The sequence below is a fragment of the Plastoroseomonas hellenica genome (genome assembly GCF_018129085.1).
Classification (GTDB): domain Bacteria; phylum Pseudomonadota; class Alphaproteobacteria; order Acetobacterales; family Acetobacteraceae; genus Plastoroseomonas; species Plastoroseomonas hellenica.
Map to the genome: position 1 here is coordinate 52,624 of NZ_JAAGBB010000026.1, position 54,902 is coordinate 107,525.

At 70.3% G+C, this 54,902-nt stretch carries 51 protein-coding genes (1 of these 51 running past the window's edge); 21 read left to right on the top strand and 30 right to left on the bottom strand.

Annotated features, from left to right (window positions below):
* Together GXW71_RS20665 and GXW71_RS20670 are read left to right on the top strand one after the other, a co-directional pair.
* Positions 1-195: the 3' end of a carbohydrate porin gene (locus GXW71_RS20665; RefSeq protein ID WP_211854569.1), read on the top strand. Its footprint begins 1,131 nt before the window's first position; 195 of the gene's 1,326 nt are visible here — the last part of the coding sequence; its start codon lies beyond the left edge, outside the window; it ends in the stop codon at positions 193-195.
* Between the two features lie 119 nt (positions 196-314).
* Positions 315-1,088 (top strand): short-chain dehydrogenase/reductase, encoded by a 774-nt coding sequence (locus tag GXW71_RS20670; RefSeq protein WP_211854570.1) that lies wholly within the window; start codon positions 315-317, stop codon positions 1,086-1,088.
* Between the two features lie 78 nt (positions 1,089-1,166).
* Here the strand turns inward: GXW71_RS20670 and GXW71_RS20675 are convergent, their stop codons facing one another.
* On the bottom strand, positions 1,167-2,297 hold the full coding sequence (locus GXW71_RS20675) for a hypothetical protein (protein WP_211854571.1): 1,131 nt from the start codon (positions 2,295-2,297) through the stop codon (positions 1,167-1,169).
* Positions 2,298-2,492: 195 nt separating this feature from the next.
* Entirely contained in the window at positions 2,493-4,217 is a 1,725-nt protein-coding gene (locus tag GXW71_RS20680) for an N-acyl-D-amino-acid deacylase family protein (RefSeq protein ID WP_211854572.1), read from the bottom strand.
* A 141-nt stretch (positions 4,218-4,358) separates the two neighbouring features.
* Here GXW71_RS20680 and GXW71_RS20685 point away from each other — a divergent pair, with 141 nt between their 5' ends.
* Genes GXW71_RS20685 through GXW71_RS20695 form a run of 3 tightly spaced genes read left to right on the top strand, consistent with a single transcriptional unit; the run spans position 4,359 to position 7,871 of the window.
* Entirely contained in the window at positions 4,359-5,342 is a 984-nt protein-coding gene (locus tag GXW71_RS20685) for a tripartite tricarboxylate transporter substrate binding protein (protein WP_211854573.1), read from the top strand.
* Between the two features lie 43 nt (positions 5,343-5,385).
* On the top strand, positions 5,386-7,107 hold the full coding sequence (locus GXW71_RS20690) for an N-acyl-D-amino-acid deacylase family protein (RefSeq protein WP_211854574.1): 1,722 nt from the start codon (positions 5,386-5,388) through the stop codon (positions 7,105-7,107).
* 53 nt (positions 7,108-7,160) lie between these two features.
* Positions 7,161-7,871 carry a metal-dependent hydrolase gene (locus GXW71_RS20695; RefSeq protein ID WP_211854575.1) on the top strand — a complete coding sequence of 237 codons (711 nt, stop codon included), beginning with the start codon at positions 7,161-7,163 and terminating at the stop codon, positions 7,869-7,871.
* Between the two features lie 115 nt (positions 7,872-7,986).
* Here the strand turns inward: GXW71_RS20695 and GXW71_RS20700 are convergent, their stop codons facing one another.
* Positions 7,987-8,817: a sugar phosphate isomerase/epimerase family protein gene (locus GXW71_RS20700; protein WP_211854576.1), complete on the bottom strand. Its 831-nt coding sequence runs from the start codon at positions 8,815-8,817 to the stop codon at positions 7,987-7,989.
* 173 nt (positions 8,818-8,990) lie between these two features.
* Between GXW71_RS20700 and GXW71_RS20705 the strand changes: the two genes are divergently transcribed.
* Genes GXW71_RS20705 through GXW71_RS20715 form a run of 3 tightly spaced genes read left to right on the top strand, consistent with a single transcriptional unit; the run spans position 8,991 to position 12,855 of the window.
* Complete coding sequence (locus tag GXW71_RS20705; protein WP_211854577.1) at positions 8,991-10,046, top strand: ABC transporter substrate-binding protein; 1,056 nt, start codon at positions 8,991-8,993, stop codon at positions 10,044-10,046.
* A gap of 7 nt (positions 10,047-10,053) precedes the next feature.
* A complete protein-coding gene (locus GXW71_RS20710) occupies positions 10,054-11,781 on the top strand; it encodes an ABC transporter permease (RefSeq protein WP_211854578.1) in 1,728 nt (575 codons plus the stop codon).
* 3 nt (positions 11,782-11,784) lie between these two features.
* Positions 11,785-12,855, top strand: a complete 1,071-nt coding sequence (locus tag GXW71_RS20715; RefSeq protein WP_211854579.1) for an ABC transporter ATP-binding protein — start codon at positions 11,785-11,787, stop codon at positions 12,853-12,855.
* 26 nt (positions 12,856-12,881) lie between these two features.
* Here GXW71_RS20715 and GXW71_RS20720 read toward each other — a convergent pair whose 3' ends face one another.
* From GXW71_RS20720 to GXW71_RS20765, 10 genes are all read right to left on the bottom strand, one after another.
* Positions 12,882-14,606, bottom strand: coding sequence for a hypothetical protein (locus tag GXW71_RS20720; protein WP_211854580.1), 1,725 nt, complete (start codon positions 14,604-14,606; stop codon positions 12,882-12,884).
* Positions 14,607-14,662: 56 nt separating this feature from the next.
* Positions 14,663-15,442, bottom strand: coding sequence for an ABC transporter permease (locus GXW71_RS20725; RefSeq protein ID WP_211854619.1), 780 nt, complete (start codon positions 15,440-15,442; stop codon positions 14,663-14,665).
* Between the two features lie 59 nt (positions 15,443-15,501).
* A complete protein-coding gene (locus GXW71_RS20730) occupies positions 15,502-16,245 on the bottom strand; it encodes an ABC transporter ATP-binding protein (protein WP_211854581.1) in 744 nt (247 codons plus the stop codon).
* 175 nt (positions 16,246-16,420) lie between these two features.
* Positions 16,421-17,440: an ABC transporter substrate-binding protein gene (locus GXW71_RS20735; protein WP_211854582.1), complete on the bottom strand. Its 1,020-nt coding sequence runs from the start codon at positions 17,438-17,440 to the stop codon at positions 16,421-16,423.
* A 79-nt stretch (positions 17,441-17,519) separates the two neighbouring features.
* The gene (locus GXW71_RS20740; RefSeq protein ID WP_211854583.1) at positions 17,520-18,497 is read right to left on the bottom strand and encodes a Bug family tripartite tricarboxylate transporter substrate binding protein; all 978 of its coding nucleotides are present in this window, start codon (positions 18,495-18,497) and stop codon (positions 17,520-17,522) included.
* A complete protein-coding gene (locus tag GXW71_RS20745; RefSeq protein ID WP_211854584.1) occupies positions 18,494-19,390 on the bottom strand; it encodes an NAD(P)-dependent oxidoreductase in 897 nt (298 codons plus the stop codon). The genes GXW71_RS20740 and GXW71_RS20745 overlap by 4 nt, the downstream gene beginning before the upstream one ends.
* Positions 19,391-19,699: 309 nt before the next feature.
* Positions 19,700-20,683, bottom strand: coding sequence for a LacI family DNA-binding transcriptional regulator (locus GXW71_RS20750; RefSeq protein ID WP_211854585.1), 984 nt, complete (start codon positions 20,681-20,683; stop codon positions 19,700-19,702).
* Between the two features lie 142 nt (positions 20,684-20,825).
* Entirely contained in the window at positions 20,826-21,596 is a 771-nt protein-coding gene (locus GXW71_RS20755; protein ID WP_211854586.1) for an SDR family oxidoreductase, read from the bottom strand.
* A gap of 4 nt (positions 21,597-21,600) precedes the next feature.
* Positions 21,601-22,569: a Bug family tripartite tricarboxylate transporter substrate binding protein gene (locus tag GXW71_RS20760; RefSeq protein WP_211854587.1), complete on the bottom strand. Its 969-nt coding sequence runs from the start codon at positions 22,567-22,569 to the stop codon at positions 21,601-21,603.
* 139 nt (positions 22,570-22,708) lie between these two features.
* Positions 22,709-23,512, bottom strand: coding sequence for an SDR family oxidoreductase (locus GXW71_RS20765; protein ID WP_211854588.1), 804 nt, complete (start codon positions 23,510-23,512; stop codon positions 22,709-22,711).
* A 110-nt stretch (positions 23,513-23,622) separates the two neighbouring features.
* Here GXW71_RS20765 and GXW71_RS20770 point away from each other — a divergent pair, with 110 nt between their 5' ends.
* The 3 genes from GXW71_RS20770 (at position 23,623) to GXW71_RS20780 (ending at position 27,468) form a co-directional block, all read left to right on the top strand.
* A complete protein-coding gene (locus GXW71_RS20770) occupies positions 23,623-24,597 on the top strand; it encodes a Bug family tripartite tricarboxylate transporter substrate binding protein (RefSeq protein ID WP_211854589.1) in 975 nt (324 codons plus the stop codon).
* 13 nt (positions 24,598-24,610) lie between these two features.
* On the top strand, positions 24,611-25,954 hold the full coding sequence (locus GXW71_RS20775; protein ID WP_211854590.1) for an MmgE/PrpD family protein: 1,344 nt from the start codon (positions 24,611-24,613) through the stop codon (positions 25,952-25,954).
* A 68-nt stretch (positions 25,955-26,022) separates the two neighbouring features.
* On the top strand, positions 26,023-27,468 hold the full coding sequence (locus tag GXW71_RS20780) for an MFS transporter (RefSeq protein WP_211854591.1): 1,446 nt from the start codon (positions 26,023-26,025) through the stop codon (positions 27,466-27,468).
* A 10-nt stretch (positions 27,469-27,478) separates the two neighbouring features.
* On the opposite strand, the gene GXW71_RS20785 is transcribed toward GXW71_RS20780, so the two are convergent.
* From GXW71_RS20785 to GXW71_RS20830, 10 genes are all read right to left on the bottom strand, one after another.
* Positions 27,479-27,949 (bottom strand): YaiI/YqxD family protein, encoded by a 471-nt coding sequence (locus tag GXW71_RS20785; RefSeq protein WP_211854592.1) that lies wholly within the window; start codon positions 27,947-27,949, stop codon positions 27,479-27,481.
* Positions 27,946-28,773 (bottom strand): SDR family NAD(P)-dependent oxidoreductase, encoded by an 828-nt coding sequence (locus tag GXW71_RS20790; protein ID WP_211854593.1) that lies wholly within the window; start codon positions 28,771-28,773, stop codon positions 27,946-27,948. Before GXW71_RS20790 ends, GXW71_RS20785 begins: the two co-directional genes overlap by 4 nt.
* 1 nt (position 28,774) lies before the next feature.
* Complete coding sequence (locus GXW71_RS20795) at positions 28,775-29,578, bottom strand: crotonase/enoyl-CoA hydratase family protein (RefSeq protein WP_211854594.1); 804 nt, start codon at positions 29,576-29,578, stop codon at positions 28,775-28,777.
* Positions 29,575-30,576, bottom strand: a complete 1,002-nt coding sequence (locus tag GXW71_RS20800; RefSeq protein WP_211854595.1) for an acyl-CoA dehydrogenase family protein — start codon at positions 30,574-30,576, stop codon at positions 29,575-29,577. The genes GXW71_RS20795 and GXW71_RS20800 overlap by 4 nt, the downstream gene beginning before the upstream one ends.
* Entirely contained in the window at positions 30,573-31,712 is a 1,140-nt protein-coding gene (locus tag GXW71_RS20805; protein WP_211854596.1) for an acyl-CoA dehydrogenase family protein, read from the bottom strand. The genes GXW71_RS20800 and GXW71_RS20805 overlap by 4 nt, the downstream gene beginning before the upstream one ends.
* Positions 31,712-32,920, bottom strand: a complete 1,209-nt coding sequence (locus GXW71_RS20810; RefSeq protein WP_211854597.1) for a CaiB/BaiF CoA transferase family protein — start codon at positions 32,918-32,920, stop codon at positions 31,712-31,714. Before GXW71_RS20810 ends, GXW71_RS20805 begins: the two co-directional genes overlap by 1 nt.
* A gap of 41 nt (positions 32,921-32,961) precedes the next feature.
* The gene (locus GXW71_RS20815) at positions 32,962-33,336 is read right to left on the bottom strand and encodes a DUF6285 domain-containing protein (protein WP_211854598.1); all 375 of its coding nucleotides are present in this window, start codon (positions 33,334-33,336) and stop codon (positions 32,962-32,964) included.
* On the bottom strand, positions 33,329-34,321 hold the full coding sequence (locus GXW71_RS20820) for a phosphotransferase family protein (RefSeq protein ID WP_211854599.1): 993 nt from the start codon (positions 34,319-34,321) through the stop codon (positions 33,329-33,331). The genes GXW71_RS20815 and GXW71_RS20820 overlap by 8 nt, the downstream gene beginning before the upstream one ends.
* A complete protein-coding gene (locus GXW71_RS20825) occupies positions 34,314-35,522 on the bottom strand; it encodes an acyl-CoA dehydrogenase family protein (RefSeq protein WP_211854600.1) in 1,209 nt (402 codons plus the stop codon). The genes GXW71_RS20820 and GXW71_RS20825 overlap by 8 nt, the downstream gene beginning before the upstream one ends.
* 68 nt (positions 35,523-35,590) lie before the next feature.
* The gene (locus GXW71_RS20830; RefSeq protein WP_211854601.1) at positions 35,591-36,352 is read right to left on the bottom strand and encodes an SDR family NAD(P)-dependent oxidoreductase; all 762 of its coding nucleotides are present in this window, start codon (positions 36,350-36,352) and stop codon (positions 35,591-35,593) included.
* 93 nt (positions 36,353-36,445) lie between these two features.
* Here GXW71_RS20830 and GXW71_RS20835 point away from each other — a divergent pair, with 93 nt between their 5' ends.
* The 3 genes from GXW71_RS20835 to GXW71_RS20845 all read left to right on the top strand — a co-directional run bounded on the left by GXW71_RS20835 (position 36,446) and on the right by GXW71_RS20845 (position 39,558).
* Positions 36,446-37,186: an SDR family NAD(P)-dependent oxidoreductase gene (locus GXW71_RS20835; protein WP_211854602.1), complete on the top strand. Its 741-nt coding sequence runs from the start codon at positions 36,446-36,448 to the stop codon at positions 37,184-37,186.
* A 75-nt stretch (positions 37,187-37,261) separates the two neighbouring features.
* Complete coding sequence (locus GXW71_RS20840) at positions 37,262-38,323, top strand: NAD(P)-dependent oxidoreductase (RefSeq protein ID WP_246526746.1); 1,062 nt, start codon at positions 37,262-37,264, stop codon at positions 38,321-38,323.
* A gap of 74 nt (positions 38,324-38,397) precedes the next feature.
* Complete coding sequence (locus GXW71_RS20845; protein WP_211854603.1) at positions 38,398-39,558, top strand: MFS transporter; 1,161 nt, start codon at positions 38,398-38,400, stop codon at positions 39,556-39,558.
* On the opposite strand, the gene GXW71_RS20850 is transcribed toward GXW71_RS20845, so the two are convergent.
* Together GXW71_RS20850 and GXW71_RS20855 are read right to left on the bottom strand one after the other, a co-directional pair.
* Positions 39,536-40,150 carry a M35 family metallo-endopeptidase gene (locus GXW71_RS20850; RefSeq protein WP_211854604.1) on the bottom strand — a complete coding sequence of 205 codons (615 nt, stop codon included), beginning with the start codon at positions 40,148-40,150 and terminating at the stop codon, positions 39,536-39,538. The genes GXW71_RS20845 and GXW71_RS20850 overlap by 23 nt on opposite strands.
* A 132-nt stretch (positions 40,151-40,282) precedes the next feature.
* Positions 40,283-41,413 carry a zinc-dependent alcohol dehydrogenase family protein gene (locus GXW71_RS20855; protein ID WP_211854605.1) on the bottom strand — a complete coding sequence of 377 codons (1,131 nt, stop codon included), beginning with the start codon at positions 41,411-41,413 and terminating at the stop codon, positions 40,283-40,285.
* A 112-nt stretch (positions 41,414-41,525) separates the two neighbouring features.
* Here GXW71_RS20855 and GXW71_RS20860 point away from each other — a divergent pair, with 112 nt between their 5' ends.
* The 4 genes from GXW71_RS20860 to GXW71_RS20875 are packed head-to-tail and all read left to right on the top strand — an operon-like array spanning position 41,526 to position 46,567.
* Positions 41,526-42,335 (top strand): enoyl-CoA hydratase, encoded by an 810-nt coding sequence (locus GXW71_RS20860; protein ID WP_211854606.1) that lies wholly within the window; start codon positions 41,526-41,528, stop codon positions 42,333-42,335.
* Between the two features lie 22 nt (positions 42,336-42,357).
* A complete protein-coding gene (locus GXW71_RS20865) occupies positions 42,358-43,986 on the top strand; it encodes an acyl-CoA synthetase (RefSeq protein ID WP_211854607.1) in 1,629 nt (542 codons plus the stop codon).
* A 16-nt stretch (positions 43,987-44,002) separates the two neighbouring features.
* Complete coding sequence (locus tag GXW71_RS20870) at positions 44,003-45,397, top strand: dipeptidase (RefSeq protein ID WP_211854608.1); 1,395 nt, start codon at positions 44,003-44,005, stop codon at positions 45,395-45,397.
* Between the two features lie 6 nt (positions 45,398-45,403).
* The gene (locus GXW71_RS20875; protein ID WP_211854609.1) at positions 45,404-46,567 is read left to right on the top strand and encodes a Bcr/CflA family multidrug efflux MFS transporter; all 1,164 of its coding nucleotides are present in this window, start codon (positions 45,404-45,406) and stop codon (positions 46,565-46,567) included.
* 7 nt (positions 46,568-46,574) lie between these two features.
* Here the strand turns inward: GXW71_RS20875 and GXW71_RS20880 are convergent, their stop codons facing one another.
* From GXW71_RS20880 to GXW71_RS20900, 5 genes are all read right to left on the bottom strand, one after another.
* Complete coding sequence (locus GXW71_RS20880; protein WP_211854610.1) at positions 46,575-48,257, bottom strand: thiamine pyrophosphate-binding protein; 1,683 nt, start codon at positions 48,255-48,257, stop codon at positions 46,575-46,577.
* A gap of 215 nt (positions 48,258-48,472) precedes the next feature.
* Positions 48,473-49,129: a leucyl/phenylalanyl-tRNA--protein transferase gene (aat, locus tag GXW71_RS20885; protein ID WP_211854611.1), complete on the bottom strand. Its 657-nt coding sequence runs from the start codon at positions 49,127-49,129 to the stop codon at positions 48,473-48,475.
* A 42-nt stretch (positions 49,130-49,171) separates the two neighbouring features.
* Positions 49,172-49,639 (bottom strand): Lrp/AsnC family transcriptional regulator, encoded by a 468-nt coding sequence (locus tag GXW71_RS20890; protein WP_211854612.1) that lies wholly within the window; start codon positions 49,637-49,639, stop codon positions 49,172-49,174.
* Between the two features lie 245 nt (positions 49,640-49,884).
* Positions 49,885-51,015, bottom strand: a complete 1,131-nt coding sequence (locus GXW71_RS20895) for a type III PLP-dependent enzyme (RefSeq protein WP_211854613.1) — start codon at positions 51,013-51,015, stop codon at positions 49,885-49,887.
* Between the two features lie 397 nt (positions 51,016-51,412).
* Positions 51,413-52,177, bottom strand: a complete 765-nt coding sequence (locus tag GXW71_RS20900; RefSeq protein WP_211854614.1) for a transglycosylase SLT domain-containing protein — start codon at positions 52,175-52,177, stop codon at positions 51,413-51,415.
* A gap of 117 nt (positions 52,178-52,294) precedes the next feature.
* Between GXW71_RS20900 and cheB the strand changes: the two genes are divergently transcribed.
* The 3 genes from cheB to GXW71_RS20915 form a co-directional block, all read left to right on the top strand.
* Positions 52,295-53,371, top strand: coding sequence for a chemotaxis-specific protein-glutamate methyltransferase CheB (gene cheB / locus GXW71_RS20905; RefSeq protein WP_211854621.1), 1,077 nt, complete (start codon positions 52,295-52,297; stop codon positions 53,369-53,371).
* Positions 53,368-54,699, top strand: a complete 1,332-nt coding sequence (locus GXW71_RS20910; protein ID WP_211854615.1) for a FliI/YscN family ATPase — start codon at positions 53,368-53,370, stop codon at positions 54,697-54,699. Before cheB ends, GXW71_RS20910 begins: the two co-directional genes overlap by 4 nt.
* Positions 54,689-54,902, top strand: a 214-nt coding sequence (locus GXW71_RS20915; protein ID WP_211854616.1) for a hypothetical protein, incomplete at its 3' end; no start/stop codon positions are given. The genes GXW71_RS20910 and GXW71_RS20915, both read left to right, overlap by 11 nt.

Genomic DNA, 54,902 nt, shown 5'->3' on the forward strand with positions numbered 1-54,902 from the left:
GCCCGCACGACCCGGGATGCGGAAACCGTGGTCGAGGCGAATTACGAGGTGCCGCTGGTGCCGGCGCATCTGTTCATCCGGCCCCTGGTGCAATGGATCATCCACCCCGGCGCGCGCGAGCCGGATCCGCGCGCCGGGCCGCGGCCGCTGCGCGATGCGGTGGTGCTGGGCTTCAGGCTGCGCGCGGCGATCTGACGCAGGTCTTTTCGGCGCGCCACGGCTCACCGAACGCGAATCAGCCCCCAGTTCCTGCGGGCATCTTCGCCGATCCGGGATTGTCGTCCGGACGGCATCGGTTTTGGGAGGACGGACGAATGGAGCTCGGACTTCGAGGCAAGCGCGTGCTGGTGACCGGCGCCTCCAAGGGCATCGGTCTCGCCTGCGCTGCCGCCTTCGCGGCGGAAGGCTGCGACCTGGTGCTGGTCTCGCGCGGCGCCGAGGCGCTGGAAGCGGCGGCAGCCGGGATCCGCGCGCGGCACAATGTCGGGGTCGCCGCGCATGCCGCCGATCTCGGTGACGGCGCAGCGCGGGAAGGGCTCAAGGCCGCGCATCCCGGCATCGATATCCTGGTGAACAATGCCGGCGCGATTCCGGGCGGGCGGCTTGCCGATATCGACATGGCGCGCTGGCAGCAGGCCTGGGCGCTGAAGGTGATGGGCTACATCCATCTCTGCCAGCTCTATCTGCCGGGGATGGAGGCGGCGAAGGCCGGCGCCATCGTCAACATCATCGGCATGGCGGGGCGTGCACCGCGTGCGGACTACATCTGCGGCGCCGCGGGCAATGCCGCGCTGATCGCCTTCACCCAGGCGCTCGGCGGGCGCAGCGTGGACCAGGGCGTGCGCGTCACCGGCATCAACCCCGCCGCGACCCGCACCGATCGCATCATCACCCTGTCGAAGAGCCGCGCCGCGCAGAAATTCGGCGACGAGAGCCGCTGGGAGGAGATGCTGCAGGGCTTGCCTTTCGGCCGCCCGGCGGAACCGGAGGAGATCGCGGCGCTGGCCGTCTTCCTGGCATCGAAGCCCGGCAGCTATCTCAGCGGCACCGTCGTCGACGTGGATGGCGGCGGCATGTTCCGCGGCTGAGCAAGAAGAAGCCCGCCCGCACGGTTCGTGCGGGCGGGCCAAGTCGGACGCGGGCCGGCAGCCCGTGTCGAGGACGCTTCAGCGTGCCGTGGTGCCGCCGGTCAGGCCGCCGAGCAGGCCGGTGACCGGGCTCAGCAGGCCACCCGCCGCACCGCCCGTGGCGCCGCCGCCGGCGACACCGCCGACCAGGCCGGTCACCGTGCCGACCACGCCGCCGACCAGGCCGGTCACCGGGGCGAGCGCGCCACCGGTGGTCCCGCCGGTCGCCCCGCCGAGCACGCCGGTCACCGGGGCGAGCAGGCCACCACCGGTGCCACCCGTCGCGCCACCCAGCAGGCCGGTGACCGGGGCGAGCACGCCACCGGTCGCACCGCCCGTGGCGCCGCCCACGACGCCTGTGACGCCGCCGAGCACGCCGTTCACGGCGCCGACCGCCCCGCCGACCACGCCGCCCACCGTGCCGACCAGGCCCGTGACAGTGCCGTTCACCGGCGTCGCGAGGCCAGCGACGGTGTTGCGGTTCACGGCGCCGCCGGTGACGCCGCCGAGCACGTCGCCGACATTGGTCAGCACCGTGGGCAGCGTGCTGGTCAGCACATTGCCGCCCGACGCGGTGGTCGGCAGCAGCGTGCCGTTGACCACGGCGCCGCGGGCGGTGGTCGATGACAAGGCGCTGGCCGAGAGCAGGCTCGGGGTATTGGCGCCGGCGCCGGAGCCCAGCAGATTCTGGTCGGCGACGGTGACGCGGAGCAGCGGATCGAGGATCGAACCGACCGGGTTGGCGCTCTGCCCGCTGAGCGCGCCGGTCAGGCCGGTGACCGCGCCGCCGACCGCACCCTGAAGCGTGGCCGGCACATTGGCCGGGAGCGAGACGATGGCCGCCGGCGTGCCGTTGACGGGGACGGTGATGGTCGTGCCGGTGTTCGGGTCGGTGGTGATGCCGACGCCGGCCGTCGTGGTGGTCGAGGTATTGGTGGTCGGCGGCGGGTTGTTGGGGCCACCGCCGCCGCCCGGCGGATTGGCGCCGCCACCACCACCCGGCGGCGGCGTGGTGCCACCGCCGCCCGGCGGGTTGGTGCCGCCACCGCCCGGAGGATTGACGCTGCCGAAGTCGAGGCCGCCGCCACCACCGCCATTGCAGGCGGCGAGCAGCGCCACGGAAGCAACGGTCAGCAAAAGACCGGTGCGAGGGGAACGTCTCGTCGCCATTCTCTGGGCATCCTTGTGGCTCGGTGGCTGGCGTCGTTCCAGCAACGCCGCGATGCCGCCACGCTAGGATGTCGAGAAAGGCTACAGTGTCAGGTTGTGTCCGGATTTATTTCGACCGCCGACCAGAGTCGTGCGGCGTTGCCGCAACGCGGCCATCGCTGAGAGCCCGTTGTTTTCAAACGGTCTCGGACAGCGTCACGCCGGCACGAGCCGGACCTTGCCGCGGCGGACCAGCCGCCCCGGCAATGCGCCGGTCGCCTCGCCATCGCGATAGGTGACGGCGCCAGCGACCACAGTAGCGCGATAGCCGCGGGCGCGCTGCAGCAGCCGGCGGCCGCCGGCCGGCAGGTCGGCCACCATGCGCGGCGCCTGCAGCGCCAGCCGGTCGGGGTCGATGACGTTGAGATCCGCCTTCATCCCCCGCGCCAGCACTCCGCGATCCCTGAGGCCGGCGGCGCGCGCGGTGTCCGATGTCTGGCGGCGGATCAGCTCCGGCAGGGGAATGCCCTCCCGCTTGCCCCAATGGGTCAGCAGGAAGGTCGGGAAGCTGCCATCGGAGATGAAGCCGACATGCGCGCCGCCATCGGAGAGGCCGACCACGGCATTCGGGTGCCGCAGGCATTCACCGCTGGCCGACAGCGTGTAGTCGGCGAAGTTGGTCAGCGGCGCGAAGATGAAGCCGTGGCCATCCTCGGCGAGCAGCGTGTCATAGGCGAGCTCCGCGGCAGTGATGCCGGCGCGCTGGGCGCGGGCCGCGATCGATGCCTCGCGCGGCGGCGCATAGTCCGGCGGATCGCCGAAGGGGAACATGCGCTCATAGGAGAGCCGGGTGATGAGCGGAAAGCTGCTGCCGGCGACCGGATCCTCGGACAGGATGCGCGCGCGCATCGCCGGGTCGCGCATCGCCTGCACGCGCTGCGCCAGCGGCAGATGCGCGATCGCCTTGTAGGACGGCGTGCCGGAGAAGGGGTTTTGTGAGCCCTGCAAGCCCAGCAGGATGCCGATGGGGCGCGGCGGGAAGACCGGGCGGATCGGCAGGCCCTCGGCGGCGGCGGCGTCCGAGAGCGCCAGCAACTCGCGCCAGGCCTCGGTGCGGTCATGCCGTGCGGTCAGCGAGAACAGCACGGGGCGGCGCGTCGCCTCCACCAGGCGGCGGACCATGGCGAATTCCGTCGCGGGGTCGGGCGTGTTCCAGTCGGAGACCAGCTCCACCAGGCCGCCGCCGCCTTCGCCGAGGCCGCGTGCGATGCCGATCAGCTCATCCTCCTGCGCGCGGAGCGAGGGGGTCGGGTCGCCGGCCAGCGTCTTGTGGCTGATGGTGCGGGAGGTGGAGAAGCCGAAGGCGCCGGCCGCAGCCGCGTCGCGGGCGATGGTGCGCATGGCCGCGATATCCGCGGGTGTCGCATCCTCGAGCCGCATGGCGCGGTCGCCCATCACGTTCACCCGGATCGCGGCATGCGGCAGCAGCGTGCAGATGTCGGTGTCGCGCGGACGCTGCTCCAGCACGTCGAGATATTCGGCGAAGCTCTCCCAGCGGAAATCGAGGCCCTCGTGCAGCGCGGGGGCCGGGATGTCCTCGACGCCTTCCATCAGTTCGATCAGGCGGTTGCGGTCGCCTGGCTTCACCGGGGCGAAGCCGACGCCGCAATTGCCCATCACGACTGTGGTCACGCCATGCCAGGCGGAAGGCTGCAGGTGCGAATCCCACACGGCCTGGCCGTCGTAGTGGGTGTGGATGTCGACGAAGCCCGGCGTGACGAGGTCGCCGCGCGCGTCGATCTCCTCGGCGCCCGAACCCTCGATCCGGCCGATGGCGGCGATGCGCCCATCCTCGAGGGCGATATCGGCCTCGCGCGGTGCGGCACCGGTACCGTCGATCACCGTGCCGTTGCGGATGACCAGGTCGTGGCGCGCGGCCATGGCGTTTCCTCCGGTTCTTTGCAGCCAGGCTAGGCGCATCGCGCCCACCTGGCCAGACGGGTTGCCGCGCGCGCCCGGGCGTGGTGGCATGCGGCCGGCGCAGCGCCGGACACAAGAGCGCGCGCCGGGAGAGGACAGCCGATGCACATCAGTCGCCGCACACTCATCGCCGGAGCCGCCTCGGCGCCGCTCGCGGTCGCCACGGCGCCGCTTGCCACCGCTGCCGCGCAAGGGGTCTGGGTGCCGGACCGCACCATCACCATGATCGTCGCCTTCGCGCCGGGTGGCGGCACGGATGTCGCGGCACGGACGCTGGCGCGCGCCATGGAGAAGGATCTCGGCCAGTCGGTGGTGGTGGTGAACCGCCCCGGTGCCGGCGGCGAGATCGGCTGGAGCGAGCTTGCCCGCGCGCGACCTGACGGCGCCACCATCGGCTTCATCAACACGCCGAACATCGTCACCATCCCGATCGAGCGCCGCGCGCGCTTTCGGCTGGAGGATTTCTCGCCGATCGCGAACATCGTCGACGATCCCGGCGGCTACTGGGTGCTGAACGACAGCCCGATCCGCAGCCTGGCCGATCTCGTCCGCGAAGCGCGGGAGAAGCCGGGGCAGGTCGCCTATGGCACCACTGGCGTCGGCTCCGACGATCACCTCGCCACGCTCACCTTCGAGCGGCAGGCGAATGTGCGGCTGCTGCACGTGCCCTTTGCCGGATCCTCGCAAGTGCGCAACGCCATCCTCGGGCGCAGCATCCACCTCGCCGCCATGAACATGGGGGAGGGGTTGAACGACATGCGGAACGGGCTGCTGCGGCCGCTCGGCCAGATGGCCGCCGAACGCTGGGCCCCGGTGCGGGAGGTGCCGACCTTCCGGGAGCTGGGCTTCGACCTGGTCCAGGGTTCCATGCGCGGCGTCGCGGCGCCTGCGGGCATGCCGTTGCCGGTGATGAACCGCATCGCGCTGTCGGTCGAGCATGCGCTGGCCGATGACGAGTTCAAGCGTTCCGCGGCGCAGCAGGACCTGCCGCTGCGCTACCTGGGGCCGGAGGCCTACATGACCGCGCTGCGGTCGCTGCGCGACGAATACACGGCGCTCTGGGCGCAGCATCCGTGGCGCGACTAATGCGCTGCTCTGAATCGGCCGCACCAACTAACCGGAGGCAATGATGCCTGAAGAGGTCGATATCCTGATCCGTGGCGGCCATGTCGCGGATGGCGGCGGCGGAGAGCCGGTGGAGGCGGATGTCGCGATCCGCGGCGATCGCATCGCGGCCGTGGGGCGACGCCTCTCCGCACGCGGCACCGAGGAGATCGATGCGCGCGGGCTGCTGGTGACGCCGGGCTTCGTCGATATCCACACCCATTACGACGCCCAGGTGACATGGGCGGAGAGCGTCCTCTCCTCCTCTTGGAACGGCGTGACCACGGCGCTGATCGGCAATTGCGGCGTCGGCTTCGCACCCTGCCGGCCGGAACGGCGCGACATGCTCGTGCGGCTGATGGAGGGTGTCGAGGACCTGCCGGAGGTGGTGCTGACGGAGGGCCTGCCCTGGAACTGGCAGAGCTTCCCCGAATACCTCGAAGCCATCGCGGCGCGCCGCTACGACCTCGATGTCGCGGCGCAGGTGCCGCATGCGGCGCTGCGCGTGCATGTGATGGGCGAGCGTGGCGCCGAACGCGAGCCGGCGACCGAGACGGATCGGGAGGAGATGGCGCGGCTCGCGGTGGAGGGCATCCGTGCCGGCGCGCTCGGCTTCTCCACCTCGCGGGCGATCGCACACAAGACGCTGGCGGGAGAGCCGATCCCGACGCTCGGCGCGGCGGAGGCGGAACTGGCGGCGGTGGCGCGCGGAATCCGGGCGCTCGGCGAAGGCTGGATGCAGGTGATCTCCGACTTCGACGAACCGGATGAGGAATTCGCGCTGCTGCAACGGGTCGCGGCCTTGTCCGGGCGTCCCATGACCTTCTCGCTGTTGCAGCGGGAGAGCCGGCCGGGGCTGTGGCGCGACCTGCTCGCCAAGGTGAGCGCGGCCAATGCCGAGGGCACCCGGATGCTGGCGCAGGTGATGGGCCGTCCGGTCGGGCTGATGTTCGGCTTCGAGCTGAGCCAGCACCCGTTCCTGCACCGCCCTTCCTTCAAGCCGATCGCCGATCTGCCCTTCGAGGCGCGGATGGCACGGCTCCGTGATCCCGCCTTCCGCGACCGGCTGCTGGCGGAGGAGACGGCGGATCCCGCGCTGCGCGCACGGCACGAGACCTGGACGCGCATCTTCCGGCTCGGCGATCCCCCGGATTACGAGCCGCATCCCGACACCTCGGTCGCGGCGGAGGCCGCGCGGCGCGGCGTGGCACCGGCGGCGCTGGCCTATGACTGGATGATGGAGAGGGATGGGCGCGCCATCCTGAACCGGCCGCTGCTGAACTATGCCGATGGCGACCTGGATGCGATCGGCGAGATGCTGCGGCATCCGCACACGGTGACCGGCCTTGGCGATGGCGGCGCCCATGTCGGCTATATCTGCGATGCAAGCGCGACCACGCATATGCTGGTGCACTGGGCCCGCGATCGCAGCCGTGGGGCGAAGCTGCCGCTCGGCTTCGCGGTGAAGCGCATCACGCGTGACAATGCGATGGCGGTCGGCCTCGCGGATCGCGGGTTGATCGCACCCGGGCACAAGGCGGATGTGAACGTGATCGACCATGGCAGGCTGCAACTCCGCGTGCCGGAGATGCGCTACGATCTGCCGGCCGGCGGCAAGCGCCTGGTGCAGCGGGCGGATGGCTATGTCGCCACCATCCTTTCGGGGCAGGTGACCTTCCGGGACGGTGTGTCGACGGGCGCGCTGCCGGGGCGGCTGGTCAGGGGTGCGCAGCACCCCCTTGCGTGATGCGGCGGTCGCGCCACACTCCGGCGCGATCCCAGCCTTTGGAGCAGACCGACATGGAAATCACCTGGTTCGGCCATTCGGCCTTTCGTTTGCGCTTCTCCGGCGCCACCGTGCTGATCGACCCGTTCCTGACCGGCAACGGCACCTTCAAGGGTGATGTCGCGGCGGAGACCGCCGGCGCCACCCATATCCTGCTGAGCCACGGCCATTCCGACCATATCGGCGACACGCTGAAGATCGCGGAGGCGACGGGCGCTAAGGTGGTGTCGAATTTCGAGGTCTGCATGTACCTCGCCAAGCGCGGCCTCAAGAGCTTCGATCCGATGAACACCGGCGGCGGCACCGACCAGGGTGCCTTCCGGGTGACGCTGACCCAGGCCTTCCATTCCTCCTCGGCGATCGACGAGAACGGGGTGATCCAGGATCTCGGCCTGCCGAACGGGCTGGTGATCACGCCGACCGATACGAAGGAGCCGACCGTCTACCACATGGGCGACACCGACATCTTCTCCGACATGGCGTTGATCGAGGAACTGCACGCGCCCAAGGTGGTGATGGTGCCGGTCGGCGACCGCTTCACCATGGGGCCGAAATCCGCGGCGCTGGCGATGCGCCGCTTCCTGCCGGGTGCCGCGACCGTGGTGCCGGTCCACTACGCCACCTTCCCCATGCTGCTGCCGAATGCCGATGGCTTCGTCGCCGCCATGGGCGACCAGGCCTCGCGCGTGAAGGTCGCGACGCCGGGCCAGCCTTTCTCCGTTTAAACCGCGCAGATCGCCGCAGGGCGGTATCGCCCGGAGGCGTGAATCTGCGCGGCAACTAAACCCTGGCAGATCGCCGTAGGGCGGTATCGCCCGGAGGCGTGAATCTGCGCGGCCGCTAAACCGCGACGCCGGCCGCGCGGGCCTGCTCCACCATCAGGTGCCGCGCGGCCTGCATGTCGTCGAGTGAGCCGAAGGCATTGGTATAGGCGCCGCGATAGCCTTTGCCTTCCAGGCGGCGGAACATGTCGCCGAAATCGAAATCGCCCTCGCCGGGGCGCAGATGCTCCTCGTCGCCGTTGCGGCGGCAATCCGCGAGCCGCACTTCCCGCACGCGGTCGAGCGGGATCGCGTCGATCCAGGCGGGCACGCCCTCCGGCATCAGATGCGCGTGGTTGGCGGTGAAGGAGAGCGCGAAGGACGGGCTGTCGATCCTGTCGTAGTAGAAGCGCCATTCGTCCATCGTATGCGCGAGGTAGTGGACCTCGGCGTTCGGCGGCTCCTTGTTCAGGTTCTCGAGCAGCAGCAGCGCGCCCCTGGTCTCGGCATGGGCGACCATGCGCTTCAGCCGGTCGAGCCCGGCATCCATGCGCATCTGGACATCGGCAGTGAAATGGTAGCCGGCATGGACGACGATCCATTGCGCGCCGAGCTTGGGCGCGATGTCGATATAGGCGCGCATATAGGCATCCACCGCCTCCGACAGCAGCGGCGAGTACTCGGCGACATTGACGGCTGAGAGCGTATGCAGCGCGATATGCACGCCCTGCCGGGCGCTCTCCTCCCGGATCGCGGCGCAGCGGGCGTCGTCGAATCTGGTGAAGGCGTTCTCGCCGGTGTCGAGCTGGATGTCGATGTGGCGGACGCCGTTCCTGGCGGCCCAGGCGATGCCGTCCTCCAGCTTCGCCTTGCGGCCGATATCGACGCCGATGCGGTCGAGCAGTCCCATGACGTTCCCTCATATCCTTGTATGCAAGCAGGTTTACGGAGCCGCCGGTGCATGGCAAGCTCCTGTGAAGGGAAGAGGAAACGTCCGGCGCCAGGGCCCGAAAAGGGCTCGCGACCGGTCAGCGGTGACGCACGGCCTCCTCCCGTCGCAGGCACGGGGCAGGAGACACGATCATGATCCTCATCAGCAAGCGCGACTTTCTGCGAGCCTCTGCGGCGGCCGCGGCGCTGGGCGCTGCGGGCCGGGCCCGGGCGCAGGAGATGCCGGCGCATGAACGCACCCTGCATGAAGCGGCGCGACGCGAGGGCGAGCTGACCTGGTATTCCGGCCAGTACAATGCCGAGACTTCGGAAGCCGTGGGTCGCGCCTTCACCGAACGCTATGCCGGCGTGCGGGTGAATGTGGTGCGCTCCACCTCCCAGGTCGCCTTCCAGCGGCTGTCCCAGGACACGCGCGCGGGCGTCGCCCAGTGCGACGTCTTCAGCTCCACCGATTTCGGCCATTACAGCCTGCTGAAGCGCGAGAACCGGCTGCTGCAGTACCGGCCGGTGAATGACGAGCAGTTGCTGCCGCAACTCCGCCGCGCCGATCCCGACGGCTACTACCACACGAGCTTCATGGGCCTCTATCTCATGGCCCACAACACCACCAAGGTGTCGGAAGCGGATGCGCCGAAGAAGTGGACGGATGTGCTGGATCCGCGCTGGCGCGACCAGCTCGCGGTCGGGCATCCGGGCTTCAGCGGCGCCATCGGCATCTGGGCCGTGCAGATGCGCAAGATGTATGGCTGGGACTATTTCACGCGGCTGGAGCGCAACCGCCCGCAGATCGGCCGTTCCTCCATGGATCCGGTCACCGGCCTCAATGCCGGTGAGCGCTCGGTCGGCATCGCGGTGCCTTCCGGCACCACGCTGCTCTCGGCCCAGCGGGGCAATCCGCTGCGCCTCATCTATCCGGAGGAGGGGGTGCTGGCGACGCTCTCGCCCTCTGCCATTCCGCGCAACGCGCCGCATCCGAACGCCGCCAAGCTGTTCATGGAATTCACCGCCAGCCGGTATCTGTCGGACACCATCCGGCAGACCTTCGGCGACCCGATCAATCCCATGGTGGAGCCGCCGCCCGGATCGCGTGCCATCAACGATCTCAAGCTGATCTACCCGACACAGGAGGAGGCGGAACGCGGCGTGCCCGAAGTGCGCGAGCTTTGGCGCGACACCTTTGGCGTCTGACCGCGCCGTGTCGGATGGGGTCCTCCCTCGTGTCACCCCGCGCTCGAGCTTCCGGGCGCGGCTGCGCAACTTCGAACCGATTACCCTGCTCTGGCTGCTGCTGGCAGCCGTGCTGCTGGTGCTGGTCGCTTTCCCTCTCATCAAGCTGCTGATATCGAGCTTCGAGACACGCGAGGGTGTCTTCACGCTCGGGAACTACGCGACCGCCTATGGTCGTGCGCGCTACATCGATGCGCTGTTCAACTCGCTGAAGCTCGGCGCGCTCTCGGCATCCATCGCGGTGCTGCTGGCGGTGCCGATGGCCTGGGCGGTGTCGCGGACCGACATGCCGGGCAAGGGCTTCACCTGGGCGATGGTGATGGCGGCCTTCGTGATGCCGCCCTATCTCGGCGCGGTCGGCTGGATCCTGCTGGCGGGGCCGAATTCGGGCTTCCTCAACATCACCTGGCGGGCCATCACGGGCGCGAGCGACCCGTTGTTCAACGTCTACAGCTTCGCCGGGCTCGCGACCGTGATCGCGCTTCATTCCTTCCCGCTGGTCTTCATCTTCGTGAAGTCGGCGCTCGACCTGGTGTCGTCGGAGATGGAGGATGCGGCCAACATCCTCGGCGCCGGCACCTTCGCCACCATGCGCAAGGTCACGCTGCCCCTGGTGTGGCCGGCCATCCTCGGCGGCTTCATCATCGTCTTCCTGGAAACCATCGCGCTGTTCGGTACGCCGGCCATCATCGGCATACCCGCGCGCATCAACGTGGTGACGACCCAGCTCTGGCAGTTCTTCGAATACCCGGTGCGCATGGAAGTCGCGGCCGCCTATGCGATGCCGCTGCTGCTGATCACCATCGCGATGATCGGCGTGCAGAAGCTGATGCTCTCCCGCAAGGGCTTCGTCTCCCAGACCGGCAAGGGGGGGGAGCGGCGGCAGATCAAGCTCGGTGCCTGGCGCTGGGCGCTGTTCGGCTGGTGCGGGCTGGTGGGCACGCTGTCGGTGCTGCTGCCGCTGCTGGTGCTGCTGCAGGCCTCCTTCGCCAAGGCCTGGGGGCGTGGCCTCTCGCTCGACAACCTCACGATCCGCAACTACCGGCTGCTGCTGTTCGAGCATGAGATGGCGCTGACCTCGGTGTGGAACACGATCTGGTTCTCGGCGGCGGCGGCGACCATTGCCCTCGTGCTCGCGCTGCTCGTCGCCTACATCGCGGTGCGGCGGCTGTCGCGCTTCGCCGACGCGCTGGGTTTCCTGGCGATGGCGCCCTTTGTCATCCCCGGCATCGTGATGGCGATCGGTTTCTACGCGGCCTATGCCTCGCCGCCGCTGGCGCTCTATGGCACCGCGCTGCTGATCATCCTGGCCTTCGCGGCGCGCTTCCTCCCGATCGCCTATGCCAACGCCAATGCCGCGATGCGCGCCGTGCATCCGGAGATGGAGGAGGCCGTGCGCATCCTGGGCGGCGGCCGCCTCACGGCGATCCGCCACGTCACCGCGCCGCTGGTGAAGAAGGCGCTGCTCGGCGGCTGGCTGATCGTCTTCATCGTCGCTTCGCGAGAGCTGTCGGCGGCGGTGTTCCTGGTCGGGCCACGGACGCGCACCATGTCCGTGCTGCTCTATGATCTCAGCGAAGCCGGCAATTTCGAAGTGCTGGCGGCCTTCGGCGGCATTCTTCTGGTGGTCACCATGGTCTTCGTCGCGATCGGCATGAAGCTCGCCGGGCGTGACTTCATGCTACGGAGGCATTGAGCGATGTCGCGTCTGGTCCTGGATGGTCTCACCAAGCGTTACGGTCACCTCACCGTCGTCGATACCGTGGACCTGACGCTGGAGGAGGGGGAGTTCGTCTCCCTGCTCGGCCCCTCCGGCTGCGGCAAGACGACGACCTTGCGCATGATCGCAGGCTTCGTGCCGCCCGATGCCGGCCGTATCGAGATGAACGGCCAGGTCATCTCCGCACCCGACAATATCGTACCGCCGGAGCGGCGCGGCATGTCGATGATCTTCCAGAGCTACGCCATCTGGCCGAACATGACGGTCGAGGAGAATGTCGGCTTCGGCCTGAAGCTCCGGAAGCTGCCCGGCGAGGAGATCCGCCGCCGGGTCGGCGAGATCCTCGAGGTCGTGCAGATGAGCCATCTCGGCAAGCGCTACCCGTCCGAGCTGTCGGGCGGCCAGCAGCAGCGGGTGGCGCTGGCGCGCGCCATTGTCATCAAGCCCGCGGTGCTGCTGCTGGATGAGCCGCTGTCGAACCTCGATGCCAATCTGCGCGAGGAGATGCGCTTCGAGATCCGGCGCCTGCACAACGAGTTCCGCATCACCACCGTCTATGTCACCCATGACCAGTCGGAGGCGATGGCGACGTCTGACCGCATCGCGGTGATGCATGCCGGCCGCGTCGAGCAGGTCGATGCGCCGCACATGCTCTACAGCCGTCCCCGCACCCGCTTCGTCGCCGGCTTCATCGGCCGGACGAACCTGATCGAAGGCCATGTCGCCGGCGGCGCCTTCGGCGCCGACGGGCTGTCCCTGCCGACGACCGGGGTGGAAGGGCTCGACCAGGGCGGACCGGCGCTGATTTCGCTGCGGCCACAGAGCCTCGCGATCCATCGTGCCGCGCCGCAGGCGCCGGAGGGGCATCCGGTGATGCGCGCGACGATCGCGGAACGCACCTATCTCGGTGAGAGCTGGGACTATGTCGTGCGGCCGGCGGAAGGCGGCCTGCGGCTGCGCGTCGCCGCCCAGCCGCTCGATGTGCATGAGGTCGGCAGCGATGTCTGGCTGGCGATCGATCCACGCCAGGTGTCGGTGGTGGCGGCCTGAGCTGACCCGGCCTCAGTCATCGCGCATCATGTCAGCCCGGCGCGCCGCAGCCCTTCGATGTAATGGACGGTGTCCTCCGGGCGCTGGGCCGGGGTGCGGCGCAGCGCCTTCTCGATGCAGAAATCCGGCTCGATGGCGAGCAGCTTCGCCCGGACCTCGGCCGCTTCCTCCTGCATGCCGAGATGGCCGAGCGCCGCGAGATAGGTCTTGTAGGGATAGCTGAAGCCGGGGCGCATCGCGGTCACCATGCGCCCGACCTCCACCGCCTCTTCGTGCCGGCGACGATAAAGCAGCGGAACGGCTCGGGCTGCATCGAAGTAGAAGGCGTGCGGGTGGAAGGGCGCCAGGCTGGCATAGCGGTCCAGCCGCCGTAGCGCGTCCTCGTGATGGCCAAGGTAGCTCTGCGTCAGGCCGGAGAAGACCCATGCCATGGCGAGGTTGGGATTCAACGCCACCGCGCGGTCGTGCAGCGCCGCGGCGTCTTCCACCTCATGATGCAGGAAGGCGCGCACATGGCCGGCGACGGTGAGCGCATGGGCATCGAGCGGGTCGAGCGCGACGGCGAGGCTGGCATGGAACCCGGCCTCGGCGATCAGCGGCGGACTGTCGTCGGCCCAGCCCTGGCCGATCAGGAAGATATGCCAGTAGGCATACCAGGCATGGGCTGCCGCGCAGTTGGGTTCGAGCGCCATGGCCTCCCGCAGCCAGATTCCGGCGGCGAGGAAGCTGTCGCGGTCGATGCGGTGGATGGCGACGATGGCGCGCAGCAGCAGATCGTAGCAGGACGGTGTTGTCGCCATGCCGCTGCCGGCGCGGTGGGTCTCGATCCGTAGAATTTCGGGATCAAGCCGGGCGACGATCGCCGACGCAATCTCGTCTCTCAAACCGGGCATATCCGCGGCGTCGCGTTCGAGGCGCTCCGCCCATACCGTGGAACCCGTCTCGCGCAGATCGGTCAGGCGGAAAGAAAAGCGCAGCCGATTGGCGTCACTGCAGAGGGTGCCGGTCAGCAACAGGTCGACACCGAGCGCGCGCGCGGCTTCCTCCTCGGTGCCATAGCGTTGCGCCGCGGCGGCGAGCGACGCGCTGTCGGTGACGAAAAGCCAGCGGAAGCGGGCAAGTGCGGCGCTGATCTCCTGGGCCAGGGCGTGGGAGAGGTGGGGCGCGATCCCGGCGCCCTGGATGTGGATCGGCGGCACGCCGATCCGCGCCCCCCGGATGGCGGCCGATGGCAATATCGCAGTAGGGCCCGGATCATGCAGGTGCCGCCGTTGCTCCGCGAGCCAGTGGTCGAAAGCCGGATCGAGCCCGCCCATGTCGCTGAGGAAGGTGGCTCCCGGCGACAGGGTTCGGTCGAGCTCGATCGCATCGGTCCACACCACGTCGCCGCGGAGCGCCACCGTGTCACGCGTCGTGATCAGCAGGGGTGGGCCGAGCGGTGCGAGGACGTCCTGCAACTCATGCAGCGTCTGCCGAAGCGATCCCCGGCGCTGCTCCTCGCCGCGGCCGGACCAGAGCAGGGCGGCAAGGTCGGCGCGCGGCAGCGGCTGCCCAGGGGCCATCGCCAGGATCGCGAGCAACGCTCTGGCCTTGCGGGAGCGTGGCAGCACCGACGCGCCGCCGATGCCCCAGGCCTCCATCGCGCCGAACAGCACCAGGCGCAGCAACAGCCGCGGCGAAGACTTCGCCGGTGTCCCGAGGGGCGGCGGGGAAGCGCCGGTCGGGGCTAGATCGGAGACGGAACCCACCATTGAACGATGGTAAGGGAGGCACCGAGGATTGTCTTCAAAGTTTGCCCCCACCTTGCTCACCGCCGCCGATCGACGGCGCTCTCGTGCCAGCGCCGCAGCAATAGGTGGGACAGCAGCGTGAGCGCCAGGAAGATGGCGATGCCGGTGCCGGACACCAGCACCAGCGCCGCGAACATGCGGGGGATCTGGAGCTGGTAGCCGGCTTCCAGGATGCGGAAGGCAAGGCCGGAGGCGTTGCCGCCGGTGCCGGCCACGAATTCCGCGACGATGGCGCCGATCAGCGCCAGGCCGCCGGAAATGCGCAAGCCTGCCAGGAAATAGGGCAGGGCCGTCGGCAGCCTGAGCCGCCAGAGCAGTTGCCAGCGGCTGGCGCGGTAGAGGCGGAACAGGTCCTCCAGGTTGCGGTCGGTGGCGTTCAGCCCGAGCGTGGTGTTCGACAGCACCGGGAAGAAGGCGACGATCCAGGCGCAGATCAGCAGCGAGGCCCAGACGTCATCGACCCAGATGATGATCAGCGGCGCGATGGCGACGATCGGCGTCACCTGCAGGATCACCGCATAGGGAAAGAGCGACAGCTCGATCATCCGGGACTGGGCGAAGACCACGGCCAGCAGCAGGCCGAGCCCGGCCGCGACTGCCAGCGCTGCCGCGGTGATCTGCAGGGTGACCAGCAGCGAGACCGAGAGCGAGGACCAGTCGCGCACCAGGGTGCGCGCGATCTCGACCGGCCCTGGCAGGACATAGGGCGGAATGCCGCGCATCTCGACCAGCGCTTCCCAGCCGGCCAGGAACAGCAGGCCGAGCAGCCCGGGGGCCAGCAGCCGCATCCAGGTCATAGACGTCAGGCCGAGCACGCGCCGCGCGTCGCGCTCCGGCTCCGGCAATGTCAGGCCGCTCATGCCGCCATCGCCAGGTGGAGGCTCTCCGACACCGCGCGGCACTGCGCGGCATAGCCGGCCGAGGTCCGGAATGCCTCGTCGCGCGGCTGCGGCGCATCGATCGGCAGGTCGGCGGCGATGCGGCCTGGGCGGGATGCCATGACCAGGACGCGGCGGGCGAGATAGACGCTCTCGAACACCGAATGGGTGACGAAGACCACGGTGAAGCGCTCCCGCTCCCAGAGCGCCAGCAGGTCGTTGTTCAGGCGGAAGCGGGTGATCTCGTCGAGCGCGGCGAAGGGCTCGTCCATCAGCAGCAGGCGCGGCCTGGTCACCAGCGCCCGGGCGATCGAGACCCGCATGCGCATGCCGCCCGAGAGCGTCCGCGGATAGGCGCCGTGCTGGTCCGTCAGACCGACGCTCTCGAGCGCCGCCATGGCGCGGGCCCGCGCTTCCGGCTTCGGCACGCCGGCGAGGATGAGGGGCAGGGTGACGTTGCCGAGCGCGGTCGCCCAGGGCATCAGCGTCGGCTCCTGAAAGACGAAGCCGATGTCGCGCCGGGCCTCCGGCGACGGCTCGATGCGGCCGGCGGTCGGCGCGTCCAGCCCGGCGATCAGCCGGAGCAGCGTCGACTTGCCGCAGCCGGAAGGGCCGAGAAGCGCGACGAAGTCGCCCTCCACCACCGTAAGCTCGACGCCTTGCACCGCCAGCGTTCCGGTCGCGTAGCGCTTCGCGACGCCCTGCAGCGCGAGCCCACTCATACCGGCCAGCCTATAGGCTGGCCCGGTATGAGAGTCTTTGTTTGGCGCGCGTGGGCCCCATGAACATCGCCTTGCGATGGGAACCCGTCCGCCCCGCCAACCCCGCGCGCGATACCGCCGAGCCTTGTCGCCGACAGGCCAACAGCAAGCAGGTCAGCAGCAAGGCTCGGCGGTATCAAGCGAGGCCGACGCGCTTGTTGACGAAGCGCGTCGTGAAGCCGCGCCGGACGTCGAGGTCGCGCGGATAGAGGCCCGCATCGGCCATGGTGCGGTGAAAGCGGATCCAGCGCTCCTCGGTCATCGCGCCGATCCCAAGCCGGTCGGCATCGCCACTTTTCACGATGCCATGCTCGTTCATCGCGCGCACCGCATAGGCGATCTTGGCATCGTCCATGTCCGGGTTGTCGCGCTTGATCAGCGCATTGGCCGCATCCGTGTTGCGCCCCGCCATGTACTGCGCCCAGCCTTCGATCGACGCATTGACGAAGCGCTGCACCAGGTCCGGCTTCTCCTCCACCATGCGGCGGGAGATGTCGATGGTGGTCTGGTAGTTCTCGTAGCCGGCATCGGCGATCAGGAAGACGCGGGGCCTGGCGCCGGCCTGCATCGCCGCGAAGGGCTCGGCCGAGACGAAGCCCTGCTGGATCGCCATGCGGTCGACCAGGAACGGCGTCAGGTTGAAGTTGTAGGGCCGGATCTGCGCGTCGGTGAAATCGAAGCGGGCGCGCAGGAACGGCCAATAGGTGACGCGGCTCGCGCTGCCGATCAGCATCGGCCGGCCGCGCATGTCCTCGAAGGAATTGATGCCGTTGCCTTCATGCGTCATCAGGATCTGCGGATCCTTCTGCATCATCGCGGCGATGGTCAGGAAAGGCAGGTTCTCCCGCACATAGTTCAGCGCCTGGAAGCCGGTGGACATGATCATGTCCACCCGCCCGCCGATCAGGAGCTGCGCCGGGTTCTGCTGCGGCCCGCCCTGGCGCAGCTCGCATTCGATGCCGTGGCGCCGGTAGATGCCGGCGGCGACCGCCTGGTAGTAGCCGCCCTGCTCGGCCTGGGCGCGCCAATTAGTCTGGAAGCTGACGCGGTCGAGCGACTGCGCCAGCGGCACCCGGGCGCCGGCGACCGCCGCCAGCGTCAGCCCGGTCCCGCCTGCCAGCAGCCGGCGCCGTTCAATCCGATAACGCGTGCGCATCCCGCCCTCCGTGTGGTGGCCGTCCCCGAGGCTGGCCACGATGCGCGAAAGGGCAAGGGGGCCGCCAGCCCCCGAATGGTTATTCGAGGCGGATATTCAGCGCCCGCACCAGGTCCGCCCAGCGCTCCCGGTCCTCGGCGATGAAGCGGCCGAGACCCTCGGGCGTGGTCGTGCTCGGCACCGCCGCCTGGGCGCGGAAGACCTCCGCGACCGCCGGCACCCGGCTGGCTTCCGCGATCGCATGGGCAAGCGTTGTCGCCGCAGCCTCCGGCATGCGGGCCGGGCCGAGCAGGCCGAACCAGTTGCCGCCTTCGACCGCGACGCCGAGCTCGCGCAAGGTCGGCACATTCGGCAGCAGCGGCACCCGCTCGGCCGACGAGACGGCCAGAAGTTTCACGCGGCCGTCCCGGGATGCGGCCTCGGCGCCACCGGCGGTCAGAAACATGCCGTCGACCTGGCCCGCGATGACAGCCGTGATCCCCGGCGCCTGGCCGGTGAAGGGCACGTGCAGCATGTCGAGTCCCGCGGCCTTGATCAGCAGCTCCATCGTCAGGTGGGAGGTGCTGCCGACACCCCAGGACGCGTAGGTGACGCGCCCTGGCGCGCCGCGCACCTTGGCCAGCAAGCCGGCCAGGTCCGTGACGCCGGAGCCCTGGCCGACCACCAGCGCGAAGGGCGCGCGGGCGAAGAGGCTGACCGGGGTGAAGTCGGCGACCGGGTTGTAGGTCAGGCGTGGATAGACTAGCGGGTTGATCGCATGCGTCTCGGCATTGCCGAGGATCAGCGTGTGCCCATCCGGCTGGGCGCGGGCAACCACCTCGGTGCCGAGGGCGCCGGTGGCGCCGGGGCGGTTCTCGATCACCACGGGCTGGCCGAGCGGCCCCTGCATCGCCTGGGCCAGGGAGCGCATGACCACATCGGCGAAGGCGCCCGGCGGCCAGGGGACGATGATGCGCACCGGGCGTTCCGGATAGGCGGCGCGCGCGATGCCGGGCAACGCCAGCGCGGCGCCGAGGGCGAGCGCACCGCGGCGCCCGATCTGGAATGTCCTGTTCATGGCTTGCGGATCTCCACCCCTGCCCATTGCTCGACCGTCCGGGCGACCGCGGTCATGTCGCTGTCGGGGCCGAAGGTCGCGCTGGTGACCGCCATCATCTGGCGCACCGCGCTGCCGACGATCATCGGCACGCCCATCGCCCCTGCCTCGTCGACGCAGAGGCCGACATCCTTGAGCGACAGACCGGTCGCGAAGCCGAAATCGAAGCCGCCGGGGATGACGTGACGCGGGATCTTCTCCTGGGTCGCGCTGTTGCGGCCGCTGCTGGCGTTGATGACCTCGCACATCAATTCGGGGTCGAGCCCGGCCTTCACCCCCATCGCCAGTGCCTCGGAGGAGACGACCAGCGCCGCGACCGAAAGCAGGTTATTGCAGAGCTTCATGACCTGGGCCTGGCCCGGCTTCTCCCCGCAGAAGAAGGTCCTGCCCAGCACCTGCAGGATCGGCTCCAGCGTGTCGTATTCGCCGCGCGGGCCGGAGACCATGATGGCCAAGCTGCCCTTGGCGGCGCCGCCGATGCCGCCGCTGACCGGCGCGTCGAAGGTGCTGCGCCCGGCTTCGGCGAAGGCGGCCGCGACTTCGCCGGCGACGCGCGGACCGGTGGTCGAAAGGTCGACGAAGCGCCGCGCGCGCTGGCCTTCCAGCACGCCACCGGGCCCGATGGCGACCGCGCGCACCACGGCCGGGGTGGGCAGGCTGGCCAGCACGATATCGGCGCGGTCGGCGACCTCCCGCGCGCTCGCCGCGGCGATGGCACCCTTGGCGACCAGGGCCGCGACCGCCGCCTCGGACCGATCATTGACGACGACGCTGTGCCCCGCCTCCAGCAGCCGGGCCGCCATGCGGCTGCCCATCTGCCCCAGCCCGATGAATCCCAGAACCTGATCGGCCATACGGTTCCCTTCCCTCTAGCGATACCAGCCGGCAATGCCGGTCAACGCGGGTTTCATGCCGCTCTGTCGCGGCAATTATGGTATCGATACCATAAGCGACGCAAGCCACCCAGCGCCCACCTGCCCCTTGCGGCCGCAGGCCGCCACTGGTTTCTGCGGGGCGAGCGCAGCGATGCCCCGAGGCCGCGAACGCGGCCCGCGCGCGACCATCCGTCGCGCCGGGCGCGCCCTGACAGCGCGTTAGCCAAGGCCGCGGATGCGGCCGCCGGCGCCTGAGGACAATGATGACTCCGGCGCCTGAGGCCAGAATTACGTACTACTCCGATGGATGATCTCGAAGCGCAGATCCACCGCGACCGCGGCGCGCGAGCGGCCGGTGATGCGGTCCAGCAGCACCTCGGCGCTGCGCCGCCCGATCTCGAGCCGCGGCAGCTTCAGCGTGGTCACCGGCGGCACCAGATGGCCGAGTAGGTCGAAATTGTCGAAGGCCGCGATCGCGACCTTGCCCGGTACCGGCCAGCCGCGCCGCGTGCATTCCAGCACGGCGCCGATCGCCAGCACGTCGCCGGCGAAGAAGATCGCGTCGGGATCGCCGCCGCCCTCCACCAGCCGCAGCAGCGCCTCGGCGCCGGAGGCGAGGCCGGGCGGCATCTCCAGCACCAGGCGCGGATCGGCGGCGAGGCGGCTCTCCTCCAGCGCCGCCAGATAGCCGCGCCGGCGATCCCGGCTGCGCTCATTGGCGGCGAGCGGCAGGCTGACGAAAGCGATGCGGCGATAGCCGAGCCGCGCCAGATGCAAGGTCATGGCGCGCGAGGCATCCTCGTTGGAATAGCTCACCACCATGTCGAGAGGCTCTGGCGTCAGCGTACCATTCTCCACCACCGGCACGCCGGAACGGCGGATCATCGCGACAGCGGCCGGCGAATGGGTGGTGTCGTGCAGGATCAGCCCGGCCACGCGCTGCGCCAGGAAGGCCCGGATGGCCGCCTCTTCCGCCTCCGCGCTGTAGCCGGTATCGGCGATCATGAGCTGGTGGTCATGCCGCCGCAGCACGTCCGAGATGCCCTGGATGGTGCTGCTGAAGAGCGAGTTCTCGATGCTCGGCATGATCAGGCCGACGACGTTGGAGCGGCTGGAGGAGAGGCTGCCTGCCAGCTTGTTCGGCACGTAGCCGACCGCCGCGACCGCCTCCGCGACGCGCTTGCGAACCTCGGGCGAGACCTTTGCCGGATCCTTCAGCGCGCGCGATACCGTCATGGTGGAGACTTGTGCGGCGCGCGCCACGTCGCGCATGCGCGTGGCCCCGTTCTCCCGGTCGGCGCCCTGGAGCGTTTTCCGTTCGCTTGGGCTCACTTCAAATGCTCCAGCCCATTGTTTCGGCGGGGAGATTCACGCCTCCGGACGCTTCCGTCCTCCGGCGATCTGCCCTTGACCATCAGACGGCGCGCACCCAGCCACCATCCACATCCAGAATGGCGCCCTGCACATAGCTGGCGCCAGGCCCGGCGAGGAAGGCCGCGACCTCCGCGATCTCCTCCGGCCTGCCGAAGCGGGCGATGCCGGTCTCGGCCGCGATGGCTGCCGCGGCTTCGGCATCGCCGAGGCCGCGCTCGCGGCCGAGCGTCTCGATCCGCCGGGCCAGCCGATCGGTGCGGATGCTGCCGGGGTTGATCGCGTTCACCCGCACACCGTCCGCGACGCCGCGATCGGCCAGCGCCTTGGTGAAGTTCATCAGTGCGGCGTTGACCGAGCCGCCGATGGTGAAATCGGCGCTGGCGATCCGCCCCCCGACGCCCGCGACCAGGGTGGCGCTGCCGGCGTTGCGGACGAGCTCCGGCCAGGCGGCGCGGCAGAGCCTGACGGCGCCAAACAGCTTCAGCGCATAGCCATCGGCCCAGGCATCGTCGCCGAGGGTCAGGAAGTCGCCGCGTTGGGTGGCGCCGGCGCTGTGCACCACAATGTCGAGCCGCCCGTGGCGCGCCAGCGTCGCCGCCACGGCGCGGTCGCCGGCATCGGATTCGCGCAGATCGACGGCGAAGGCGGAAGCGCCGGGCAGCGCCGTGGCCTCCGCCTCCAGGGCCGCCGCCGAGCGCGCGACCAGTGCCACCGCGGCCCCGGCGGCCGCGAGGCGCCGGGCGATGGCGAGGCCGATGCCCCGGCTCGCGCCGCTGACCAGGGCGACCTTGCCCGTGAGAGGATTGTCCATCGCGCTACTCCAGACGGATATGCGCGTCGCGGACGACGCGGCCGATCTTCTCCATATCCTCGGCCATCACCCGGCCGAAAGCCTCGGCACTGCCGCCGACCACCTCCGCCCCCATGTCCAGCAGCCTCGCCCGCTCCGCCGGCGTGGAGATGATCTCCCCGATCGCGGCGTTGAGACGGGCGACGGCCGCGGGCGCCATATTGGCGGGTCCGAGGCAGCCATACCATTCATCGATGGCATAGCCCGGCAGCCCCGATTCGGCGATGGTCGGCACATCCGGCAGATAGGCCGCGCGCTGGGCGGAGGTCACCGCGATGGCGCGCACCCGCCCGTCGCGCACGAAGGGCAGGGTGGAGCTGGCATTGCCGAACATGAGCTGGATCGCGCCGCCGGCGAGGTCGGTCAGCGCCGGCCCGCCGCCGCGATAGGGCACATGCACCATGTCCGTGCCGGTCATCAGCTTGAACATCTCGCCCGAGATATGCACGGCCGAGCCGATGCCCGGGGAGCCGAAGGCCAGCGCGCCCGGCCGCTGCTTCGCCAGTGCGATCAGCTCGGCAACCGACTGCACCGGCACGGACGGGTGCACCGCCAGGATATTCGCCACCCGCGAATGCATAATGATCGGCGTCGTGTCGCGGATCGGATGCCAGGACTGGCGCTGCATCAGCGGCATGGAGATGACCGTGCTGGTCACCATGCCGAAGGTGTAGCCGTCATTCGGCGCCCGCACGAGCTCGCCTGTCCCGATGGCGCCGGAAGCGCCGCCGCGATTGTCGATCACCACCGGCTGGCCCAGTGCCGCGGCGAGTGGTGGTTGCAACTGCCGCGCCAGGATATCGGTGGTGCCGCCGGGCGGCCAGGTGACGATCAGCCGCACCGGCCGGGTCGGGAAGGCCTGAGCCCCTGCCGCCCGCGGCAGGGCGGCCGTGGCGGCGGCGACGCCTGCTGCGATCATGGTGCGTCTGTTCATTGTCGTTCCCCCCAGAGCGTGATGACCTGAGGCCGGTTCGGCCGAAAAGTCTGAATCACGCGATCAGACAAGGGTTCTGGAGCTTGACCCGTGAGCGCTTGCGAACGGGTCGATCTCCAGCGGCGCATCCGTCGCCCTGTCATCCGGCGGACCAGCCGCCATCCATCGGCAATGCGGTGCCGGTGATGTCACGCGCCGCTGGGCTGCACAGGAAGCTCACCATCGCAGCGATGGCCTCGGCGTCGACGAAGCGCCCGGTCGGCTGCTTGCCGGCGAGGAAGCGGGCGGCGGCGGCCTGCGCGCTGATCCCCGCTTCGTCCATGATGGCGCGGATGCGGGTCTCGATGCTGGGCGTCATGGTCGAACCCGGGCAGACCGCGTTGCAGGTGATGCCGCTTTCGGCGGTCTCCAGCGCGACCGCGCGCGTCAGGCCGATCAGCGCCGTCTTGGTGGTGACATAGCCGACGCGGTCCCGGGTGCCGACCAGGCCGTAGATCGAAGACATGTTGACGATCCGCCCGAAACCACGACGGCGCATGCCCGGCAGCGCCAGGCGGATGGCGTGGAAGGCGGCTGAGAGATTGACCGCGAGGTCCATGTTCCAGGCGGCCGGATCGGTCTTCTCGACCGCGCCGAAATGGCGGGTGGCGGCGTTGTTCACGAGGATGTCGATCGCACCCGCGCTCTCGATCATCGCCGCGATGGCGGCCGGATCGGCGAGGTCGGCGCGGCAATATCGCACCCGTACGCCACTCTCCGCGATCGCCGCGACCGCCGGCGCCGCCTCCTCGGGCGTGGCCAGCCCATGCAGCGCGATGTCGCAGCCGGCGACGGCGAGGCGGCGCGCGATCGCCTGGCCGATGCCGCCCGTGGAGCCGGTGACCAAGGCGAGGCGGCCGCGCAGGGATGGGGCAGTCGAGGCGGATTCTGGGATCGATACCATGGTACAATATTAGAAGAGATGCATGGAGCCGAGCAAGCACCCGGCCACGGCTTTACCGGATGCTTCTCAAAAGGTATCGATACCAAAAATCGCCCTGGGGGATTCGTACCATGCCCAGCCCGTCGCGCCGCTCGCTGCTCGCCGCCGCCACTGCTGTTTTGCCTGTCGCCCATGCGGCCGCCCAGACGGCCGCCTGGCCGCGCCGGCCGGTGCGCCTGCTGGTGCCCTATGCGCCGGGCGGCGGCACTGATGTCTTCGCGCGCACCCTTGCCGAGGGGCTGCGGCCGATCCTCGGCCAGCCGGTGCTGGTGGAGAACCGCGCCGGCGCCAATGGCCTGGTCGGGTCCGAGGTGGTGGCGCGGGGGGAGGCGGACGGGCACCTCTTCCTGGTCGATACCGGCAGCCATGTCATGAACGCCTATGTCATGCCCAACATGCCCTTCCAGCCGCTGCGCGACTTCGCGCCGGTGGCGCTGCTCTCGCGCTTCCCGATGCTGCTCGCGGTCGGCGCGGCGCAGCCCTGGCGCAATGTCACGGAGCTGCTGGCCGCAGCGCGGGCAGCGCCACGCAGCATCGGCTTCGGCACCTCCGACGCCGCCATCTCCTATGCCGGCAACCTCTTCACGCGGCTGGCCGGCGTCGAGATGGTCGAGGTCGCCTATCGCGGCGCCGCGCCAATGCTGAACGACCTGATCGCCGGCCATCTGCCGACCAGTTGGAACAGCACGGTCGCGGCGCTGCCGCATCTCCAGGGCGGGCGCATCCGGGCGCTCGGCGTCACGACCGCCGCCCGCACCTCGCTGCTGCCGGAGGTGCCGACCCTCGCGGAGGCCGGTGTGCCCGGCTACGAATTCGCCGGCTGGTACGGCATGGTCGCCCCGGCCGCACTGCCGCCCGCCATCGCGGTCGCGATGCATGCGGCAATCGCGGAAGCGCTGCGTGATGCCGGCATCCGGGAAAGGCTGAGCCGAATCGGCGCCGATCTTGGTGCGCTCGGGCCCGCCGAATTCGCGACCTTCCTGCGCGAGGACGATGCCCGCTGGGCGCAGGCCGCGCGGGATGGCCTTATCGTGCGTGCGCAGTAGAAGGGCTTCGGGGATGTCAGACAGCACGCGTTTTGCGGGCCAGATCCTGGGGAAATTCGTCGCCGGCTCGGCCTGGGCCGATATCGCCGCCCCGCTGCGTCATGAGGCCAAGCGCTCCATCCTGAATCATCTCGGCTGCGCGCTCGGCGTCGCGCAGGATCCGGCGGTGACGACGGCGCTCTCCGTGATGCGCGCCTTCTCGGGCCTGCCTGCTGCGACGGTGGTTGGGCAAGGCGCGCGTCTGGACCCGATGAGCGCCGCTTTCGTGAATGCCATCGCCTCCAACCTGCTGGACTACGATGACACCCATCTGCGGACCGTGATCCATCCGGCGGCGCCGCTGGCCCCAGCCCTCCTCGCCCTGGCCGAACAGCGCGGCTTCTCCGGCGCTGCGGTCCTGCATGCCTTTCTGCTGGGCGGGGAGGTGGAATGCCGCATCGGCAATGCCGTCTCGCCCGGGCACTATGCGCGGGGCTGGCACATCACCTCCACCTGCGGCGCCTTCGGCGCTGCGGCGGGCTGCGCTAGGCTGCTGGGCCTGGACGCGGAGCGGACCTGGCACGCGATCGGCATCGCCGCGAGCCAGGCGGCGGGGCTGGTCGAGAACCTGCCGACAGCCGCGAAGAATATCGGCGTCGGCAATGCGGCGCGGCACGGCATGCTGGCCGCGCTCTTCGCCGAACAGGGCTACAAGGCGGCCCCCGCCGCGATCGAAGGGCCGCTCGGCTGGGCGCGGGCAACCGGAGACGCCTGCGACATCGGCGCCATCACCGAAGGCCTCGGCAGCGACTGGGAGATCGGGCGCAACACCTACAAGCCCTATCCCGCCGGCATCGTCTTCCACGCCGTCATCGATGCCTGCCTGGAGCTGCGGGACAGCATCGGCGTCCCGCCCGAGGCGATCGCGCGCGTCACCGTCGCGGGCGACGCCCTGCTGCTGGCACGCGGCGACCGCGTGGTGCGGAATGAGCGCGATGCGCGCGTCAGCATCCATCACAGCGCCGCACTCGGCTTCATCCGCGGCCGCGCGGGGGTCGCGGATTTCGAAATGCCGGCGGTGACCGATCCAGCGCTCGCAGCCTTCCGCGCCAAGGTCGTGGCGCTGCTTGACGACAGCCTGCCGCGCGGCGCCGCCACCGTCACCGTGCAGCTTGCGGATGGACGTGAGGCGCGAACCACCGTGACCGCCCCGCGCGGCAGCATCGAGCGCCCGATGAGCGATGCGGAGCTGGAGGCGAAGTTCCGTGACAATGCCGCGATCGGGGGCTTCGTGGGGCGCGCAGACCGGCAGATCGAGGCAATCTGGGAGCTGGAGGCGGCAGCGGAGATCGGGCCGCTCATGGCGCTGCTGGCCTGATCGCTGCGCACCGCCTGCAACGTCAGGCGGTTCCAGGCGTTCCCGCCCTGGCGCCAGGGGGAACTGCCATGGACGACGCACGGCGAGAGTCGGCGATCTTCACCACCGATGTGCCGGGCCGGCTCGACCGCCTGCCCTGGTCCCGCTTCCACTGGCTGGTCTGCGTCGGCCTCGGCGTCACCTGGATCCTCGATGGGCTGGAGGTGACGCTGGTCGGCTCGCTCGGCCCGGCGATCCACAACAGCCCTTCCCTGGCGCTGACCGAAACCCAGGTCGGCCTGACCGCCTCCGCCTATCTCGCGGGCGCGGTGCTTGGGGCGCTGCTGTTCGGCTGGCTGACTGATCGCCTCGGCCGCAAGCGGCTCTTCACCATCACCGTGCTGGTCTACATGTTGGCGACCATGGCGACCGGCCTCGCATGGGATGTCTGGTCCTTCGCGCTGTTCCGCTTCCTGACCGGCGCCGGCATCGGCGGCGAATATGCCGCGGTGAACTCCGCGATCCAGGAGTTGATCCCGGCGCGGCGGCGCGGCACCACCGACCTCGCGATCAACGGTACCTTCTGGGGCGGGGCCGCGCTCGGCGCGGTCGCGGCGCTGGTGGTGCTCAATCCCGCCATCATCGATCCCGAGATCGGCTGGCGCATCGCCTTCGTGGTGGGCGGTGGGCTCTCGCTTGTGGTGCTGGTGCTGCGACGCTGGATTCCCGAAAGCCCACGCTGGCTGATGACACATGGCCGGCCGGAGGAGGCCGAGCGCATCGTCGCCGAGATCGAGGCCCGGGTCGCAGCGGAGCGTGGGCCTTTGCCGCCGCCGGCGTACGGGCCGATCCGCCTGCACCGGCGCGCCCATGTCACGATCGCCGAGGTGGTGCATGCGATGTTCCACAGGCACCGGGACCGCAGCATCCTGGCGCTGACCCTGATGGCCTGCCAGGCCTTCTGCTACAATGGCGTCTTCTTCACCTATGCGCTGGTGCTGACGAAATTCTACGATATCCCGGCCGCGCATATGGGCTGGTTCATGCTGCCCTTCGCGATCGGTAACCTGATGGGGCCGCTGCTGCTGGGCCCGCTCTTCGATTCCGTCGGCCGGCGGGTGATGATCACCGCGACCTACGGCATCGCCGGCGGGCTGATGGCGCTGACCGCGGTGCTCTTCGCGGCCGAGCTGCTCTCTGCCTGGCAGCAGACCGCGATGTGGACGGCGATCTTCTTCGTCGCCTCTGCTGCCGCCTCCGCTGCCTATCTGACGGTCGGCGAGAGCTTTCCGCTCGAGATGCGCGCCATGGGCATCGCGGTGTTCTACGCCATCGGCACCGGGGTCGGTGGCATCTTCGCGCCGCTCATCTTCGGCGTGCTGATCCAAGGCGGCGAGCGGATGGAGCTGCTTTGGGGTTATCTGCTCGGGGCCGGGCTCATGCTGCTGGCGGCAGGAGTGGAATGGCGGCTCGGCTTCGCCGCTGAGCGCCAGCCGCTGGAGTCGGTCGCGGCGCCCTTCGGGCAGGCGGACTGAAGTCCCTTCGCTATCCCTTGCCGACCTGATCGCGTAGCGCCGCCATGACCACGCGGTCCAGCGCCGAGAGGAAGCGGGACCGGTCGGCCTGCGCCATCGGTGCCGGGCCGCCCGCATTGGCGCCGATCTCTCTGAGATGCCGGGACAGCTCCCGCCCAGCCAGCGCGCTGCCGATATTGGCCGGCGTGAACTCATGCCCCTTATGGGTGATGACGCGGGCACCCTTCTCCAGGCAACGGGCGGCGAGCGGGATGTCGGCGGTGATGCAGACATCGCTGGCCGTCGCGTTCTCCGCGATCCAGTCATCGGCCTTGTCGGCGCCTTCGGCGACGATCACCAGGCGCGCCTTCGGCAACGGCGGCGGCCGCACCGGCCGCGCGCCATTGGTCACCAGCACCAGCGGCAGGTCGAGCCGTGCGGCGACACGGTAGATCTCCTCCCGCACCGGGCAGGCATCGGCATCGACCAGGATGGTGGTCACGATGTCCTGCCAGCAATGGGCGCCGGGGAGGCGAGGCTGGTCTGGCCCGCGCTGGTGCCGGCATCGACCGGCACGGTCTGTCCGGTCACCCAGCGTGCGGCCGGGGAGACCAGCCAGGCGATCGCCTCCGCCACGTCCCAGGCGGTGCCCTCGGTCTTCAGCAGCGTTGCCTCCGCCCGCGCCTGCCGCGCCGCCTCATCGACGCCGCGCACCGCGACCATCGGGGTGAAGACATAGCCGGGCGCCACGCAGTTCACCCGGATCCCCTCCGGCCCGTGATGCGCCGCCATGGCGCGGGTCATCTGCACGATGGCGCCCTTCGATGTCGCATAGAGCAGGCCTTTGTGCCCGCCCTGCAGCCCGGCGATCGAAGAGAGGTTCACGATCGCGCCGCTGCCATGCTTCCGCATCACCGGGATCGCGTACTTCGACATCAGCATCACCGAGCCGACATTGACGCGCATGGCGTGATCCCAGGCCGCGGGATCGACCTCCACCGCATTGCCCGGCGGGCCGGAGATGCCGACATTGTTGATCAGGATGTCGAGCCGGCCCCAATTCGCCACCGCCTTGGCGACCGCCGCCTCGCATTGCGCTGAAACGGTGACGTCGGCGGTCAGCGTGTCACAGGTGCCGCCTTCCGCTGTAATGGCGCGCGCGGTCGCCTCCATCCAGGCGCTTTCCACATCCAGCAGCAGCACCTTCGCGCCGCGTCGCGCCAGCAGGATGGATGTAGCGCGGCCATTGCCGATCCCCTCGGTGCGGGACCCAGCGCCGGTGACGATCGCGACCTGGCCGGCGAGGGAGATGGTGTCGTCCGCCATCTCAGCGCCCCTCGAAGCGCGGCGCGCGCTTTTCCAACATGGCCGAGACCGCTTCGCGATGATCGCGCGTGTCATGCGCCAGCGCCTGGAAGGCGGCCGACATCTCGAGCAAAGTCGAGAGCCGCAGGTGCTGGCCTTCGCGGAGCAGGCGTTTGGTCAGGCGCACTGCCTGCGGCGGATTGGCTGCGATCTTCGCGGCGAGCGCCCGCGCCGCCGGCAGCAGCTCCTCCGGCGCCACGACGCGGGAGACCAGGCCGCAGGCCAGCGCCTCCGCGGCGTTGATCGGATCCCCGGTCAGCGACATCTCCAGCGCTTTCGACATGCCGACCACCTTGGGCAGCAGGAAGGCGCCGCCATCGCCCGGCACGATGCCGACCTTGACGAAGCTCTCCGCGAAGACCGCCTTCTCGGAGGCGATGCGGATGTCGCACATGCAGGCGAGGTCGAGGCCGGCGCCGATCGCCGGCCCGTTCATCGCCGCGATGGTCGGCACGTCGAGCTCATAGAGTGCCAGCGGGATGCGCTGGATTCCCCGCCGATAACTCTCCCGCATCTCGGCGGCCGTGTCGCCCTGCGTGATCCCGGTCCGGTCGCGCATGCCCTTGAGGTCGCCGCCGGCGCAGAAGGCGGAGCCCGCGCCGGTCAGGATCAGCACGCGTACGCTGTCATCGCGCCGGATCGCCTCCACCGCATCCACGACCTCGTCGCATTCGGCGCGGGTCGAGATGGCGTTGCGCTTCTCCGGCCTGTTGAGGGTGAGGGTGACGACGCCCTCGTCGCGCTCGGTGGTTATGAAGCCGGTCATATCAAAAACTCCTCGTCGCGGGCGGTGATGTCGGGCCAGAGCGCGGCGCCGCCACGCGCCTGCGCGGCCGCGCCGATACGCTGCGCCCAGAAGCGCTCGGTGCCGCCTTCCTCCCGCCAGGACCAGAGGCGGCGGGTCAAGTGATGCAGCGCATGTTCTTCGGTGACGCCGATCGCCGCGAAGACCTGGTGCGCGATGGCGGCGCAGGTGCCGGCGGCTTCTCCGGCGGTGATCTTGGCGCAGCCGATCTCGAAGCCGGCATCCGCCAGGCCGCGCCGGTCGGCCGCACGCGCCGCCGAGCGGGCCGCGACCGAAGCCGCCGCGGCTTCGGCGGCGAAGAGCGCGAGCTGCTGCTGGATCGCCTGGAAGCGCCCGATCGGGCGGCCGAACTGCACCCGGGTATTGGCGTAGTCGACCGCCAGCGCCAGCGCCGCCTGCAAGGCGCCGGCCATCTGCGCACTGCGGATCAGCGCGGTCAGCCCGCGCGCCTCCGCACCGAAGCGGGCCGGCAACGCGCCCTCCTCCAGGGCTGGGCCAGGCGCCAGGGCATCGCGTGGCTCGCGGCCGATATTCTCGCCCGGCGTCGCGATGCCTGCCGGATGCAGCGATACGCGCCCGCCATCCACCAGCACAACATGCGCGGCATGCCGGCCCCAGGGCACGGCTTCACCCGCTGCCGCGAAGGTCAGCACGCCCTCCGGCACCGGCAGCCCGGCAGCCGCAAGCAGCAATGCCGCGCCCATGCCCTCGGCCAGGGGCAGCGGCGCGGCGTGCTGGCCGAGCAGCAGGAACAGCCCCGCCGCATCCTCGAGCGAGAGACCGGCGCCGCCCGCTTCTTCCGGCACCAGCGCCAGCGCGAGACCGAGCGGTTCCAGCGCATCCCAGGCAGCCTGAGGGAAGGCGCCCGTTTCCAGGGCGCGGAGCGTCGCGACATCCGTCGCGTCGGTCAGCGCGCGCGCCACCTGCTCCTGCAGGATGGCGGAGAGATCCTCGCTCATCGAAGGCCGAGCTCCTTGGCGATGATGCCGCGCATGATCTCGCGTGTGCCGCCGCGCAGGCTGAAGGTGGTCGCCAACATCGTCAGATAGGCGTGCATGCGCCGCATTCCCTCCGGCATCGCGTCGGTGTCGATCAGGCGGCGCAGATTGCCGGGCAGCGCCTGTTCGAAGCTGTTGCCGAGATCCTTGACCAGCGCCGCCTGGCGCAACGGATCCTCGCCATCCTCCAGCATGCCGGCGACCGCGAGCGACATGCGGCGCAGCGTCCAGAGCCGTGCCACTTCGCGTCCCAGCGGCTCGGCCGCGGCGGTATCGCCGGCCAGCGCCGTCACACCCTCGGCAAGCAGCGGATAGGAGGAGAGGATGCGGTCCGGCCCGCTGCGCTCGAAGGCGAGCTCGCTCGTCGCCTGGGCCCAGCCGGCGCCTTCCCGGCCGATCAGCGCGTCCTCGGGCAAGAGCACATCGTCGAAGGTGATTTCGTTGAAGGTGGCATCGCCGGTCAGCTCCCGGATCGGGCGGATGGTGATGCCGGAGCTCCTGAGATCGACCAGGAGCTGCGAGAGCCCCTTGTGCTTCGCAGCCCCCTCCGGCGCCGGAGAGGTGCGCACCAGCGCGATCATGTAATCGCAGAGATGGCCGAAGGTGGTCCAGATCTTGCGGCCGTTCAGCCTCCAGCCGCCGGGAACCCGCTCCGCCTTGGTGCGCAGGCTGGCCAGGTCGCTGCCAGAATCAGGCTCCGACAACCCGATGCAGAAGGCGAGCGCGCCGCTTGCGATGCCGGGCAGGATGCGCCGGCGCTGCTCCTCGGTGCCGAGGCGCAGGATCAGCGGCCCTGATTGCCGGTCGCCGATCCAATGCGCCCCGACCGGGGCGCCGGCGGCCAGCATCTCCTCCAGCACCACGAGGCGCTCCATGGCGCTGCGCGCGTGCCCGCCATAAGCGGTGGGCCAGCCCATCCCGATCCAACCTTCCGCACCGACGGCGCGGGAGAAGGCGCGGTCGAAGCCCATCCAGGATCGCGCCCGCACCTCCGGCGTCCAGTCGCGGCCCGCCTCATCAAGGAAGTCACGGACGCGGGCGCGCAGGGCCGCGGCTTCCGGCGGCGTGTCGCGCAGGGTGAAGCGCAACCCTTCCATCAGACGATGCCCGCTTCTCGCGCCGCGGCGATCTCCGCGGCGCCCATGCCGGCATGGCGGGCCAGGATGTCGTCGCTGTGCTCGCCCGGCGCCGGGATGCCGTGGCGGTAGGTGACGGGCGTTCCGGACAGGCGCAACGGGCTGGCCACGGTGCGGATATGGCCGGCCTTGTGGTGCGGCACCTCGACGATCAGGCCACGCGCCCGGACATGCGGATCCTGTTCGATGTCCTCCGCCGTGTTGATCGGGCCGCTGGTGATCTTCGCCTCGCGCAGGATCTCCAGCCATTCGGCGCGCGGCCGCGTCACCAGCACGTCGCGCATCATCTGCAGCACCTGGGTGCGGTTCGCGACCCGGTCGCGGTTGCGGCGGAAACGCGCATCCTCGGACCATTCCGGATGGCCGAGTGCCGCTGCCAGGCGGACGAATTCCCGGTCGTTCAGCACCCCGATCACGAAGCGGGCGTCGGAGCCGCTGAACACGCCATAGGGCACCGCGACGCTGGCATCGTTGCCGGTGCGCCGCACCCGGTAGCCGGCATTCAGCCAGGCCGACATCGGGTGCTGCAGCAGCGCCGCCATGGTCTCAAACAGGTTGACGTCGATCGCCTGGCCCTCGCCGGTCCGCTCCCGGTGGCGCAGCGCCGCCAGGATCGCAATCGCCCCGGCCTGCCCGGTGAACATGTCGGCGACCGGGACGCCGACCCGCATCGGGCCGCCGCCCGGCACCTCGTCCGGCTCGCCGGTGGTCGCCATGACGCCGGCCATTGCCTGGGCGACGAAATCATAGCCGGAGCGCTCGGCATAGGGGCCGTCCTGTCCGAAGCCGGTCACCGAGCAATAGACCAGCCCGGGGTTGATCTCGCGGAGATCCGCATAGCTCAGGCCATACTTCGCCAGCGTGCCCGGGCGGAAATTCTCGATCAGCACATCGGCCCGCTTGACCAGGCGCTTCAGGATCGCCGCCCCCTCGGGCTGCGCGAAGTCGAGCGAGAGCGAGCGCTTGTTGCGGTTGAGCGCGACGAAATAGGTGCTGTCCTCGGTGTCCGGCACGAAGGGCGGGCCGAGCGCGCGCAGGTCGTCGCCGTCACCCCGGCGCTCGATCTTGATCACCTCCGCGCCGAGGTCGCCGAGCGTCTGCGCCGCGAGCGGGCCCGCCACCACGCGTGTGAGATCGAGCACCACCACCCCGTCGAGCGCCGACGCCATTCCCCGTTCCCTCCGAGTTCTTTGCCCAGCCAATCTGCCGTTTATTCCGCAGCGCGGAAAGGGCTTTCGGCCAGGGCCTTGGGCGCCGAGACTGTGCAGCGGGCGCGGGCCAGATCCATCAGCGCGGCCGCGGCCGCGGCGTGCTGTGGCGTTCCGGGATCGAAGCCGCCGGCCCGGATCGCCTTGGCGAAGGCCGCCAGCGGCGCGTCGCCGGGGCCGGTCAGCGCCGCGACGGCGGCCAGGCACTTCGCCTGCTGGTCACCATCCTGCCGGGCTTCGCGTGCGGCGATCGCCATCGCATTGGCGACCATGCGCGCGGCGAAGCGCAGCCCTTCCGGCAGGTGCGGCAGCAACTCCTCGAGCAGCACGCCACGCGCCGCCTCCAGCAGCGCGGCGCCATCCGGCTGTTCATGCATCGGGCACCCCCGTCATCCGCAGGATCTCCAGCTCCAGCTCCGGCACAATATGGCCGGTCAGCGCCAGTTCCAGGTTCGGCTCGGTGCCGGAGATGTGGCGCGCCGCCTGATCCACCGCGATCACCGCCCAGCGGATATGCGCCGCCAGCTCCCACCAGCGCACGCTGGCATCGTCCACGCCGCCGTAGCCAGCATAGAGCGCGGCGCGCGGCCCGATGCCGCCGGCCTCCTGCGCCAGGTTGCCGAAGCGCCAGCATTTCGCGCAGAGCCAGCCGAGATCGGCATGGCCATCGCCCCAGGCCGCGAATTCCCAGTCCAGCACCGCGGTGACGCCCTGCTCATCCAGCATCAGGTTGCCGGTGCGGAAGTCGTTGTGGGTCAGGACCGCCGGCACCGGTGCCGGCGCCTCCCGCTCCAGATGCCGGAGGCCCCATTCGATCGCCGGGCGCGGGGCGTGCTGGCGGTCGAGTGCGGCGCGCTGCGCCGCGATGAAGGCGCGTGCGGCATCGGCTGGGGCGTCGCCCAGGAAAGCGAGATCGGGCCGTGGCGGCCGGATCGAATGGATGCGCGCGAGTTCCTGCCCGAGCGCCTCCGCCAGGGCCACACGCCCGCCACCCAGCAACTCGCTCTTCACGACGCGATACCCGGCGGCGATGCCCTTGACCCGCCGCATCACGAAGAAGGGCGCGCCGGCGACCGTCGCATCCTCGCAGAGGAAGAGCGGCTCCGGCACCGTCACGCCGGCGGCCTGCGCCGCCTGCAGCAGCCGGTATTCCGCGGCGCGCGGCAGGGAGACGGCGAGCGTCGCGGCATTGTCGGTCCTGAGCACCCATGCTTCCACCGATCCGCGATGCTCGACATCGATCGCCCAGTTCTGCTGGATCGCGCCGCCCGAGAGCAGGACCGCGCCGATGATCGCGAGCGCCGGATCGCCGCTCGCGCCGCGCAGCCAGGTCTCGACCGCGGCGCGGCGCTGCTCATCCATGCGCAGAACCCCAGGCGAAAAAGTCACTGCCTTCGCTGCGGAGGAAATTCGCCAGCACCATGCGATGCACTTCGGAGGCGCCATCCACCAGCCGCGCCTGGCGCGCATAGCGGTAGATCCACTCGATCACCGTGTCCTTGGAATAGCCGCGGGCGCCGAGCAGTTGCAGCGCCGTGTCCACCGATTTCTGCAAGGCGTCGGCGACGACGATCTTCGCCATCGACACCTCCTTCCGCGCGAAGGAGCCCTGATCGAGCATCCAGGCGGCATGCATGGTCAAGAGGCGCCCGATCTGCACCTCCATCGCCGCCTGCCCGATCAGGCCCTGCACGCTCTCCCGGTCCAGCAGCGTCTTGCCAAAACTCTGGCGTTCGCCGACATGCGCCATGGCGATCTCGAGCGACCGCTTGGAGAGGCCGAGCCAGCGCATGCAATGCGTCAGCCGCGCGACGCCGAGCCGCATCTGCGTCACCTTCAGCCCGTCGCCGATGCCGAGCAGCCGGTCCTCGTCCGGGATCTCCAGCCCGTCGAAGACCAGCTCGCAATGCCCGCCATGCTCCTCCGGCCCCATGATCGGGATGCGGCGGACGATCTCCCAGCCTGGGCTGTCGGCATGGAACAGGAAGGCTGTGAGCCCCTTGCGCTCGTCGTCGGAAGTGCGGGCCATCAGGATGAAATGCTTGGCATTGCCGGCGCCGGTGATGAACCACTTGCGGCCGGTGATGCGCCAGCGGTCATTCCCGACTGGCTCGGCCCTGGTATAGGTCAGCGACGGATCGCTGCCGGCGCCGCCCGGCTCGGTCATCGCGAAGGCGGACTGCACTGCGCCCGCGATGATTGGCATCAGCCAGCGCTGCTTCTGCGCTTCGGTCCCGACCTTCTCCAGGATCATCATGTTGCCGTCATCGGGGGCGGCGCTGTTGAAGACAACCGGGCCAAAGATGGAGCGGTTCATCTCCTCGTAGCAGGCGGCCATACCGATCCGCGGCAAGCCCCCACCACCGAGCGCCTTCGGCATCTGCAGCGCCCAGATGCCTTCGGCCTTCGCCTGCTTCCGCATCTCCGCCAGCACATGCGGTGCGATATTGTCGTGCTCGTCGTAATTTGCGCGGTCGGACTCCAGCGGGATCAGCCGTTCATCGACGAAGCGCCGGATGCGCAGCCGCAGCGCGTCGATCTCGGGCGGCAGGGAGAAGTCCATATCGGGCGATCCTATGGTCTACGAACGGATTCACGCCTATGGGCGATTCCGCCCTGCGGCGATCCATTCTAGAGAGAGTTGATCGAATGGCCGCCATCGACGGTGATGGTCGACCCCGTCATATGCGCCCCGGCATCGGAGGCGAGCAGCAGCAGCGGGCCGGTCAGATCCTCGGGCGTGCCGAGGCGGCGCTGCGGGACGCGCTTCAGCATCGCCTGGCCAGGCTCGCTGGCGAAGAAGCCGGCATTGATGTCGCTCGCGACATAGCCGGGGGCGATGGCGTTCACCCGAATGCCGTAACGCGCGAATTCCACCGCCATCTGCCGGGTCATGTGCAGCAGCCCGGCCTTCGCAGCGGTGTAGCCGGCGACACCCGGAATGATGCGGGTGCCGAGGACGGAGGCGATGTTCACGATGCTGCCGGGCCGCTTCGCCGCCACCAGCCGCCGCGCGCCCTCCTGCGCCACCAGGAAGCAGCCGCGCAGGTTCACATCCAGCACGCCGTCGAAATCCTCAGGCGCCATCTCCAGCACCGGCTTGGTCACGGCGATGCCGGCATTGTTCACGATAATCGAGCAAGCCTCGCCGAAGGCGGCCTCCGCCGCCGCGTAGCAGGCGGCGATCGAGCCCGCGTCGGTGACGTCGAGCGGCACCGGCACCGCACCATCGCCCAGCTCGGCCGCCAGCCGCGCCGTCGCCTCGGTGCGGCGGGCGGCCAGCGCCACGCGCGCGCCGGCGCCATGCAGCACGCGCGCGAAATGACCGCCGAGCGTGCCCGAGGCCCCGGTCACCAGTGCCGTCCGTCCGCCGAGGGAGAAGAGCCTGTCCATATGGGTTCCGTTTCCTCTTTCTCCTTATCCGACCATCGCGCGCCGCCCTGGGCAAGGGCATGCTGCATCGCATCAGGTCGAGGAGGAGTTCCCATGCGGAAGGTGGTGCTGGTGACGGGCGCGCAGCAGGGTATCGGGCGCGCCATGGCGGCGGGCTTCGCGGCCGCCGGCTACGACGTCGCGATCAACTGGCTGGACGATCAGGCGGCGGCGGAAGCCGTGGCGGCCGAGGTGACGGCGCTCGGCGGCCGTGCCGTGGCGCTGCAGGGCGATGTCGGCCGCATCGCCGAAGGCGCGGCGCTGGTCGAGGGCACGGTCGCGGCACTCGGCCGCATCGACGTGCTGGTCAACAATGCCGGCATCTTCCCGCGCGTCGAATTCCTGGCGATGACCGAGGCGATCTGGGACGCGGTGCACAGCGTCAACCTGAAGGGCAGCGCCTTCTGCGGCCAGGCGGCCGCGCGCGCCATGGTGGCGGCCGGGCATGGCGGCAGTATCATCAATCTCTCCTCCCAGGCGCTGCGCGGCACGCCGCTCGGCGTGCACTACAGCGCGACCAAGGCCGGCGTCGCCGGGCTGACGCGCGCCATGGCGCTGGCTCTCGCCCCGCACGGCATCCGCGTGAACGCCATCGCGCCCGGCACCACCGACACGGCACAGCCGCGGCACGGCAACACCGATGAGGAACTCGCGGCCATGGCGGCGACCCTGCCCATCCCGCGCCTCGGCCGGCCGGAGGAGATCGCGGCCCTCGGCGTCTGGCTTGCCTCCGATGCGGCGGGATGGGTGACCGGCCAGACCTGGCACATCAATGGCGGCAGCTTCATGCCGTGACGGCGTCGGGGCCTCTTGCGCCCTCGTCCGGTGCGTCGGACATTGCACTGAACGTCCAGCCTGAGGAACGCGCCTTTGTCCCGTACCATGACCAACGCCCCATTCCGCGTCGGCTATATCGACCGTGTTCCCCATCGCGCCTTCCTGGACACCACGGCCGCCGACCCTGCCCTTGAGGTCGTGCGCATCGGCCTCGACCAGCCGGAGGAGGCGATGCTCGCGGCGCTGGCGGAATGCGATGGCTACTACGTCATGGCCTCCCGCGACGAGCTCCCGAAGCCGTTCCACGTCACCGACGCGCTGCTCGCCAGGCTGCCGCGCCTGCTGTTCGTGGCCAGCACCGGCGCCGGCTATGACCCGGTCGATCCGGAGGCCTGCACGCGGGCCGGCGTGCTGCTGGTCAACCAGGCCGGCGGCAATGCGGAAGCGGTGGCGGAGCATGCGGTCGGGCTGATGCTCGCGCTGCTGAAGCGCTTCCCCGAATGCCATGCCGGCATGCTCGCCGGCCAGGCCGCGCGGCGGGAGCAATTCCTCGGCCGCAACCTGCTCGGCAAGACCGTCGGCCTGTTCGGTATCGGCCATGTCGGCAGTCGCACCGCCGAGATCCTGAACGCCGCCTTCCGCTGCCGCGTGCTGGCTTGCGACCCCTATCTCGATGCAGCGACGATCGCCGCCCGTGGGGCGGAGAAGGTGGACAAGGCGACGCTGCTGGCGGAAGCCGACGTGGTGAGCGTGCATTGCCCGCTGACGCCGGAGAGCCGCGGCATGATTGATGCCGCCGCCTTCGCCGCGATGAAGCCCGGCGCGGTCTTCGTGACCACGGCACGCGGCTCGATCCACGACGAAGCGGCGCTGCAGGCGGCGCTCGAGAGCGGCCATATCGCCGCCGCCGGCCTCGATGTCTGGGAGCAGGAGCCACCGCCGGTCGATCACCCGCTGCTGCACGACCCGCGGGTGATCGCGACCCAGCACACCGCCGGCGTCACCGAGGAGAGCCGGACGCAGATCACCACCATCGCGGCCCTGGCCTTTTCGGACGTCGCCGCCGGTCGCATGCCGCCGCGCATCATCAACCCCGCCGTCAAGCCGCGTTTCGCGGCACGCTACGAGGCCGCACGGGGTCGGGCCATCGGCTGAACCGAGGCGGGAGGGGGATGATCGGCTGAGGTCATCCCTCTTCCGCCGCCAACGGCGGCGTTCCAGCATCGCGCATGGCTGACCGATCGAAGCTTTGCGTGATCGCCGCCCTCGGCACGACGCAGACACTGTCCTGGGCCTCCAGCTATTACCTGCCGGCGATCCTGGCGCGGCCGATGGCTGAAGCGCTCGGCGTCTCCACCACCTTCGTCTTCGGCGCCTTCTCGGCGGCGCTGCTGCTGACCGCCTTCCTCGGCCCGGCGGTCGGGCGGGTGATCGACGCGCGGGGCGGCCGGGATGTGCTGGTCGCTTCGAACCTGGTCTTCGCGGCAGGACTCGCCTTGCTCGGCCTCGCGCAGGGGGCGGTGACGCTGGTCACCGCCTGGATGCTGCTCGGCCTCGGCATGGCGCTCGGCCTCTACGACTCGGCCTTTGCGACCCTGGCCGGCCTTTATGGGAAGGAAGCGCGCGGCCCGATCACCGGCATCACGCTGATCGCGGGCTTCGCCAGCACCATCGGCTGGCCGGTGACTGCGGCAATCGATGCCGGCTTCGGCTGGCGGGAGGCGTGCTTCGTCTGGGCCGCGCTGCACCTGGTGCTCGGCCTGCCGATCAACCGGCTGCTGGTGCCGGCGGCGCCACCGCCTGCCACCGGCGCGGCGGCCGATACCGGGGATGTTGCGCCGCGTCGCGCCCTCGTGCTCCTCGCCTTCGTCTTCGCAGTGGCCGGCTTCACCGCCAGCGCCATGGGCGCGCATCTGCCGGGGCTGCTGCACGCTGCGGGTGCCAGCCCGGCCGCGGCGGTGGCTGCCGCGGCGCTGGTCGGCTTCGCGCAGGTCGGCGCGCGGGTCATCGAATTCTCGGTGCTGCGCCGGCTACACCCGCTGCTGACCGCGCGCATCGCGGTCCTGACCCATCCCGTGGGTGCCGCCGCGCTGCTGCTCTTCGGCGGCCCGGCGGCCTCGGTCTTCACTCTGCTGCATGGCGCCGGCAACGGCATGCTGACGATCGCGCGCGGCACCCTGCCGCTGGCATTGTTCGGGGCCGCCGGCTACGGGCGGCGCCAGGGTCTGGTCACCGCACCGGCGCGTGTCGTGCAGGCGATCGCGCCGCTGGCCTTCGGCCTGCTGGTCGATGCCGCCGGTCCCTGGGCGCTGCTGCTGACCTCGGCACTCGGCATCCTGGCGCTCGGCGGCCTCGCGATGCTCCAGGTCAACGAGGCAGCGTCTCGATGAAGTATTCGTAGTTGTCGGCGTTGCTGGCCGCCCGCAGCCAATCGGACTTGGCGAGCAGCAGGGCGGCCCGCGGCTGGTAGACATAATCGCTGGTGCGGCCGCCGAGATGGCTGAACTCATGCACCAGGATGCCGAAACGCGAATCCTGGCCGTTGATGCCGGCACGGAAGAATGGCGGGCAGACGCCGACGATGTTGAGTCCCGGCCGCATATAGCCCATCTGCCCGCGCCCGCAGGTCTTCATGTCGTTGCAGTGCATCGTATAGCTGTCGCGCCGCTCCATGCGGGACAGCGTATTGGTCAGGACCTCCAGCATCATCTTGGCCGGGGCATCGCCGAACCAGCGGCGGACCTGCGGGCTTTCCGGGTCTCTTTGCAGGAAGCGGATGCCGTCGCGGATCCGGTTGCGGGCAGTCGTATGCGCCTCGTTCAGGATGGCCGCCTGCTCACGCGTGCATTGCGGCCCCGGTGTCGTCGCGGCGCGGGCCACGGCGTCCGGCGAGGCCGCCAGGATCACATCTTCGGAACCCGCCGCGCAGGCACTCAGGGTGGAGGCCAGCAGGAAGGCCATGGCCGTACGCAGCAGCTGCATGAGGGGGTCATCTCCGCCGGGGACGTTGCTGGTGCATCGCTCGCGAGCATCCCGCACGCCCGGGCACCGGCCCGGACGGGGTCTGCTTCAACCGCGATGATGCCGGAACGAAAGCGGTGAGGCCAGGGCCGGTCAGAGGGAGGGGATCAGGAGTTGGCGCAGCACCGCCCCCTCCGACAGCCGGTCGAAGCCGGCATTGACGTCGGCCAGCGGAATGCGGCCACTGACCAGCCGCTCCACCGGCAGCCGGCCGCGCCGCCAGAGGTCGAGCAGCATCGGGATGTCGCGCGGCGCCACGCAACTGCCCATGTAGCTCGCGCGGATGCTGCGTTCCTCCGCCACCATGGCGGAAAGCGGGACGGCGAAGCGGTGGCTCACGTCTGGCAGGCCGGCGGTCACGGTGCTGCCGCCGCGCGCGGTGATCGCATAGGCGAACTCCATGGCTTTCAGCGACCCCGCGGTCTCGATCACGATGTCGAGGCCACCGGAGGTCGCGTCCCGAATCGCCTCCACAGCGCCCGGCTCGGTCGCCAGGAAGCCCTCGGTCGCGCCGAGCTCCTGCGCCAAAGCGAGCTTCGCCGGCTGCACGTCGACGGCGACGATGCGGGCGGCACCCGCGACCCGGGCCGCCAGCACCGCGTTCATCCCGACGCCGCCGAGGCCCACCACCGCGACCAGCGCGCCCGGCGTCACCTTGGCCGTGTTGAAGACGGCGCCGGCGCCGGTCATCACCGCGCAGCCGAAGATCGCCGCGGTCTCCAGCGGGATGTCGGGATCGATCCGCACCACCGAATTGCGCGCGACCACGGCGAATTCGGCGAAGACCGAGAGGCCGGAATAGTGGTTGATCGGCTCTGCGGCCAGGCGCAGCCGCCGCGCGCCGGAAGCAAGGGTCCCGGCCGCCTTCGACGCCGTGGAGGTGGGGCAGAGGTTGGGCTTGCCATTGCCGCACCAGCGGCACTCCCCGCAGGCGCTGACGAAGACGGAGACGACGTGGTCGCCGGGCTTCAGCCCATGCACGCCGGAGCCGATCTCGCGCACGATGCCGCTCGCCTCGTGGCCCGGGATGGTCGGCAGCTTGCGCGGGCGCAGGTTCTCGATGGTCGAGAGGTCGGAATGGCAGAGCCCTGCGGCCGCGACCTCGATGAGCACCTCGCCCTCACCGGGTGGGTCCAGCTCCACCTCCTCGATGGAGAGCGGACGGCTCTCGGCATAGGGTTTCGGGAGCCCCTGTTCGCGCAGCACCGCGGCCTTCATTCGCATGGCGTGTCGTTCCCTCGCGTCTCGGGACGAGGCTAACGTCTGGGGATGCGTTCGGCCATGGCCCGGCGCCGCGCCGCACACCATAATGCAGGGCAGGAGAGGAGATGCTGAGATGGCCGATGGCATGACCGATGCCGCGCTGCTGCTGCGCGCCGATGCGGGCGGCATCGCGCGGCTGACCCTGAACCGCCCGGCGGCGCGGAACGGGCTGTCGCTGGCGCTGATGCGGGAGCTGCGCACGGCACTCGCCGCCGTGGCGGCCGATGCCGCGGTGCGCGTCGTGCTGCTGGACGGCAAGGGACCCGCCTTCTGCGCAGGCCATGACTTGCGGGAGATCACCGCGCACTTCGCCGATGCCGATGGCGGGCACCGCTTCTTCGAGGAGGCGATGGCCGAATGCGCGGGCCTGATGCAGGCGATCACCGCGCTGCCGCAGCCGGTGATCGCGGTGGTGGAGGGTGTTGCCACGGCCGCCGGCTGCCAGCTCGTCGCCACGGCCGACCTGGCGGTGGCGGGAGAGGGTGCGCGCTTCTGCACGCCTGGCGTCGATATCGGCCTGTTCTGCTCGACGCCCGCGGTCGCGCTGTCCCGCGCCGTGCCGCGCAAGCCGGCGATGGAGATGCTGCTGACCGGGATGATGATCGGGGCCGCGGAAGCACAGCGCATCGGTCTTGTGAACCGCGTGGTGCCGGCGGGCGCGGCGCTCAGCGAGGCGGAGGCGCTGGCAGGGCATATCGCCGCACGCTCGGCGCATGCCGTGCGCCTCGGCAAGCGCAGCTTCCATGCGCAGGTGGAGCAGCCGCTGCCGGAGGCCTATCGCATCGCCACCGCCACCATGATCGAGAACCTGCTGTCCGAGGATGCGGCCGAAGGCATCAGGGCCTTCCTGGAGAAACGTCCCCCGCAATGGCGCGATCGCTGACAAGAAGAACCAAGAGGAACGCATGGTCGACTATTCCACGGGCCTCGAGCCAGGCCCCGCCAACCATCAGCCACTGACCCCACTGCTGTTCCTGGAGCGCGCGGCGGCGGTGCATCCCGACCGGCTGGCGGTGGTGCATGGCGCGCTGCGCATGAACTATCGCGCGCTGCGCGACCGCTGCGTCTGCCTGGCCTCCGCGCTCACGCTGCACGGCATCGGACGGGGCGACACGGTGGCGGCGCTGCTGCCCAACATCCCGGCCATGCTCGAATGCCATTACGGGGTGCCGATGGCCGGCGCCGTGCTGAACACCATCAACACCCGCCTCGATGCCGCGACCATCGCCTATATCCTCGACCACGGCGAGGCCCGGGCCATCGTCGTGGACCGGGAGTTCATGCCGGTGCTGCGCCTCGCGCTGGCGCAGTGCAAGGTCAAGCCGCTGGTGGTCGAGGTCGATGATCCGCTGGCGCCGGAGGCCGCGCGCGGCGAGACGCTGGGCGGCCTGTCCTATGAGGCGCTGCTGGCGGAGGGCGATCCCGCCTTCGCCTGGCCGATGCCGGCCGATGAATGGGATGCGATCACGCTCAACTACACCTCCGGCACCACCGGCCGGCCGAAGGGGGTCGTCTACCACCATCGCGGCGCCCAGCTTCTCGCGACCGGCAACGTGCTCTCGGCCGGCATGGCGCGGCATCCGGTCTATCTCTGGACCCTGCCGATGTTCCACTGCAACGGCTGGTGCTTCCCCTGGACCGTCTGCGCCGTCGCCGGCACCCATGTCTGCCTGCGCGCGGTGCGCGGCCCGACCATCTGGGCGCTGATGGCCGAGCATGGCGTCACCCACATGTGCGGCGCGCCGATCGTCATGGCGACCATGCTGGCGACGCCGGAGGCCGAGAAGCGCGTGCTGCATCATCAGGTGCAGTTCGTGGTCGCCGGTGCGCCGCCGCCGGAGACGGTGCTGGCCGCAATGCGGGAAGCGGGCTTCGCCGTCTGCCATGTCTATGGCCTGACCGAATGCTATGGTCCTTCGGTCGTCAATGAATGGCATCAGGACTGGAACGCGAAGCCGGCGCCCGAGCAGGCGGCGCTGATGGCGCGCCAGGGCGTGCGCTACCTGGCTCTGGAGGCCCTCGATGTGCTCGATCCCGCGACCCTGCGCCCGGTGCCTGCCGATGGCGCGACCATGGGCGAGGTGATGATGCGCGGCAATGTCGTGATGAAGGGCTACCTCAAGGACCGGGCCGTCACGGAAGCGGCATTCGCGGGGGGCTGGTTCCACACCGGCGATCTGGCGGTGAAGCATCCGGACGGCTATGTTCAGCTCAAGGACCGCTCCAAGGACATCATCATCTCGGGCGGCGAGAACATCAGCTCCATCGAGGTTGAGGACGCGCTCTACAGGCACCCCGCAGTGGCGGTGGCGGCCGTGGTGGCGAAGCCCGACGAGAAATGGGGCGAGGCGCCTCTCGCCTTCATCGAGCTGAAACCGGGTGCCAGCGTCACGGAGGCCGAGTTGATCGCCTTCGCGAAGCAGCACCTGGCGGGCTACAAGGTGCCGCGCGCGATCGTCTTCGCGGAGATCCCGAAGACCTCCACCGGCAAGATCCAGAAGCACGTGCTGCGGGCCGAGGCGCGCGGCGCCTAGACCCTAGCGAGACGCCATGACCGACCGCCTCGATGCCATTCTCGCGCATATCGACGCCGATCTCGACGCGGCGCGCGGACGGCTCTTCGACCTGCTGCGCATCCCGAGCATCAGCGCCCAGCCGGCCCATGCCGGGGATTGCCGCGCCGCCGCCGAATGGCTGCGCGGCCAGCTCGCCGGGATCGGCTTCGAGGCCGCGGTGAAGGAGACGGCGGGGCATCCGGCGGTGGTCGCGCATCACCCGGGCCCGGGCGGCGCGGTGCCGCATGTGCTCTTCTACGGCCACTACGACGTGCAGCCGGCCGACCCGCTGGAACTCTGGACCAGCGCCCCCTTCGAGCCGGTGCTGGTCGATGGCCCGCATGGCCCCCGCATCCGCGCCCGCGGCGCGGTCGACGACAAGGGCCAGACGATGATGTGGATGGAGGCGCTGCGCGCCTGGCACGCCATCGCAGGCTCCCCGCCGGTCGCTGTTACCGTGCTGATCGAAGGCGAGGAGGAGGTCGGCAGCCCGAGCCTCGATGCCTTCCTCGCCGCCAACCGCGCAGACCTGAAGGCCGATGTCGCTGTTATCAGCGACACCGGCATGTGGGACATCGACACGCCGGCCATCACGACGCGGCTGCGCGGCCTGGTCTATGCCCAGATCGACATGAAGGCGGCGTCGCGGGACCTGCATTCGGGCCTCTTCGGCGGATCGGCGCTGAACCCGATCAACCTCCTGACCCATATCCTGGGCGCGCTCCGCACCGCCGACGGTCGCGTGACCATGCCCGGCTTCTACGACGGCGTGGCCGAGCTGCCGGAAGCGCTTGCCGCGCAATGGGCCGGCCTCGGCTTCGAGGAGGCGGCGTTCCTCGGCGGCGTCGGCCTTTCGGTGCCGGCCGGCGAGCCTGGCCGTGCGCCGCTGGAGCGGCTCTGGGCCCGCCCGACCTGCGACATCAATGGCATCTGGGGCGGCTATATGGGGCACGGATCGAAGACCGTGATCCCGGCCGAAGCGCATGCGAAGCTTTCCTTCCGGCTGGTTCCCGGCCAGGACCCGGCGCGCATCGCCCAGGGGCTGCGCGACTTCGTCGCCGCCCATCTGCCGGCCGATGCGCATGCCGATGTCACGATCTTCGGTGAAAGCCCCGGCATCGAGGTCGCGCTCGACAGCCCCGCCATGACAGCGGCGCGCGAGATCCTGCTGGCCGAATTCGGGCGCGAAGCGGTGCTTTCCGGCAGCGGTGGCTCCATCCCCGTGGTCGAGAGCATGCGCCGGCTGCTCGGGCTCGATTCCCTGCTGATGGGCTTCGGCCTCGACGACGACCAGGTGCACAGCCCGGATGAGAAGTTCGAGCTGCGCTGCTTCCATCGCGGCACGCGCAGCCATGCGAGGCTGCTGGGGCGACTGGCGGCGCGCGGCTGACGCGCGATGCCTTCCCATGCACGGTTCGCGCTGATCCTCGGCGCGCTCGCGGCCTTCGGGCCGCTGTCGATTGACACCTACCTGCCGGCCTTTCCGCAGATCGCGGCGGCCCTCGGCACCGATCCGGCGCGGATGCAGGCGACGCTCGCCTCCTATTTCGCTGGCCTTGCCATCGGGCAGAGCTGCTACGGGCCGGCCGCCGACCGCTGGGGGCGGCGCGGCCCGCTACTCGCTGGGCTCGTGATCTATGCGATCGCTTCGGCCGCCTGCGCGGTCGCGACCTCGGTGGAGGCGCTGATCGTGCTGCGCTTCTTCCAGGCGCTCGGCGGCTGTGCCGGCATGGTGATCTCCCGCGCCGTCGTCCGTGACGTCGCGGAGGAGCGGGAGGCGGTGCGGCTCATGTCGCAGCTCATGCTGGTCATGGGCGTCGCACCGATCCTGGCGCCGCTGCTTGGCGGGACGCTGCTGTCGGCCTTTGGCTGGCATGCGATCTTCTGGGCGCTCTGCCTCTATGCGCTGGTGATGCTGGCAGTGATGCTGCGCTTCCTGCCCGAGACCCTGCCGATCGAGCGCCGGCGGCACGACAGCCTGGCCGGGATTCTCGGCGTCTACCTGATGCTGCTGCGCGACCGGCGCTTCATGGGGCCGGTGCTGGCCGGGTCGCTGACGCTCGGCGGCATGTTCGCCTACATCGCGGCCTCGCCCTTCGTCTTGATCGAGCTGTACGGTTTCCCGCCCGGCCAGTTCGCGATCATCTTCGGCAGCAATGCCGCCGGCCTGATCCTGATGTCGCAGGTCACGGCGCGGCTGGTGCGGCGGTTCGAGCCGGCGCGGATGCTGCGCGCCGCGCTCTACGTGCCGGTCGCCGCGGGCCTCCTGCTGCTGGCTTCCGCTCTCGGCATCGGCGGGCTGCCGGCGATGCTGGTGGCGCTGTTCTTCGCCATCGGCTCGCTCGGCATGATCCTGCCGCTATCCTCGGCGATGGCCATGTCGCTGCATGGCCGCAATGCCGGCAGCGCCTCTGCGCTGCTCGGCACCCTGCAATTCGGTCTCGGCGCGGTTGCCGGCGTCGCGACCGGCCTGCTGCATGACGGCACCGCGCTACCCATGGCCGTGGTGGTGGCCGGCGGCGGGATCGGCGGCTTCCTCGCCTTCCGCCTGCTGCGGTAGGGGCAGCTCAGCGCGCGGCGGCGGCCGCGCGCTCCGCGTGCTTGCCCATGGTCGTGTAGGGGGCGTAGGGCGGATGCTCGCCGATCGTCACCATGTCCACCTCGACCAGGGACGGGCCGGGCTCCGCCAGGGCGCGTGCGACGGTCGGGCCGAAATCCTCCACGGCGGCGACGCGATAGGCGCGGATGCCGGCGAGCTCGGCGAGCTTCTTGTGATCCGGCCCGATCAGGTCATGGGCGAAGCGGCGGCCATCGGCGACCGCATCCTGGATGTGCCGGATCACGCCATAGCCGCGGTCGTTCATCACCACGATGCAAAGGTCGGGCTTTTCCTGCGCAGCGGTCCAGAGCTCGGTCTGGTTCAGCGCGAAGCCGCCATCGCCGACCATCGCGACGGTCTTCCGCCCGGGTGCCGCGATCGCCGCACCGATGCCGAGCGGCAGGCCCGGTCCGATGGCCGCGCCCACCGGATGCACCGCATCCTGCGGTCCGTAGACCGGCATGATGCGGTTGCCCCAGGTGGAGTTGCTGATGGTGATGTCGCGCACCCAGACCCCGTCGCGCGGCAGCGCCGCCCGCATCTGGTCGGCGAAATCGGCGTAAGGGCCGAGCGTCGCCCGATATGCCGCATTGGCGCGCGCCTTGGTCGCAGCGAAGTCCTGCGCGAAGCGGGGATCGACGGCGATATGGCCGGCAAGCCGCTTCGCCAGGCCCTCTGCCACCAGCCCGGCATCGCCGTGCAGGAACAGTGCGGTCGGATAGCTCCGCCCCTCCGCGCCGGCATCGACATCCGCCTGCACCAGCACCGATGGCAGCTTCATCGAGAAGTCACCCGTCTCGTGCCCGCGCAGGCGGGAGCCGAGCACCAGCATCGCGTCGACGGTGCCGTAGAATTCCTGGATCGGTGGCGCGCCGTTGCCGTGCAAGGCGCCGAAGCTCATCGGGTGATCCTCGGGAATGGTGCCGCGCCCGTTCCAACTGCTGACCACCCCGAAGCCGAGCGCCATCAGCGCCTCGATCGCCGGGCCCGCACGCTTGGCACCGTTCCCCATCCAGATCATCGGCCGCTTCGCGCGGGCGAAGATCGCCGCCGCCTCGTCCAGCGCGGCTTCAGAGGGCGGTAGCGGCGGCGGCACCGGCAGCACAAGGTGATCGAGCGCGGCGGGGCGCGGGATCGCGATTCGCTGGATGTCGATCGGCACCTCGACGCTGACCGGACCCATTGGTGGCGTCAGCGCCTCGGTCGCGGCGCGGATCAGCACGCCGAGCGCCTCGGCGGCGCTGCGCACGCGATGGGCGCTCTTGCCGGCGGCCGCCAGCATGGCGGTCTGGCCCGGGACGTCATGGACGGTGCCGGTATCGCGGTCGATGAACTTCGTCGCCGTCTGGCCGGTGATGTGCAGCACCGGGCTGCCGGCGAAGCGCGCTTCGACGAGGCCGGGCACCGCATTCGCCGCCCCCGGCCCGGTCGAGCTGAACAGCACGCCGAGCCCGCCCGAGACCCGCGCATAGGCATCCGCCATATGCCCCGCGCCCATCTCGCCGCGCGCCATCACGAAGCGGATCGCATTGCGCCGCCCGATCGCATCCAGCATCGGGATATTGTGGACGGAGACGATGCCGAAGGCGGTGGTCACGCCGATGCGGGTCAGGAACTCGGCGACCATGTCGCCGACGGTGTATTGGGCCATGGTGCTTCCTCCGGTGCTTGGCCCCATCCTGGCAGGAAAGCCCGGTCGGTCTAGGCGGGATCGACATTCAGCACCGGGAGGCGCCTGGCGAGGGATTTTTCGCGCTGGCCAGGCGCGTGGCGCTGCCGATGCTGGTTGCATCGGCAAGCCGCGCAACGCCGCCAGCGCGGAAAAGACCCGCCGGGCGACCCCGAAGGCTGAATGTCGATACCGCCCTAACCCTGCCGCATGGCCCGGATCTCGGCTTCGAGCGTCGCCGCATCGGGATCGGGCCAGATCGCCGGCACCTCCAGCGCGGCGGCCAGGCGCGCCTTGTAGTCGGCGCGCGGGATCTCGGTCGCGCCGAATTGCGCGAGATGCGCGGTCAGGAATTGGGTGTCGAGCAGGGTGAACCCCCCGATCGCCAGCCGCGCCACCAGATGCACCAGCGCTACCTTGGAGGCGTCGCGGGCGCGGCTGAACATGCTCTCCCCGAAGAAGGCACCCCCAAGCGCCACGCCATAGAGCCCGCCGACCAGCGCCCCACCCTCCCAGCATTCGATCGAATGCGCGACGCCGAGCGCGTGCAGCGTGCCGAACAGGTGCTCGATCTCCGGATTGATCCACGTGTCGCCGCGGCCCGGCGCAGGGGCTGCGCAGCCGGCCAGTGCGGCCGCGAAATCGGCATCGGCGGTGACCTGGAAACGCCCGGACAGCACGGTGCGCCTGAGGCGCTTCGGCAGGTGGAAGCCAGTGATCGGCAGCACCCCGCGCAGCTCGGGGTCGAGCCAGTAGAGCCTGTCCGCGCCCCGGCTCTCCGCCATGGGGAACAGTCCCGCGCGATAGGCGCGGATGACGAGGTCCGGAGTGATCTCGACCTGACGCCTGCTCATGGCGCGGATCATGCCAGATTTCGTGCCCTCGGGGGGCAGGGGCTACTCCTCGTCGGTGGCGGGCGCCACCGGCAGGATCGCGGTTTCCTTCTCGGTCGCAATGGCGAGCAGCGATTCGATCCGTTCCACCGCCGGCTGGCCGCGCAACTCTTCCTCCATGAACATCTCGAAGGCCCGGAGGTCGGCGACGCGCAGCTTCAGCAGGAAGGTCCAGCCACCGGTGACGCGGTGACATTCCAACACATGCTCGTGCCGCGACATGGCCCGGCGGAAGGCGGCGTCGTCGCGCCCCGGGCGCAGGTTCACGAAGACGAAACCGAGCAGCGGGCAGCCGACATGCGCCGGATCGAGATCGGCGCGCCAGCCGCGCACCACCCCACGCTCCTCCAGCCGCTTCACGCGCTCGGCGGTGGCCGAGACCGAGAGGCCGGAAACCTTGGCAAGCTCGGCGAGGCCGGCGCTGCCATCCTGTTGCAAGGCGATGGCGATGTTCCGGTCGATCTCATCCATGGCCGGATAATATCCGCTCCTCAGGTGTCCGGGAACAAGGAATCGCGTTCGTCCTCGGGCGGGCCGTCCCTGTCGCATCGCGCCGCGACGAATCGCAGGCGCGGACGAACCGCAGCACGGGCGCGCCCGGCGCCGGGGAATCGGCGGCGCCGGGGCCACAGCGCGCGGCCGGGGGGAGCAGGAGACGGCCCGCCCGACGGATCTCAGTATGAAGGAAAGGGCGCCCGCGGGGCGGGCGCCGCCGGTCAGATGTAGTGCTCGGCCAGCGGCTTGAAGCCGTTGAAGCTCTGCGCGGCGTAGCTCGTCACATAGGCGCCGGTCGCCATCAGCTCCACGCGGTCGCCGCATTCGAGCGCCAGCGGCAGGCGGTAGTTGCTCTTTTCATAGAGCGTATCCGTGCTGTCGCAGGTCGGGCCGGCGATCGTCACCGGGCCTTCGCGGGTGCCGTCATGCGGCGTGCGGAAGGCGTATTTGATCGCCTCGCCCTCGGTCTCGGCGAGGCCGCCGAAGCGCCCGATATCGAGGTAGACCCAGCGCACCGGGTCATCGGCACCCTTGCGGGAGACCAGCACCACCTCGGCCGAGACGACCCCTGCATCGCCCACCATGAAGCGGCCCGGCTCGATCAGCATCTCCGGCAGGTCATTGCCGAAATGCTGCACCATGGCGCCCATGATCGCATCGCCGAATTCGCCGATCTCCGGCACCTCCGCGCGGTAGCGCACCGGGTAGCCGCCGCCGAGATTGACCATGCGCAGCTTCACGCCGGCCTCGCGGAGGTCGGAGAAGACCATGGCGACGCGGGCAATTGCCGCCTGATAGGCGCCGGTCGTGGTCTGCTGCGAGCCGACGTGGAAGGAGATCCCATAGGGGTCGAGGCCCCAGTCGCGCGCCAGGATCATCAGGTCGCGCGCCATCTCCACCTCGCAGCCGAACTTGCGGCTGAGCGGCCATTCGGCGCCCTTGTTCTCGACCAGGATGCGGCAATAGACCTTCGCGCCCGGCGCATGCTGCGCGAGCTTCTTCAGCTCCGGCTCGCTGTCGAAGGCGAACATGCGCACACCGGCGGCATAGGCCGCCTGGATCGCCGAGACCTTCTTCACGGTGTTGCCGAAGGAGATCGCGTCCGGGCGCGCGCCGGCCTCGAGGCAGGACTGCACCTCTTCCCAGGACGCGGCGTCGAAGCTGGAGCCGAGGCCGGTCAGGCGCTCCAGGATCGGGGCGGCCGGATTCGCCTTCACCGCGTAGTAGACGCGTGCCAGCGGCAGCGCGGCCTTCAGACGGCGATAATTCGTCTCCACGCGATCCACGTCGAGCACCAGGCAAGGTGTCGCGGGCGCAGAGTCGCACAGGAACGCGGCGATCTTTGGAGTCATCGCAGCACCACCCCAGACTGAATGGGCCGCCTGTCCAGGCGACGGCCCCAGGTTAACGAAACGGTCGAACGAACCAGCGACCTGAGTGGACCGTCCGGCTGCTGCCGCACGGGGTTGCCAGAACGCTTGACGTCGTTGCGTAAACCCTTTGGCCGCCGGGACTTCCCGCGGTTGGGGGCCAGAGGCACGTGCGTGCTGCGTCTGCGGCGGGAAATAGGACCGGTGCGCCAGGGGAGCAAGAGAAAATCTTCGGTTCGCCGATTTTTTTTCAGGGCGATCATCGCCCGGGCAGGAAACTCACCTTGAGCCTAAGTCCGGCACGGGAAGGCGGCCCGAGAATCGCTCTGTTTTCGGAAGCCATTCCGGAAGGGCGTGCCGCGTCTGCATCCACTGCGGGTCAGAAGCGCCGCGCGATGATCAGCCCGCCGCGCGGCACGGACGCCAGCCGCGCCTGCAGGATCGGCATGCTGCGATAGGCGTCGAGACCACGCCCCTGGGAGCCGGAGGGTGCGGCGATCACCTGGGCCCGTGCGGCGCCGTTGGAGAGCATGGCGCCGCTGCTGGGGCTCATCGGCGGCCGCGCGCCGAGGGCTGCCATCATCGCCGGCGTCACGGTGGCGGGGCTGCGCTGCTCCTCCGCCCAGAGTTCCGCGACCCGCGCCTGATAAGCATTGGCATATTCGGGCGTGCGCGAGTGATAGGCCGCGGAGGCCCGGTTCCAGTCGCCGAGCTCGGTGCGCAGCTCGGTCAGGAAGCGCGCCGCGTAACGGGTATTGGTCGTCGGGTCGAAGGCTTCCTCGAGGCTCGCGAAGGCGTTGGGGTGATGCCGCAGGTTGATTTGCATGCAGCCGATGTCGATCGAGCGGACCCCCTGCGCCTGCAGGGACCGCACGGCGGCAATCGCTGCCGCCCGGTCGGGGAAAAAGCTGCCGCGTCCCTCGGCATTGATGGTCCAGGGCCAAGGGTGGAAAGCACCGGTCACCGGGTCGCGACGGCCGGATTCAGCGCGCCCGATCGCCATCAGCAGATGTGCGGGAATCCCCGCTGCGGTCTCGGCGGCACGGATCGCGGCACGGCAGAGCTGGCCCTGCTCGGCCGGCTGCGCGAGGACGGCAGCAGGAAGCAGGAGCAGGGCAAGGAGGCCAAGGATGGTCTTCTTCATGGCCCGGGCTTGCGCAACTGCCGTGCCAACCTCACCGGAAGGTGTGGGCGCCGTCCGGGGGCATTTACCTTTTGGTCCGATTGCCCGGGGCATGGTCCGGCTTCCAGGAGGACGCGCTTGACCCAGATCCCGGCACCACTCCGTGTCCTCGTCTGTGACGACAGCGTGGTGATCCGCGCTGCCATCGCGCGGATTCTCGGCACCGACCCGGCGCTGCATGTCGCCGCGCGCGCCGGCAATGGCCGCGATGCCGTGGAAGCGGTCAAGCGCGGCGGCATCGACGTCGTGATCCTCGACCTCGAGATGCCGGTGATGGGCGGGCTGGAAGCGCTGCCGCTGCTGCTCGCCGCCGATCCCGGGGTGCGCGTCATCGTCGCCTCCGCGCTCACCACGCGCGGTGCCAGCATCGCCATGGAAGCGCTGCGCCTCGGCGCGGTCGACTATGTGCCGAAGCCTGGCACCGGCGAGGACCGGGCCTTCGCCGAGGAATTGCTCGCCAAGGCCCGCGGTCACGGCACGCTGCGCCGCCGCGCGCCCGCGGCGGCCACCACCGTCGCCGCCCCCGCGCCTGCCGCGCCGCGCCCCTTGCCGGCCTTGCCGCGCGGGCCGCTGCTGCCGGCTGCCATCTTCGCGATCGGCTCTTCGACCGGCGGGCCGGATGCCCTCGGCACCGTGTTCCGCGCCTTCAAGCGCCTGCCGCGGATCCCGCTGCTGCTCACCCAGCACATGCCGGGCCCCTTCATCCCGAAGCTCGCAGACCATTTGTCCCGCCTCGGCCCGGTGCCGGTTGCCGAAGCGCGCGACGGCGAGGCGATCGAGCCCGGGCGGGCCTATATCGCGCCCGGCGGCTGCCACCTGCAGATCGCCCCAGCCGGTGGCGGGCAGGCGGTGGTGCGCCTCTGGGACGGACCGCCCGAGCATTCCTGCCGGCCCGCGGTCGATCCCATGCTGCGCAGCCTGCCGGCGGTCTTCGGCGGCCGCGTCGGCGCCGCGGTCCTGACCGGCATGGGGCAGGATGGTGCCCTGGGCGCCGGCGCCGTGGTCGCGGCCGGCGGTGCCGTCTATGCGCAGGACGCCGCGACATCGGTGGTCTGGGGCATGCCGGGCGCCGTCACCGAAGCCGGCCACGCGCGGGAGGTCCTGCCGCTGCCGGCACTCGCCACCCGGATCGCCGAGATCGTCGGCGCGGCATGAGCACGCTTCGCCATGCCGAGCTGGCGCTCGCGGCGCTGGCGCGGCGCCCACCCTTCCGCATCCAGGGGCGGGTCGCCGCCGCCGGTGCGCTGACCCTCGACATCGATGGGCTGCAGGGCCTGGCTGCGCGCGGCGACCGTGTCGCGATCGCACATCCGGGTGGCGAGCTGACCGGCGAGATCACCGATATCAGCATCGATCGCCTGCGCGCCGTCGGGTTCGAGGCGCTGGAAGGCATCGGCCTTGGCGCCGCCGTGCGCCTGGAGGGCGCGGCGACGCTGGCGCCGGATGACGCCTGGCTCGGCCGGGTGGTCGACCCGCTGGGACGCCCGATCGATGGCAAGGGTGCGCTGCCGCAGGGAAGCGTGCCGCGGCGGGTGCGTGCTGCGCCGCCGGCGGCCGGCACGCGCGCGCGGCTCGGCCCGCGGCTCGATCTCGGGGTGCGGGCGCTCGATGCCTTCTGCACCTGCCGGCGTGGTCAACGCCTCGGCCTCTTCGCGGCCTCGGGCGTCGGCAAATCGACCCTGATGTCGATGCTGGCGGCAGGGGCGGAGGCCGATGTCGCGGTCATCGCGCTGGTCGGCGAACGCGGGCGGGAGCTGCGCGAATTCGTCGAGGAAGATCTCGGCGCGGCGGGCCTGGCGCGCAGCGTCGTGGTCTGCGCGACTTCCGACCAGCCGCCGCTGATGCGGCGGGAAGCCGCCTTCGCTGCGATGACCGTCGCCGAGCATTTCCGCGACCAGGGCCGGCATGTGCTGCTGATGATGGACAGCGTGACGCGCTTCGCCATGGCGCTGCGCGAGATCGGCCTCGCCTCCGGGGAGCCGCCGGCGACCCGCGGCTATACGCCGACCGTCTTCGCGGAACTGCCGCGCCTTCTGGAGCGCGCCGGCCCGGCCGAGGCCGGCAATCCCGGCGCCATCACCGGCCTCTTCACCGTGCTGGTCGAAGGCGACGACCATGACGAGCCGGTGGCGGATGCGGTGCGCGGCATCCTCGACGGCCACGTCGTGCTCGACCGTAAGATCGGGGAGGCCGGGCGTTATCCCGCGATCGACGTGCTGCGCAGCCTGTCGCGCACCGTGCCCGGCTGCCTCGAGGAGGACGAGCATGCGCTCATGCTGCGCGCCCGCCGCATCCTGGCGCTGCACGCCGAGGTCGCCGACCTGGTGCGGCTTGGCGCCTATCGCGCCGGCACCGACCCCGATGTGGACGCGGCCGTGAGGCTCGCGCCGCGCATCGAAGCCTTCCTGGCGCAGCGAAAGGAGGAGCGCGGCACCATCGCCGATGCCTTCGGCCGCCTGGCGGAGGCGCTGGATGGCGCCTGACCCGCTGGATGTCCTGCTCCGGCTGCGCGCGATGGAGTTGCGCAACGCGAAGCGCGACCTCGGCACCGCGACCCGCGCCCTGACGACCGCCGAAGATGTCGCCGCCCGCGCCGCCGCTGCGCCGGCGCGGGAAGAGGCGGCGGGCGCCGACCCGCTGCTGCTCACCGCCTGGATGCCGCAGGCGCTCGCCGCGCGGGACCGCG

Excerpts from the sequence above, each read along its gene's own strand:
- GXW71_RS20810 (WP_211854597.1), bottom strand. The coding sequence starts at position 32,920 with ATGGCGTCGGCGCTCGACGGGGTGGTGGTGCTCGATCTCACACGCGTG.
- GXW71_RS20825 (WP_211854600.1), bottom strand. The coding sequence starts at position 35,522 with ATGGACTTCTCCCTGCCGCCCGAGATCGACGCGCTGCGGCTGCGCATC.
- GXW71_RS20780 (WP_211854591.1), top strand. The coding sequence starts at position 26,023 with ATGGACGACGCACGGCGAGAGTCGGCGATCTTCACCACCGATGTGCCG.
- GXW71_RS20875 (WP_211854609.1), top strand. The coding sequence starts at position 45,404 with ATGCCTTCCCATGCACGGTTCGCGCTGATCCTCGGCGCGCTCGCGGCC.
- GXW71_RS20740 (WP_211854583.1), bottom strand. The coding sequence starts at position 18,497 with ATGAACAGGACATTCCAGATCGGGCGCCGCGGTGCGCTCGCCCTCGGC.
- GXW71_RS20855 (WP_211854605.1), bottom strand. The coding sequence starts at position 41,413 with ATGCGAATGAAGGCCGCGGTGCTGCGCGAACAGGGGCTCCCGAAACCC.
- GXW71_RS20755 (WP_211854586.1), bottom strand. The coding sequence starts at position 21,596 with ATGGACAATCCTCTCACGGGCAAGGTCGCCCTGGTCAGCGGCGCGAGC.
- GXW71_RS20910 (WP_211854615.1), top strand. The coding sequence starts at position 53,368 with ATGAGCACGCTTCGCCATGCCGAGCTGGCGCTCGCGGCGCTGGCGCGG.
- GXW71_RS20725 (WP_211854619.1), bottom strand. The coding sequence starts at position 15,442 with ATGACCTGGATGCGGCTGCTGGCCCCCGGGCTGCTCGGCCTGCTGTTC.
- GXW71_RS20900 (WP_211854614.1), bottom strand. The coding sequence starts at position 52,177 with ATGAAGAAGACCATCCTTGGCCTCCTTGCCCTGCTCCTGCTTCCTGCT.
- GXW71_RS20745 (WP_211854584.1), bottom strand. The coding sequence starts at position 19,390 with ATGGCCGATCAGGTTCTGGGATTCATCGGGCTGGGGCAGATGGGCAGC.
- GXW71_RS20800 (WP_211854595.1), bottom strand. The coding sequence starts at position 30,576 with ATGAGCGAGGATCTCTCCGCCATCCTGCAGGAGCAGGTGGCGCGCGCG.
- GXW71_RS20690 (WP_211854574.1), top strand. The coding sequence starts at position 5,386 with ATGCCTGAAGAGGTCGATATCCTGATCCGTGGCGGCCATGTCGCGGAT.
- GXW71_RS20730 (WP_211854581.1), bottom strand. The coding sequence starts at position 16,245 with ATGAGTGGGCTCGCGCTGCAGGGCGTCGCGAAGCGCTACGCGACCGGA.
- GXW71_RS20835 (WP_211854602.1), top strand. The coding sequence starts at position 36,446 with ATGCGGAAGGTGGTGCTGGTGACGGGCGCGCAGCAGGGTATCGGGCGC.
- GXW71_RS20735 (WP_211854582.1), bottom strand. The coding sequence starts at position 17,440 with ATGCGCACGCGTTATCGGATTGAACGGCGCCGGCTGCTGGCAGGCGGG.
- GXW71_RS20695 (WP_211854575.1), top strand. The coding sequence starts at position 7,161 with ATGGAAATCACCTGGTTCGGCCATTCGGCCTTTCGTTTGCGCTTCTCC.
- GXW71_RS20680 (WP_211854572.1), bottom strand. The coding sequence starts at position 4,217 with ATGGCCGCGCGCCACGACCTGGTCATCCGCAACGGCACGGTGATCGAC.
- GXW71_RS20720 (WP_211854580.1), bottom strand. The coding sequence starts at position 14,606 with ATGGTGGGTTCCGTCTCCGATCTAGCCCCGACCGGCGCTTCCCCGCCG.
- GXW71_RS20685 (WP_211854573.1), top strand. The coding sequence starts at position 4,359 with ATGCACATCAGTCGCCGCACACTCATCGCCGGAGCCGCCTCGGCGCCG.
- GXW71_RS20700 (WP_211854576.1), bottom strand. The coding sequence starts at position 8,817 with ATGGGACTGCTCGACCGCATCGGCGTCGATATCGGCCGCAAGGCGAAG.
- GXW71_RS20850 (WP_211854604.1), bottom strand. The coding sequence starts at position 40,150 with ATGCAGCTGCTGCGTACGGCCATGGCCTTCCTGCTGGCCTCCACCCTG.
- GXW71_RS20895 (WP_211854613.1), bottom strand. The coding sequence starts at position 51,015 with ATGACTCCAAAGATCGCCGCGTTCCTGTGCGACTCTGCGCCCGCGACA.
- GXW71_RS20830 (WP_211854601.1), bottom strand. The coding sequence starts at position 36,352 with ATGGACAGGCTCTTCTCCCTCGGCGGACGGACGGCACTGGTGACCGGG.
- GXW71_RS20670 (WP_211854570.1), top strand. The coding sequence starts at position 315 with ATGGAGCTCGGACTTCGAGGCAAGCGCGTGCTGGTGACCGGCGCCTCC.
- GXW71_RS20820 (WP_211854599.1), bottom strand. The coding sequence starts at position 34,321 with ATGGATGAGCAGCGCCGCGCCGCGGTCGAGACCTGGCTGCGCGGCGCG.
- GXW71_RS20750 (WP_211854585.1), bottom strand. The coding sequence starts at position 20,683 with ATGCGCGACGTGGCGCGCGCCGCACAAGTCTCCACCATGACGGTATCG.
- GXW71_RS20770 (WP_211854589.1), top strand. The coding sequence starts at position 23,623 with ATGCCCAGCCCGTCGCGCCGCTCGCTGCTCGCCGCCGCCACTGCTGTT.
- GXW71_RS20705 (WP_211854577.1), top strand. The coding sequence starts at position 8,991 with ATGATCCTCATCAGCAAGCGCGACTTTCTGCGAGCCTCTGCGGCGGCC.
- GXW71_RS20880 (WP_211854610.1), bottom strand. The coding sequence starts at position 48,257 with ATGGCCCAATACACCGTCGGCGACATGGTCGCCGAGTTCCTGACCCGC.
- GXW71_RS20870 (WP_211854608.1), top strand. The coding sequence starts at position 44,003 with ATGACCGACCGCCTCGATGCCATTCTCGCGCATATCGACGCCGATCTC.
- GXW71_RS20890 (WP_211854612.1), bottom strand. The coding sequence starts at position 49,639 with ATGGATGAGATCGACCGGAACATCGCCATCGCCTTGCAACAGGATGGC.
- GXW71_RS20860 (WP_211854606.1), top strand. The coding sequence starts at position 41,526 with ATGGCCGATGGCATGACCGATGCCGCGCTGCTGCTGCGCGCCGATGCG.
- GXW71_RS20790 (WP_211854593.1), bottom strand. The coding sequence starts at position 28,773 with ATGGCGGACGACACCATCTCCCTCGCCGGCCAGGTCGCGATCGTCACC.
- GXW71_RS20815 (WP_211854598.1), bottom strand. The coding sequence starts at position 33,336 with ATGCATGAACAGCCGGATGGCGCCGCGCTGCTGGAGGCGGCGCGTGGC.
- GXW71_RS20760 (WP_211854587.1), bottom strand. The coding sequence starts at position 22,569 with ATGAACAGACGCACCATGATCGCAGCAGGCGTCGCCGCCGCCACGGCC.
- GXW71_RS20845 (WP_211854603.1), top strand. The coding sequence starts at position 38,398 with ATGGCTGACCGATCGAAGCTTTGCGTGATCGCCGCCCTCGGCACGACG.
- GXW71_RS20805 (WP_211854596.1), bottom strand. The coding sequence starts at position 31,712 with ATGGAAGGGTTGCGCTTCACCCTGCGCGACACGCCGCCGGAAGCCGCG.
- GXW71_RS20775 (WP_211854590.1), top strand. The coding sequence starts at position 24,611 with ATGTCAGACAGCACGCGTTTTGCGGGCCAGATCCTGGGGAAATTCGTC.
- GXW71_RS20675 (WP_211854571.1), bottom strand. The coding sequence starts at position 2,297 with ATGGCGACGAGACGTTCCCCTCGCACCGGTCTTTTGCTGACCGTTGCT.
- GXW71_RS20765 (WP_211854588.1), bottom strand. The coding sequence starts at position 23,512 with ATGGTATCGATCCCAGAATCCGCCTCGACTGCCCCATCCCTGCGCGGC.
- GXW71_RS20795 (WP_211854594.1), bottom strand. The coding sequence starts at position 29,578 with ATGACCGGCTTCATAACCACCGAGCGCGACGAGGGCGTCGTCACCCTC.
- aat (WP_211854611.1), bottom strand. The coding sequence starts at position 49,129 with ATGAGCAGGCGTCAGGTCGAGATCACTCCGGACCTCGTCATCCGCGCC.
- GXW71_RS20865 (WP_211854607.1), top strand. The coding sequence starts at position 42,358 with ATGGTCGACTATTCCACGGGCCTCGAGCCAGGCCCCGCCAACCATCAG.
- GXW71_RS20715 (WP_211854579.1), top strand. The coding sequence starts at position 11,785 with ATGTCGCGTCTGGTCCTGGATGGTCTCACCAAGCGTTACGGTCACCTC.